The sequence below is a fragment of the Psychroserpens sp. genome, from assembly GCF_047633235.1.
Lineage (GTDB): Bacteria > Bacteroidota > Bacteroidia > Flavobacteriales > Flavobacteriaceae > Psychroserpens.
In genome coordinates this window covers 1-57,671 of sequence record NZ_JBLIET010000003.1, presented here as the reverse complement: position 1 = coordinate 57,671, position 57,671 = coordinate 1, and the positions used below count along the sequence as shown (strand labels likewise).

At 34.0% G+C, this 57,671-nt stretch carries 51 protein-coding genes and 3 pseudogenes (1 of these 54 running past the window's edge); 28 read left to right on the top strand and 26 right to left on the bottom strand.

Going from position 1 to position 57,671, the window contains the following annotated elements; genetic code table 11:
* The 6 genes from ACJAZK_RS01530 to ACJAZK_RS01505 form a co-directional block, all read right to left on the bottom strand.
* Positions 1-708 carry the 5' portion of a T9SS type A sorting domain-containing protein gene (locus ACJAZK_RS01530; RefSeq protein WP_415222267.1) on the bottom strand. The gene continues 102 nt to the left of window position 1, outside the view, so 708 of the gene's 810 nt are visible here — the first part of the coding sequence; it begins with the start codon at positions 706-708; its stop codon lies off the left edge, out of view.
* 511 nt (positions 709-1,219) lie between these two features.
* Positions 1,220-6,007 carry a LamG-like jellyroll fold domain-containing protein gene (locus tag ACJAZK_RS01525; RefSeq protein WP_415222266.1) on the bottom strand — a complete coding sequence of 1,596 codons (4,788 nt, stop codon included), beginning with the start codon at positions 6,005-6,007 and terminating at the stop codon, positions 1,220-1,222.
* Between the two features lie 818 nt (positions 6,008-6,825).
* Positions 6,826-8,292: a sigma 54-interacting transcriptional regulator gene (locus tag ACJAZK_RS01520; protein ID WP_415222265.1), complete on the bottom strand. Its 1,467-nt coding sequence runs from the start codon at positions 8,290-8,292 to the stop codon at positions 6,826-6,828.
* A 116-nt stretch (positions 8,293-8,408) separates the two neighbouring features.
* Positions 8,409-9,539, bottom strand: coding sequence for a vWA domain-containing protein (locus ACJAZK_RS01515; protein ID WP_415222264.1), 1,131 nt, complete (start codon positions 9,537-9,539; stop codon positions 8,409-8,411).
* A 54-nt stretch (positions 9,540-9,593) separates the two neighbouring features.
* On the bottom strand, positions 9,594-10,082 hold the full coding sequence (locus ACJAZK_RS01510) for a Crp/Fnr family transcriptional regulator (RefSeq protein WP_415222263.1): 489 nt from the start codon (positions 10,080-10,082) through the stop codon (positions 9,594-9,596).
* Positions 10,083-10,091: 9 nt separating this feature from the next.
* A complete protein-coding gene (locus ACJAZK_RS01505) occupies positions 10,092-10,406 on the bottom strand; it encodes a hypothetical protein (protein WP_415222262.1) in 315 nt (104 codons plus the stop codon).
* On the opposite strand from ACJAZK_RS01505, the gene ACJAZK_RS01500 reads away from it, so the two are divergent.
* From ACJAZK_RS01500 to ACJAZK_RS01435, 14 genes and pseudogenes are all read left to right on the top strand, one after another.
* The gene (locus ACJAZK_RS01500; protein WP_415222261.1) at positions 10,383-12,758 is read left to right on the top strand and encodes a heavy metal translocating P-type ATPase; all 2,376 of its coding nucleotides are present in this window, start codon (positions 10,383-10,385) and stop codon (positions 12,756-12,758) included. The two genes, ACJAZK_RS01505 and ACJAZK_RS01500, sit on opposite strands and share 24 nt — an antisense overlap.
* A 171-nt stretch (positions 12,759-12,929) precedes the next feature.
* On the top strand, positions 12,930-13,115 hold the full coding sequence (ccoS, locus tag ACJAZK_RS01495; RefSeq protein WP_415222260.1) for a cbb3-type cytochrome oxidase assembly protein CcoS: 186 nt from the start codon (positions 12,930-12,932) through the stop codon (positions 13,113-13,115).
* A 10-nt stretch (positions 13,116-13,125) separates the two neighbouring features.
* Entirely contained in the window at positions 13,126-15,309 is a 2,184-nt protein-coding gene (ccoN, locus tag ACJAZK_RS01490; RefSeq protein WP_415222259.1) for a cytochrome-c oxidase, cbb3-type subunit I, read from the top strand.
* A 6-nt stretch (positions 15,310-15,315) separates the two neighbouring features.
* Complete coding sequence (locus tag ACJAZK_RS01485) at positions 15,316-15,501, top strand: hypothetical protein (protein WP_028873341.1); 186 nt, start codon at positions 15,316-15,318, stop codon at positions 15,499-15,501.
* A complete protein-coding gene (locus ACJAZK_RS01480; RefSeq protein WP_415222258.1) occupies positions 15,498-16,448 on the top strand; it encodes a cbb3-type cytochrome c oxidase N-terminal domain-containing protein in 951 nt (316 codons plus the stop codon). The genes ACJAZK_RS01485 and ACJAZK_RS01480 overlap by 4 nt, the downstream gene beginning before the upstream one ends.
* A gap of 3 nt (positions 16,449-16,451) precedes the next feature.
* Positions 16,452-17,876, top strand: coding sequence for a cytochrome c oxidase accessory protein CcoG (gene ccoG, locus ACJAZK_RS01475; protein ID WP_415222257.1), 1,425 nt, complete (start codon positions 16,452-16,454; stop codon positions 17,874-17,876).
* Between the two features lie 12 nt (positions 17,877-17,888).
* The gene (locus ACJAZK_RS01470) at positions 17,889-18,335 is read left to right on the top strand and encodes a FixH family protein (protein ID WP_415222256.1); all 447 of its coding nucleotides are present in this window, start codon (positions 17,889-17,891) and stop codon (positions 18,333-18,335) included.
* A gap of 10 nt (positions 18,336-18,345) precedes the next feature.
* On the top strand, positions 18,346-19,047 hold the full coding sequence (locus ACJAZK_RS01465) for a sulfite exporter TauE/SafE family protein (RefSeq protein ID WP_415222255.1): 702 nt from the start codon (positions 18,346-18,348) through the stop codon (positions 19,045-19,047).
* A 45-nt stretch (positions 19,048-19,092) separates the two neighbouring features.
* A complete protein-coding gene (locus tag ACJAZK_RS01460) occupies positions 19,093-20,532 on the top strand; it encodes a pyridoxal phosphate-dependent decarboxylase family protein (RefSeq protein WP_415222254.1) in 1,440 nt (479 codons plus the stop codon).
* Between the two features lie 93 nt (positions 20,533-20,625).
* Positions 20,626-21,045: a CBS domain-containing protein gene (locus tag ACJAZK_RS01455; protein ID WP_415222253.1), complete on the top strand. Its 420-nt coding sequence runs from the start codon at positions 20,626-20,628 to the stop codon at positions 21,043-21,045.
* A 91-nt stretch (positions 21,046-21,136) separates the two neighbouring features.
* Entirely contained in the window at positions 21,137-21,571 is a 435-nt protein-coding gene (locus ACJAZK_RS01450; RefSeq protein ID WP_415222252.1) for an RrF2 family transcriptional regulator, read from the top strand.
* A gap of 25 nt (positions 21,572-21,596) precedes the next feature.
* Positions 21,597-21,683, top strand: a pseudogene (locus tag ACJAZK_RS01445) (purine-nucleoside phosphorylase); the annotation flags it as partial.
* Between the two features lie 471 nt (positions 21,684-22,154).
* Positions 22,155-25,439, top strand: coding sequence for a WD40/YVTN/BNR-like repeat-containing protein (locus ACJAZK_RS01440; protein ID WP_415222251.1), 3,285 nt, complete (start codon positions 22,155-22,157; stop codon positions 25,437-25,439).
* A gap of 21 nt (positions 25,440-25,460) precedes the next feature.
* The gene (locus ACJAZK_RS01435; protein ID WP_415222250.1) at positions 25,461-27,413 is read left to right on the top strand and encodes a S9 family peptidase; all 1,953 of its coding nucleotides are present in this window, start codon (positions 25,461-25,463) and stop codon (positions 27,411-27,413) included.
* Positions 27,414-27,495: 82 nt separating this feature from the next.
* Here ACJAZK_RS01435 and ACJAZK_RS01430 read toward each other — a convergent pair whose 3' ends face one another.
* A complete protein-coding gene (locus tag ACJAZK_RS01430; protein ID WP_415222249.1) occupies positions 27,496-28,317 on the bottom strand; it encodes a universal stress protein in 822 nt (273 codons plus the stop codon).
* An 84-nt stretch (positions 28,318-28,401) separates the two neighbouring features.
* On the bottom strand, positions 28,402-29,766 hold the full coding sequence (hemN, locus tag ACJAZK_RS01425) for an oxygen-independent coproporphyrinogen III oxidase (RefSeq protein ID WP_415222248.1): 1,365 nt from the start codon (positions 29,764-29,766) through the stop codon (positions 28,402-28,404).
* A 143-nt stretch (positions 29,767-29,909) separates the two neighbouring features.
* Between hemN and ACJAZK_RS01420 the strand changes: the two genes are divergently transcribed.
* The 3 genes from ACJAZK_RS01420 to ACJAZK_RS01410 all read left to right on the top strand — a co-directional run bounded on the left by ACJAZK_RS01420 (position 29,910) and on the right by ACJAZK_RS01410 (position 31,949).
* Entirely contained in the window at positions 29,910-30,533 is a 624-nt protein-coding gene (locus tag ACJAZK_RS01420; RefSeq protein ID WP_415222247.1) for a superoxide dismutase family protein, read from the top strand.
* A gap of 80 nt (positions 30,534-30,613) precedes the next feature.
* Positions 30,614-31,144: an RNA polymerase sigma factor gene (locus tag ACJAZK_RS01415; RefSeq protein ID WP_028873319.1), complete on the top strand. Its 531-nt coding sequence runs from the start codon at positions 30,614-30,616 to the stop codon at positions 31,142-31,144.
* A gap of 1 nt (position 31,145) precedes the next feature.
* On the top strand, positions 31,146-31,949 hold the full coding sequence (locus ACJAZK_RS01410; protein WP_415222246.1) for an anti-sigma factor domain-containing protein: 804 nt from the start codon (positions 31,146-31,148) through the stop codon (positions 31,947-31,949).
* 463 nt (positions 31,950-32,412) lie between these two features.
* Here ACJAZK_RS01410 and ACJAZK_RS01405 read toward each other — a convergent pair whose 3' ends face one another.
* The 4 genes from ACJAZK_RS01405 to ACJAZK_RS01390 form a co-directional block, all read right to left on the bottom strand.
* Positions 32,413-32,901, bottom strand: coding sequence for a hypothetical protein (locus ACJAZK_RS01405; RefSeq protein WP_415222245.1), 489 nt, complete (start codon positions 32,899-32,901; stop codon positions 32,413-32,415).
* Between the two features lie 3 nt (positions 32,902-32,904).
* Positions 32,905-34,203: a tetratricopeptide repeat protein gene (locus ACJAZK_RS01400; RefSeq protein ID WP_415222244.1), complete on the bottom strand. Its 1,299-nt coding sequence runs from the start codon at positions 34,201-34,203 to the stop codon at positions 32,905-32,907.
* 87 nt (positions 34,204-34,290) lie between these two features.
* Positions 34,291-34,863, bottom strand: a complete 573-nt coding sequence (locus ACJAZK_RS01395) for a DUF4331 family protein (protein WP_415222243.1) — start codon at positions 34,861-34,863, stop codon at positions 34,291-34,293.
* A gap of 58 nt (positions 34,864-34,921) precedes the next feature.
* On the bottom strand, positions 34,922-35,575 hold the full coding sequence (locus tag ACJAZK_RS01390; RefSeq protein WP_415222242.1) for a DUF4331 family protein: 654 nt from the start codon (positions 35,573-35,575) through the stop codon (positions 34,922-34,924).
* A 153-nt stretch (positions 35,576-35,728) separates the two neighbouring features.
* Here ACJAZK_RS01390 and ACJAZK_RS01385 point away from each other — a divergent pair, with 153 nt between their 5' ends.
* The 3 genes and pseudogenes from ACJAZK_RS01385 to ACJAZK_RS01375 form a co-directional block, all read left to right on the top strand.
* Positions 35,729-36,916, top strand: a complete 1,188-nt coding sequence (locus tag ACJAZK_RS01385; RefSeq protein ID WP_415222241.1) for an LETM1-related biofilm-associated protein — start codon at positions 35,729-35,731, stop codon at positions 36,914-36,916.
* Positions 36,917-37,177: 261 nt separating this feature from the next.
* Positions 37,178-38,197, top strand: coding sequence for a hypothetical protein (locus tag ACJAZK_RS01380; protein WP_415222240.1), 1,020 nt, complete (start codon positions 37,178-37,180; stop codon positions 38,195-38,197).
* Between the two features lie 37 nt (positions 38,198-38,234).
* Positions 38,235-38,480: pseudogene (locus ACJAZK_RS01375) on the top strand (DnaJ domain-containing protein); the annotation flags it as partial.
* Between the two features lie 163 nt (positions 38,481-38,643).
* On the opposite strand, the gene ACJAZK_RS01370 reads toward ACJAZK_RS01375, so the two are convergent.
* From ACJAZK_RS01370 to ACJAZK_RS01340, 7 genes are all read right to left on the bottom strand, one after another.
* Positions 38,644-39,399: a LytR/AlgR family response regulator transcription factor gene (locus ACJAZK_RS01370; protein ID WP_415222239.1), complete on the bottom strand. Its 756-nt coding sequence runs from the start codon at positions 39,397-39,399 to the stop codon at positions 38,644-38,646.
* Between the two features lie 64 nt (positions 39,400-39,463).
* Positions 39,464-39,787 carry a 2TM domain-containing protein gene (locus ACJAZK_RS01365; protein ID WP_028873309.1) on the bottom strand — a complete coding sequence of 108 codons (324 nt, stop codon included), beginning with the start codon at positions 39,785-39,787 and terminating at the stop codon, positions 39,464-39,466.
* Entirely contained in the window at positions 39,787-40,125 is a 339-nt protein-coding gene (locus ACJAZK_RS01360; protein ID WP_415222238.1) for a 2TM domain-containing protein, read from the bottom strand. The genes ACJAZK_RS01365 and ACJAZK_RS01360 overlap by 1 nt, the downstream gene beginning before the upstream one ends.
* 6 nt (positions 40,126-40,131) lie before the next feature.
* Positions 40,132-40,464, bottom strand: a complete 333-nt coding sequence (locus tag ACJAZK_RS01355) for a 2TM domain-containing protein (RefSeq protein ID WP_415222237.1) — start codon at positions 40,462-40,464, stop codon at positions 40,132-40,134.
* A gap of 15 nt (positions 40,465-40,479) precedes the next feature.
* Positions 40,480-41,826, bottom strand: a complete 1,347-nt coding sequence (locus tag ACJAZK_RS01350) for a histidine kinase (protein WP_415222236.1) — start codon at positions 41,824-41,826, stop codon at positions 40,480-40,482.
* A 7-nt stretch (positions 41,827-41,833) separates the two neighbouring features.
* Positions 41,834-42,457 carry a hypothetical protein gene (locus ACJAZK_RS01345; protein ID WP_415222235.1) on the bottom strand — a complete coding sequence of 208 codons (624 nt, stop codon included), beginning with the start codon at positions 42,455-42,457 and terminating at the stop codon, positions 41,834-41,836.
* A 4-nt stretch (positions 42,458-42,461) separates the two neighbouring features.
* Positions 42,462-42,878, bottom strand: a complete 417-nt coding sequence (locus tag ACJAZK_RS01340; RefSeq protein ID WP_415222234.1) for a DUF2141 domain-containing protein — start codon at positions 42,876-42,878, stop codon at positions 42,462-42,464.
* 203 nt (positions 42,879-43,081) lie between these two features.
* On the opposite strand from ACJAZK_RS01340, the gene ACJAZK_RS01335 reads away from it, so the two are divergent.
* Together ACJAZK_RS01335 and ACJAZK_RS01330 are read left to right on the top strand one after the other, a co-directional pair.
* On the top strand, positions 43,082-44,875 hold the full coding sequence (locus tag ACJAZK_RS01335) for a serine hydrolase (RefSeq protein ID WP_415222233.1): 1,794 nt from the start codon (positions 43,082-43,084) through the stop codon (positions 44,873-44,875).
* Positions 44,876-45,068: 193 nt separating this feature from the next.
* Complete coding sequence (locus ACJAZK_RS01330; protein WP_415222232.1) at positions 45,069-45,386, top strand: hypothetical protein; 318 nt, start codon at positions 45,069-45,071, stop codon at positions 45,384-45,386.
* 249 nt (positions 45,387-45,635) lie between these two features.
* Here the strand turns inward: ACJAZK_RS01330 and ACJAZK_RS01325 are convergent, their stop codons facing one another.
* Positions 45,636-46,568 (bottom strand): peptidylprolyl isomerase, encoded by a 933-nt coding sequence (locus tag ACJAZK_RS01325; protein ID WP_415222231.1) that lies wholly within the window; start codon positions 46,566-46,568, stop codon positions 45,636-45,638.
* A gap of 101 nt (positions 46,569-46,669) precedes the next feature.
* Between ACJAZK_RS01325 and ACJAZK_RS01320 the strand changes: the two genes are divergently transcribed.
* Positions 46,670-47,122, top strand: coding sequence for a hypothetical protein (locus ACJAZK_RS01320; protein WP_415222230.1), 453 nt, complete (start codon positions 46,670-46,672; stop codon positions 47,120-47,122).
* A 120-nt stretch (positions 47,123-47,242) separates the two neighbouring features.
* Here the strand turns inward: ACJAZK_RS01320 and ACJAZK_RS01315 are convergent, their stop codons facing one another.
* Positions 47,243-49,444, bottom strand: a complete 2,202-nt coding sequence (locus ACJAZK_RS01315) for a RecQ family ATP-dependent DNA helicase (RefSeq protein WP_415222229.1) — start codon at positions 49,442-49,444, stop codon at positions 47,243-47,245.
* A gap of 85 nt (positions 49,445-49,529) precedes the next feature.
* Between ACJAZK_RS01315 and ACJAZK_RS01310 the strand changes: the two genes are divergently transcribed.
* The 4 genes from ACJAZK_RS01310 (at position 49,530) to lptB (ending at position 52,593) form a co-directional block, all read left to right on the top strand.
* Positions 49,530-50,495, top strand: coding sequence for a KpsF/GutQ family sugar-phosphate isomerase (locus ACJAZK_RS01310; RefSeq protein ID WP_415222228.1), 966 nt, complete (start codon positions 49,530-49,532; stop codon positions 50,493-50,495).
* A complete protein-coding gene (tatC, locus tag ACJAZK_RS01305) occupies positions 50,495-51,325 on the top strand; it encodes a twin-arginine translocase subunit TatC (protein ID WP_415222227.1) in 831 nt (276 codons plus the stop codon). Before ACJAZK_RS01310 ends, tatC begins: the two co-directional genes overlap by 1 nt.
* Complete coding sequence (locus ACJAZK_RS01300; protein WP_415222226.1) at positions 51,318-51,677, top strand: carboxymuconolactone decarboxylase family protein; 360 nt, start codon at positions 51,318-51,320, stop codon at positions 51,675-51,677. The genes tatC and ACJAZK_RS01300 overlap by 8 nt, the downstream gene beginning before the upstream one ends.
* A 133-nt stretch (positions 51,678-51,810) precedes the next feature.
* Positions 51,811-52,593: an LPS export ABC transporter ATP-binding protein gene (gene lptB / locus ACJAZK_RS01295; protein WP_051229782.1), complete on the top strand. Its 783-nt coding sequence runs from the start codon at positions 51,811-51,813 to the stop codon at positions 52,591-52,593.
* 189 nt (positions 52,594-52,782) lie between these two features.
* On the opposite strand, the gene ACJAZK_RS01290 is transcribed toward lptB, so the two are convergent.
* From ACJAZK_RS01290 to ACJAZK_RS01270, 5 genes are all read right to left on the bottom strand, one after another.
* A complete protein-coding gene (locus tag ACJAZK_RS01290; protein WP_415222225.1) occupies positions 52,783-52,920 on the bottom strand; it encodes a hypothetical protein in 138 nt (45 codons plus the stop codon).
* A 129-nt stretch (positions 52,921-53,049) separates the two neighbouring features.
* Complete coding sequence (locus tag ACJAZK_RS01285) at positions 53,050-53,574, bottom strand: transposase (protein WP_415222224.1); 525 nt, start codon at positions 53,572-53,574, stop codon at positions 53,050-53,052.
* 1,172 nt (positions 53,575-54,746) lie between these two features.
* Positions 54,747-55,343: a hypothetical protein gene (locus ACJAZK_RS01280; RefSeq protein ID WP_415222223.1), complete on the bottom strand. Its 597-nt coding sequence runs from the start codon at positions 55,341-55,343 to the stop codon at positions 54,747-54,749.
* A 57-nt stretch (positions 55,344-55,400) separates the two neighbouring features.
* On the bottom strand, positions 55,401-56,291 hold the full coding sequence (locus tag ACJAZK_RS01275; RefSeq protein ID WP_415222222.1) for a DUF808 domain-containing protein: 891 nt from the start codon (positions 56,289-56,291) through the stop codon (positions 55,401-55,403).
* Positions 56,292-56,313: 22 nt separating this feature from the next.
* The gene (locus ACJAZK_RS01270) at positions 56,314-57,075 is read right to left on the bottom strand and encodes a CDP-alcohol phosphatidyltransferase family protein (protein WP_415222221.1); all 762 of its coding nucleotides are present in this window, start codon (positions 57,073-57,075) and stop codon (positions 56,314-56,316) included.
* 268 nt (positions 57,076-57,343) lie between these two features.
* Here ACJAZK_RS01270 and ACJAZK_RS01265 point away from each other — a divergent pair.
* A pseudogene (locus tag ACJAZK_RS01265) lies at positions 57,344-57,671 on the top strand (hypothetical protein); the annotation flags it as partial.

Here is a 57,671-nt window from a genome sequence, read left to right as displayed (position 1 = left end):
ATTTGAATTTGATATATTCGACGTGTATACAGATTGTCCTAAAAGAGAATATACATTTACACTTTCGATATTAATATTAGCATTGTTGACTATTTCAATCTTATTTGTTGCATAATAAAAACGTATATCTAATTGATTCTCTCTAGTTTCAATTTGAGAGACACCCAATGTTTCTGGTTGAGCAAATACAATTTCAAATCTATTTAAATACACTCCAGCATCTAAATACACTTCATAAGCTCCGTCTTTAATACTATGATATTCACCTAAAGTTTTATCATGCATAAATATTTTCATTGTACTAGGAATATTTTCAAGTTTATGAATTGAAATCGTATTGATACCATTAGCATAGGTATGCATTCCTATTTTAATAATAGTTTCTTCATTAATTTCATTGATACCTTGCTCAATAAATTTTCCTGAATTAATTAACCAGTACATATCCTCATCTTGCACTGCATCAATTGCTGTATCAAAACCTGAATCGTATCCAGACGTTGCACTTTCGTCTGCCATTACAAATAATTCTCTTTCGTATGTACCAGCAGAATTTAGCATTAGACTAATCTTCATTCTTTGATCTGAATCATCAGAAACGTTTGAAGGATTAGTGGCGAATAAACTCGTGGCACTTAATACTAGAATAAAAGCTCCTACGAAAGATTTTTTAAAATTTTTAAGTAAAATTGTTACCATAATTTTCATAATTACATGTTAATAATAATGATGCAAAACATCACCGCTTAGTTAAATTCTCTTTTATTAATAATTGTATGTTTTAAAGATTTATAAATAAACCTTTAACTTTGAGGGAGAATACTTCGCTTATGAAAAGTATTAGGATTAATCTTGCATTGAAAGAATATTTTGGAACTAAAATGGATGTTTAATTTCCTAGGCTTGGGGCCAAATATTTAATTGTAAATGCTACAATTCCAATACAAGATCAAAGGTAAAATCAAAGTACGGTACATCGATTACAAACCCGATAATTTGCATTACATTCTCGTTCAAATGAGTAAAAAGGTTAATATAATCGATTATGTGATAGTCCTTTTAAACACATAATGCTAACCACATAGATTACTACATATCAATAAATTACAAAATAAAGCTGATTATACTTTTAGTTTTCTTCAAAAGATAAGATCATCTTAAAAACAAAAAGGCCACCTCTAGGAGGCAGCCTTTTTATTGACTTAATTTAAAAAACTAACTAATTCACCATAACCTTCTTTGATACATGTTCTTTTTCGGTTTTTACTTTTACAACATAAACCCCAATACTTAATGATTTTGTATCTAGCTTTATTTCATTCGCTGTCGTTAAAGCATTTGAGACTAATACACTTTGACCTAGTATTGTAATGATCTCGTAGCCTTCAATACTCAAATTTTGAGGATTTAAAATTGTGATATCTTTATTATCTTTATCATATAAGATGTCTAATATGTTTGATTCTATTTCTGCCGTTTCTAAACTTAAGGTATCTTCATTGTTAAATACAATTTCAAAACGCTCTAAATGAATACCTGCTTGAGAGGTAAAACTATAATCTCCTTCCTGGAGATTAAAATATAATCCTAATTCTATATCATGAAGAAAGATATCCATAGCGTCTGGTATATTCTCTAATTTATCAATAGAGATACTATTTGAACCGTCTTCTGATGTATGGATGCCTATTGGAAGAACTGTTTCGGTTGTAAGATTATTAATACCTTGAATTACAAATTTACCGTCATCTATCAACCAATACATATCTTCTGCTTGGTTCTCGTATAACGCTGCGTCATAACCCCAATCATAGCCCATTGTTGCATTTTCATCTGCTGTAACTAATATTTTTCGAGTATATGTATTAATAGAATTAAATTTTAGTCCTATTTTCATTCGTAGGTCTCCATTACCTTCTGAGCCTTGATTAATTGAAGATGCCGAATCGGTTCTCATAAACGTAGATGCATTAGTCGCTTCAGTTTTAAATATACGCTGACTATTATTAAATCTAATAGTTCCTGTGTTTTCTCCTACGACAAAGAAGCCTTGTCCAACTGGAATATATCTACCTGGAAGTTTAGTTCCTATCAATGAGTTTTGGTCTACATCAGGATCTGCTGTACCATAAGCAACAGCTGGAACTGCGCCTGCTAAATTATAAGTTGCGTAACCTCCTTGATATTCTGCTAAATTATGAGAACCACCACCCCAATGTTCCCAAAAATATAATGTTCCTGTTGTATTACCACTACCTTCAATAGTAGGCGCATTTTCCATGATAAAAGCGTGCGCATCTATTGCAGAAGCATAAGGGTTTCCTACTAAATAATCATTCCCTGCTGTTAAAGGTAAAGTGATATCCCCATTATTAGGTTTTCCCTTTAGCACATAATTTTGTTCTAAGGATACGTTCCCAGAAGTATTGGTTACACCCTTCATGGTAAACCCTTCACCAGGACTTAAATTACCAGTACTTCTTAAATGTTGCCAAGCTGAATACATATCATCTGGCTGATTGGCGAACTTCCAAATCCAATAATCTGCTATACTAATTGGCGAACCAGCATTACCATCATATCCACTGGTTATAAAATTTATATTTATTGGTGAAACCGTATTTGTACCATCTTTAAAGATGGAGTTCACTGTATAATTTGTATTATTAGATAACGCACTTGTGCTTCCAACAGGAGAGGACCAATAATTATAAGTAAATAAATCTCTAGTTCCTTGCTGATCCTTTTCTAAACTCCCAGAGCTTGAAATATCTAAATCACTTTTTATAGTTTGTATTAATTGCGATTCACCTTGTAAGTCGATATCACCATTTAATTTCAAATAGTGCGTTACAGTCAAACCAAACCCCGTTTTTGTAGCGTTGTTTCCCGAAATAGTTATTTTATTTGAATTCACAAATAACCCTAGTAGCGATCTGTTTCCAGAAGTAATAGAAGTATTATCTAAAGTCAAATTGTGTGAGGTTTGAACAATATTCCAATCTATATACGTTGATGAATTCACAATCGACTTCGCTCCTGGAATCGTCTGAAGTGCACCATTAGCCCATGTAGAACTAGTTTCCCAATTGCCATTAGTATTCGATGCATATGGTAACGGAGCTGTTTGCCTATCTACGGTATTTAAGTTCCTAAGAGCACCTTGATGCCCATTTCCAGAAGCATCTTCCGTATTTGTATAGGTATACACCGACATTGGATAATATCCTGCTAGCTTAGACCAAGGAATAGATCCTACATCATTTTTAGAAATTGTTATTGGCATTATTTTACCTGCAACAAAATTAGAGTTGTCTTCTATTTCTTGATTCATAATAAATCTCAATTGAGCAGGAGTAAGCTCTATATCCCAAATACGAACTTCATCAATATTCCCTCCAAAATGTTGTATCGGACTATTTTTACCAGCAGCTGCAATGTAGAAAGATTCGTTTGTATCAATTGGATTAGTTTTGTTGGCAGAAATATCTAAAACACCATCTATATATATAGAAGCTTGAGTACCGTCATAAATCACAGCAACATGATGCCATTCATTCTTCGGAATAGCAGTATTAGATACTAAAATCTGGTCAGATCCATTTTTCCAAAACATTTGAATTTTATTCGTATTTAAAATCCTTAAATCGTAACCTTTAGTAAAAGGGTTATCTCTTTTAGAAATAATTGATTTTACATAAAAATCTGATGGATCTCTTTTTATCCATGCCGAAATAGTGAACTCAGAGTTATTTAGGTTTAAAGCATCTTCCATATCCACATAGTCAACATTTCCATCAAACAATACTGAACGTGCCACTTCAACCCTTGGAGCATATCCAAAAGTGATGTATTTTGTCCCATCAAAATCATAATCTGTTTCAAGATTACCATTACCATCTGATATCATTATTCTATAATCTGCAGTTGGGTCAAAAACACCAGTGCTAGATATAAACATATAAAAGCTGCCTGGAGGTATGATATTTCTAATCGCATCTTGTGGTATTCTAACTTTTACTGAAGGAATATCTCCACCAGTTTCCATTACTTTCCAAACACGTTTCATTGCTGTAAAAGACACATTTGTAGTTAAAGATGGAGAGATACCTGAACTCATATTTACAGATATTGTGGATGCCGCTAAATTTAAATCTTCACCATTATTTCCCCATACCAAGTATTCACTATTATCGAACTTTACGGAATTAGATGTTATATTCGCCGTATTTGTATCGTATATATCGTCTAAACCCATAGTGATAATTCCTTCTGTTCTTCCACCTCCATCTTCAGCATCATTGACACTTCTAGATTGTTTTTGGTATAATTCTGAAACATCATCCCTACCAATACCTGCAATATCATAATTATAACCAACGTTAACAGATTGATCCCAAATGAGATTTCCATTGCTATTCACATAGTCTTGCGAAGTACCATTTACTCCTAAGGTAATACCGTATTTAATGGCAAGGTAAGACTGAATCCTATTGCGCTCTTGTGTTAAATCACCATCAGACTTTCTAGAATTATAAGTAATAACCTCAGCAATACGACCATCAAAACTTCCATTCCAATACTGACTTCTTCCCAACCAATATCTACCATTATTAATGATTTTATATTTAGCGATATCATTAGTTGCTGTTCCAACTTGATTAGCATTGAAGAACAATTCCATATCTAGGAGTGCTGCATTTTGTCTAACATTTACTATTTGTATTTGGTTGTAATCAGTTCCCGTCCCAGTATCGGCTCTACCATAACCATTTTCATAATTAGGATCACTAGAGGACGTTTCATTAGTCGTCGCTATACAATAAGCAAGTCTTTCATTATTAAATCTAGCTGTATATCCTCCATACCCAAACCCAGTAATATCCTCAGTATAAGTCTTGCCGTCAGGATCAGTACTTGTAAACGTATCTAATGGAATCATTGACGCTGTTATTATAGGGTCTGGCATTAATACAACAAACATATCATTTGTATTAAAGCCACCTGTTCCTTTCAATTCATCTCTACTTCCATTACCAATAATATAGGTCATGTCACGATTTGCAGTAGTATTATTATTCTCAAAATCAATAACAGGATTAAAATTAAAGTTACGTGCAATACTGTTTCTGTAAACTGGCTCTTGACCAGGAACTACAACCTCTGCATTATTCCCTTTACCCATATCGACCCATTGACTAACAGGAGAACCATCTGATGCATGAGTGATCCCATTTAACTTATCGGCCTTTAGCCATAAATCTAAATTTGATGTTATTCCTCCTGGTGCTTTTGTAGGTGTACAAAATGAAACTCCAGATATCTTAACGTCGTCAAGGTATATCATGTCATTATCGTCGCTTGCGTCACAACGCACTCTAAATCTCGCATTATTTCCGGCTGGAAACGAATGATCTGTTTTAAATATAGTTACTGTTTTACTATATCCTATAGCTGCAGTAGTCGCCTCAAAATCTGCTGTTTTATTTGCAACGGAACCACTAACAAAAGTTCCAACAATAGTCCAATTGGAACCTGCATCACTACTATATTCAATAAAAAAATCTTCTCCATTCTCCATTCCATTAGGTTTGAAAAAGAATTTAAAATCTACTTTGTCAAGTGTCGAAATATTAAATAATGGAGATAAAATTGATGAGGCATTACCACTAGCATCATCATCCCTTAATCTTATACTATAATTTCCATTATACGACCATGAAGCATTATTTATTCTTTGTGCGTCGTCACCGCCAATCGTCCATCCATTTAATCCACTTTCAAAAGTTGAGAAGTTTATAACGGTAGTTTCACAAGTAGTCAAAGACGACTCTGAAGTCAGATGTTGTATATCTAACGAATTTGAGACTGTATTACTGGGAGAGTTCGTTAAGCTATTAGCTTCAGTTTGCTGAGCAAACGCTAAAAATGTATTAAAAACGAATAAGAAAATTAAAATAAATAACTTTGTGATAATAGACTTTTCAAAGTAGTTAATAGCTTTCATAATAATAGTTTTTAATGATGTATGGCACCATTGTTTAAGTAAATCCCTAATTATTTAATAATAATTTTTTAGTGGATGTATCGATGCTAATACAATGTATAGCAGTGGACACAACGAGGGACATACTTTCGTTATTACGAAATGTATTTTGGATTAATTAGATATTGAAAAAAATAATATGAAGCGTATTACCAGTTTAATAACTACGTGCATGACATAAGATAGTCCAAAGTTGTCTATAAAACAGTCTTCAGAAAAATAAGACACGACGCAACAGCTGGTGCTGTATTAAATAGGTATTAAAGTTTCATAGGCTTGGGGCCAAATATTTCATTGTAAAAAATTATTTACAATACCAACATCCTGCTCAAAGTTATAATTTCAAAGGCCAAATATAATAATTATACAGATAAAGTGTAATATAAACTCGATAAAGTGCGTAAAAAATTAATATAATCGATGAAATACGCTATATAACTGAATAAAAAGCCAGCATAAAAATAATCTATTCAACGTATTAAGTCTCAAATTTGAGTCAAAACAGCTTAAAACAAGACCAAGCTAGAAACCTTATTTTATCAATAATTACCATTATAAAATAGTGTTTATTTGACCTTCTATAACGTCAAAAATGCAAACACTATGTCTACAAAAGAAAACATAGAAGTGTTTGGTGTACATGAAATAAAATTACTCTTTTTATATAAACATCTATTTACCTCGCTAAATCACGAAACAACACAAAAAACAAGACAAAAAAAATCGCAGAGATTTTTAAACTCTGCGATCCTAATGTTAACAATAGAGATACGTAGTTATTATATCCCACTAATATAACTTCCATAAGGGTCCTTAAATTGAATCCCTTTAGTAAAACGGTATTTACTCAACTGCTTAAATTCTACTAAAGCCCAAAGCACAAATTCCTTTACAAAATAACTCTCCTCTTTTTTAAGGTTAGGTTGATGTTCTGCCAATAAATCTCCTAATGGAGAAACAGCATCTAATAAAGCCATATATTCTTTATCTCTTAAATCATCTAAGATTTCAAACCCATCTTGTTCGTTGAAAAACCAAGAAACAATAGCGTCATAAGGCGTATCTTCATCTTCTTTCCTTAACTTTTCTATCTTCGGAAAGAACTCTGGAAACAAACTCTTTACTGCCTCACCTATTAAATTATAAGCGACCATTGCAGCACCTTCTTGCTCGCCTTCATAAACCAACTCTACTTTACCTGTGATTGATGGTATAATCCCAACAAAGTCACTCAATCGCAACATCGTTTTAGCATCTCCTACACGCAAAGCACGACGTTCTGCTGTACTCAACAAATTCTCTAAAGCGGTTATACTTAAACGCGCACTCACACCACTTTTTGAATCTATGAATTCACTTTCTCTTGCTTCAAATACAATTTGCTCTAAAAGATCACGTGCCAAATCGGGAACAATAACTGAATCTTTTTGAGCTTCTACAACTTTAGCTTCTTGCTCGGTAATTAAACGAGCAGTTTCAATATCTGTTGGGTAATGTGTTAAAATCTGACTCCCAATTCTATCTTTTAAAGGTGTTACGATACTTCCTCTATTAGTATAATCTTCAGGGTTTGCAGTAAAAATAAATTGGACATCTAATGGCAGTCTTAATTTAAATCCACGAATTTGAATATCACCTTCCTGTAAAATATTAAATAATGCGACTTGTATTCTCGCTTGTAAATCTGGTAACTCATTGATCACAAAAATGCAACGGTTGGCTCTCGGTATCATTCCGTAATGAATCACGCGATCATCTGCATAACTTAATTTTAAGTTCGCAGCTTTAATTGGGTCTACGTCACCAATTAAATCTGCCACAGTGACATCAGGCGTTGCTAATTTCTCGGCAAAACGCTCGCTTCTATGCATCCATGTAATTGGTGTCTCATCACCTTTTTCAATAATTAATTCCTTAGCAAAACGCGATATTGGGTGCAGTGGATCATCATTAATCTCAGAGCCTTCCACCACAGGAATATACGCATCCAATAGATTCAACATTAGACGTGCTAATCTTGTTTTTGCTTGCCCGCGAAGGCCTAATAAATTAATATTATGCCTTGATAATATGGCGCGCTCTAATTCTGGAATCACAGTGTTTTCGTAACCGTGTACACCTTCAAAAGTCGTTTCTTTATTTTTAATTTTTTCAATCAGGTTATTACGCAATTCATCTTTTATAGATTTTGATTGATAACCTGCTTTTTTTAATTCTCCTAGTGTTTTTGTAGTTTCAATTTTCATATTCCTATCCCTAACCCTTTCCAAAGGAAAGAGAACTGTTTTGGGCTTTTTAAATTTTAATAATTATAAATTTTTTGTTATTTGCTCCTTCCCTCCGGGAAGATTGGGATGAGATTTCACCCCTTTATACGTTTCTTCCTATTCGTCTCATAATCTTCAAAAATCATTTCACCTAAACCTTTCAAGCCTGTATAAAATGCTTTGCCTTGATTTGCTTTTGTGAATTCTTGAACAAATTGCATCAAGTATTGATCTTGAGCAATCATAAAGGTGGTTATAGGTATGTGCAGTTTTCTAGCTTGACCTGCCATAGCATAACATTTATTTGTAATGTATGGATTAAGCCCATTACTATCCTTATAATATTGACCATCAGGGAGCTTCAGGCAACTTGGTTTACCATCAGTTATCATAAAAATTTGCTTATTCGTATTGCGTTTACGTCTTAACAAATCCATTGCTAATTGTAAACCAGCGACTGTATTTGTATGGTAAGGACCAACTTTGAGATATGGTAAGTCTTTAATTTCAATTTGCCAGGAGTCATTCCCAAAGACAATAATATCTAACGTATCTTTAGGATAACGTGTCGTAATTAATTCCGCAAGCGCCATCGCTACTTTTTTTGCAGGTGTAATTCGATCTTCACCGTACAAAATCATACTGTGACTAATGTCAATCATTAATACGGTACTCATTTGAGATTTATGCATCGTTTCTTCAACCACCAAATCATCTTCAGATAGCCTAAAATCATTAATACCATGATTTATTTGCGCGTTACGAAGACTTTCGGTCATGGACACTTTATCTAGAGCATCCCCAAATTGGTAGTTTCTAAAATCACCAGTATGCTCGTCACCAAGCCCTACACCTTTACTTTTATGATTACCTTGACCACTTCGCTTTATGTTTCCGAAGATATGCTCTAAAGCTTGTTGGCGAATAGCGCGTTCCGTTTTTGCGGTTATCGCCATTCCTTCACCGTTTCCATCTGGATCGATTTCTTCTTTAATGTACCCTTTATCCTTTAAATCTTCAATAAAATCCTCAATAGTGTATTCTGCAGTCGTTAATTCATATTCCTTATCTAATTCTCGAAGCCAAGAAATAGCTTCATCAAAATCTCCAGACGTATGCGTAATTAACTCTTTAAAGATCTCAAAGAGCTTATCAAAAGGCGATTGGTGTGGAGATTCATAAGGTTTAAAAACGAAACCTTTTTTTAATTTATTTTGTTCTTTCATAGCTGTATAAAAATACAACTATTTCAATTCAATTATCGTAAAGTTTTTATAAAACTATTCGATACGTTTCAGATTTTCGAGATTCTCAATTTTTATCCGTTTTCCTTGCGTAGAAATCAAATTATCTTTCTTAAACTGTGAGATAATTCTAATTGCAGACTCAGTAGCAGTCCCAACAATATTGGCGTAGTCCTCTCTTGATAAAATCAAATTTAAATAACCGCTATCGTCCACATCAAAGGTTTTTTCAACATACATAATTGCTTGTGCAAGGCGCTGTTTTACCGTTTTTTGTGCCATGTCAATTAAACTGCTTTCAGTATCTCGTAAATCTTTAGCCAAATGCTGTAATACATCAAAAGAAAATACTTGATTGTTTTGCAAAGGGTCAACTATTTGGTCTTTTGGTACATAACACAATTCAATATCATTAAGCGCAACAGCACTCAAATTGGTACGCTCATCACTTATTATAGACCGCTGACCAAGAAGTTCACCCTTACCTAATAATTTTACAGTTTGATCTTTACCATTTGGACTCAACTTGGTCAATTAAGCGACACCGTCACGAACGCAAAATACGCCGTTTAAAGACGCTCCTTCATCAAAGATAACTTCTCCTTTTTTATAGTATTTGGTGGTCTTACAATCTGACACACGTTTTAACTCCTCCTTAGTTAATGTTCGCATTGAGTTTAATTGTCTTGCTATGCAATGTTCACATCTACTCATACCTCGTATTTCTAAAGTTTCCATTTCAAAAACAATGAAAACATGATAAAAATCATATTTTAAATCCACATCATTTTCAACCTTTGTAATAGGTATAAATGAGCAAATATTATGGACAACATTTCTTGTTTCCACTGTGGTGACGATTGCAATAAAGCGATCATAGCCTTTGATGATAAAAACTTCTGTTGTAATGGATGTAAGACGGTTTATGAGATTTTCTCAGAGAATGACTTGACTTGCTACTATGATTTACAAGCAGCTCCTGGTGCTGTCCCAAAAGAAATTCAAGGTAAATATGATTTCCTTTCTCAAGAAAATATCATTGAAAAACTCACCGAATTTAACGACGGAAACACACAAATTACGACCTTATACATTCCATATATTCACTGTAATTCTTGTATTTGGATTTTAGAAAACCTCAATAAATTAAATCCAAATATATCGTCTTCTCAAGTAAACTTTGGAAAGAAAACTGTTCGCGTCACCTATAATTCTGAAATCACATCGCTTAAAGAGGTTGTTTTATTATTAGCTACAATTGGCTATGAACCTTACATTTCACTTGACGATTTTAAAACCGGTCAACAAAACGTCAATAGAAGTCTCATTTATAAGTTAGGTGTTGCTGGCTTTGCCTTTGGTAATGTAATGTTCTTATCATTTCCAGAATATTTTCAAGTAGATGGTTTTTGGATAGAACAATACAAACCCGTATTTCGATGGTTAATGTTCGCCTTTTCTTTACCCGTTGTTTTTTATGCCGGACATGATTATTTTGTCTCAGCATATAAAGGATTACGATCTAAATTATTAAACATTGATGTCCCAATTGCATTAGGTATTGCGGTTCTATTTATAAGAAGCACCGTAGACATCATCTTTGATTTCGGCTCGGGCTTTTTTGATAGTCTAACAGGACTCGTATTCTTTTTGTTACTCGGTAAATTCTTTCAGCAAAAAACATATACATTTTTATCTTTTGAACGCGATTACAAATCGTATTTCCCAATTGCGGTAACTAAAATATCTTCGAAAATGGGCGAACACCCAATCCAAGTCTATGACATTAAAAAAGGTGATCGTTTACTTATTAGAAATGAAGAACTAATTCCTGTTGACGGCATCTTAATCAACGGAAAAGCAAGAATTGACTACAGTTTCGTTACTGGAGAATCTGAAACAGTAAGTAAAATATCGGGTGATAAATTGTTTGCTGGAGGTAAACAAACCTCTGGAGTTATCGAGATGGAAGCGCTAAAATCTGTAGAACAAAGTTACCTCACACAGCTGTGGAGTAACGATGTATTTAGCAAAAACAAGGAAGACGGCTTCACAACCTTAACTAATAAAATTAGCAAAAAATTCACGATAGCAGTACTCAGTATTGCTTTTGTTTCAACAACGTTTTGGCTTTTTGCGGATGCTTCAAAAGCAGTGAATGTTCTCACTGCAGTTCTCATTATTGCCTGCCCTTGTGCCATTGCACTCTCTGCTCCTTTTACCTTTGGAAATTTACTGCGCATCTTCGGAAAGTTAAAATTCTACGTCAAAAACGCTTCTGTTATTGAACAGCTGGCTGAGATTAACACCATCATTTTTGATAAAACTGGCACCATCACGTCCAACAAAAAAAGCAGAGCGCAATATGATGGAATGGATTTAAACCCTTCAGAAGAAACATTATTAAAAAACACACTTCGTGGTTCTAATCATCCATTAAGCAGAACGCTTTATGATATTTTGGATGAACATCATATTATTTCACTCAATCATTTTGAAGAACATTTAGGAAAAGGGATTGTAGGAACTTACAACGAAAATCATATAAAAATTGGATCAGCAAGTTTTGTCGGCACTCAAGAATCTACAATTCTAAACACGCAAGTACACATTAGTGCAAACAATAAATATAAAGGAAAATACACCTTTTATAATAGCTATAGAAAAGGACTATCAAAATTATTCAACAAACTGAAGAAGAACTACGATTTAGTCATTCTGTCTGGAGATAATGAAGGTGAATTTGACAATCTCAAAAAGTTGTTGCCTTCAAAAACGAAACTAATTTTCAATCAAAAACCAAATGATAAGCTAGACTACATTAAATATCATCAAACTGAAGGTGCAAAAATCTTGATGATTGGTGACGGTCTAAATGATGCTGGAGCATTAGCTCAAAGTAACGTTGGCATTGCACTATCCGAAAACGTGAATGTGTTTTCCCCTGCTTGTGATGCCATTTTAGATGCTTCAAAACTCAATCAGCTTAACAAATTTATTAGTGCTTCAAAAAGTGCTATCAAGATTATAAAATGGAGTTTTCTGTTGTCATTTATTTACAACATTATAGGCCTCTACTTTGCAGTCACAGGACAATTAGCTCCGGTTATCGCAGCTATTCTCATGCCTTTAAGCTCTATTAGCATCGTCGTATTTACCACTATTGCCACTAACCTTTTGGGTAGAAAAATCCCATCCTAAATCCTTCCCAAAGGAAAGGGCTTTTACGGATAAGAGAAACTGAGTAAGCACATAGTAGTTCCCTTTCCTTGAAGAGGGTTGGGGTAAGGAAAATTTATAATCCAAACATGATAAAAATCATATTTTAAGAACGCGTTCGAACGTAATTTTGAACCATAACTTCTAATAGGTATGAGTGTTATATATATTTTACTAAGTATCAGCATTATTATTGCTGTTGTGTTTTTTATTGCATTTATAACTGCAGTGAGAAAAGGACAGTTTGATGATAGTTATACACCTTCTGTTAGAATGCTTTTTGATGACGAACTCGTTAAAAAGGAACCAAAACCATCTATTAAAATCAAAAAAGACTAATTAAATTACTATGGAAGTTCAACAGTTTCATTACGATAACAAAATCGTCAAAAATTTCCTATACGCCACCATGATTTGGGGAGTTGTAGGGATGTCAGTAGGTTTACTACTCGCATTCATGTTTCTATTTCCAAATATGACCAGCGGAATTTCCTGGTTAAGTTTTGGTCGTTTAAGACCATTACACACCAATGCGGTGATTTTTGCGTTTGTTGGAAATGCGATTTTTGCTGGTGTCTATTACTCGACACAACGGTTATTAAAAGCAAGAATGTTCAATGATACCTTAAGCAAAATCAACTTTTGGGGTTGGCAAGCTATAATAGTTGGCGCAGCGATTACACTACCTCTAGGGTATACAACGTCTAAAGAATACGCTGAATTAGAATGGCCTTTTGATATAGCGATTGCTGTTATTTGGGTTGTTTTTGGTTGGAACTTAATAGGTACCATATTAAAAAGAAGGCAGCGTCATTTATATGTAGCCATCTGGTTTTATCTCGCAACATTTGTAACCGTCGCTGTGCTTCATATCTTTAATAGTTTAGCTTTACCAGTGAGTGGTTTAAAAAGTTACTCAGTATATGCAGGGGTTCAAGATGCCTTAGTGCAATGGTGGTATGGACATAATGCCGTTGCCTTTTTCTTAACGACACCTTTTTTAGGATTGATGTATTATTTTGTACCAAAAGCAGCGAATAGACCGATTTACTCTTACAGACTTTCAATCGTTCACTTTTGGTCATTGATATTTATTTACATTTGGGCTGGTCCTCACCATTTATTATACACGGCGTTACCAGAATGGGCTCAAAACCTTGGGGTGGCATTTTCAGTTATGTTATTAATGCCTTCTTGGGGAGGAATGATCAATGGTCTACTGACGCTTCGTGGTGCCTGGGATAAAGTACGTACAGATCCTGTTTTAAAATTTATGGTCGTCGCCATTACCGGTTATGGTATGGCAACTTTTGAAGGCCCTATGCTATCGCTTAAAAGCGTAAATGCTATGGCGCATTTCACAGATTGGATTATCGCTCACGTTCACGTTGGAGCACTTGCTTGGAATGGGTTTTTAACCTTTGGAATGATCTACTACCTAGTACCAAAATTATTTAAAACAAAATTATATTCTATAGGTCTTGCAAACCTTCACTTTTGGATTGGCACATTAGGAATTATCTTTTACACCTTACCAATGTACGTAGCTGGGTTTCAACAATGGGCAATGTGGAAACAGTTTAATCCAGATGGAACTTTAGTGTATGGTAATTTCTTAGAAACAGTAACTGCAATCATGCCACTATACTGGATGCGTGCCATTGGTGGAACACTATTTATTACGGGTACCTTAATAATGGTTGTCAATGTGATTATCACTATTGTACAAGGTAGTAACGTCACCGATGAACTTGCAGAAGCTCCTGCGCTTCAGCGTGTCTCTAAAAGACGTGTTGCTGGAGAAGGATGGCACACTTGGTTAGAACGTAAGCCTGTTAAATTAACAATTTTGGCTACCGTCGCTATACTTATTGGTGGTATCGTACAAATTGTACCAACATTATTAGTAAAATCAAATATCCCAACTATTGCTAGTGTAAAACCTTATACACCTTTAGAACTAGAAGGGCGAGATATTTATATAAGAGAGGGCTGTGTTGGCTGTCATTCACAAATGGTACGTCCATTTAGAAATGAGGTTGAACGCTATGGTGAATATTCAAAAGCTGGAGAATTTGTTTATGATCATCCATTCCTTTGGGGAAGTAAACGTACAGGTCCAGATTTACATCGCATTGGAGGAAAGTACTCCGACAATTGGCACTTAAACCATATGTATGATCCACAAAGCACCTCTTCTGGTTCTATTATGCCTTCTTATCAATGGCTTGTAAGAGATGCGCTTGACAAATCACAAACCGAGGCTAAAATGAAAGTTATGGTTACGCTTGGAGTGCCTTATGCAGACGAAGAAATTGCTAATGCACAACAATTGATGGATGCACAAGGTACTCAAATTGAAAAAAACCTATACACAGATCCAGATTTTGCATCAACATATGAAGCAGATAAACAAGCTGGTGGAGATGCTTTCATTGAAATGCGAAATAGAGAAATTGTAGCAGTCATTGCTTATTTGCAACGACTTGGTACAGATATTAAAGTTAAGGACGTTTCAACAACTCAAAACTAATTAATCATGTTAAAATTTGTAAAAAACCATATGGAAAGCATCGCAGGAATAGAAATATATCCTTTGATTTCCCTAATTATATTTTTCAGTTTTTTTGTCATCTTATTTTGGTGGGTAATTACTGCAAAAAAAGACTACATCACTACCGTGAGTAATATCCCTTTAGATAACCAAAACCCATCAGAACTATGAGAAAAATTCCATTATGGTTAAGAGTACCTGTAATATTCTTTATCATTTTCGCAATTACAGAGCTTGTTATAGATTCTGGAGGTGAGCCAACATTTATAGCGCAACCTTTAGTGTCGTTATTCTTGTTACTTGTACTTCTTATTTTAATTGCCATAGAGGCAATTACTAGTGCATTAGATAATGTATTGTATCAAAGTCTTGATGCAGAAGAAAAGGCTAGATACGATGCAAAACGAAATGCACCTGCAAAACTAATACAGTGGCTTCAAAAATTATATTCTAAATCTCTAGGTCAAAAACCTATGGAACAAGAACATGTCATCATTTTAGATCATAACTATGACGGAATTAAAGAATTAGATAATGATTTACCGCCTTGGTGGACATATGGATTCTACGCTTCTATTGTTTTTGCAGCAGTTTATATGGTAAAATACCATGTATTCAATGGTGATACTCAAATTGATGAACTTCAAGCAGAAATTGCTCAGGCCAAAATTGATATTGAAGAGTATAAAAAAACGGCAAAAGATTTAGTTGACTTTAATACAGTAACACTATTAGCCGATGCCACAGACCTTAGCAATGGTAAGACAATCTTTGAAACTAACTGCGTGGCTTGTCACAAAGCAGATGGTGGTGGAGGAATTGGCCCTAACCTGACCGATAAAAACTGGATTTTAGGTGGAGGAATTAAAAATGTATTTAAAACAATTTCTGAAGGTGGTCGAGACGGAAAAGGTATGATCTCATGGAAACAGAGTTTAAAACCTTCAGAAATGGCACAAGTTGCTAGCTACCTTCTTATATTTCAAGGAACCACACCTGCTGAACCTAAAGCTCCTGAAGGTGATATTTGGGTTGATGACAGTGAAACAGTTGAACAAATAGTTACTGATTTCAAGGAACCAAAAACAGATTCCACATTAAATGTAGAAGAAAAATAAAATATGGAAACACCCAAAAACGAATCGTTCAGAGACACCATTGGCACCCTTACTGATGATGGAAAACGTGCTTGGGTATATCCAAAAAAACCAAGTGGTCGCTATTACGAAAAGCGAAAAATAGTAAGCTACGGTCTCATCGTCTTTCTTTTTATTGCACCATTTATCAAAGTGGGTGGCCATCAATTTTTAATGTTCAATGTATTAGAACGTCGTTTTAATATTTTTGGCTTTCCGTTTTGGCCACAAGACTTCTATTTGTTTGTGATTTCAATGTTGATTGGCGTCGTTTTTGTTGCTCTTTTTACAGTAGCATTTGGTCGTATTTTTTGTGGATGGATTTGTCCGCAAACCATATTCATGGAAATGGTTTTTAGACGAATAGAATATTGGATTGATGGAGACAGAAATAAACAACGTAAGCTTGATCGACAAAAATGGGATTTAGAAAAAATCAGAAAACGCCTATTAAAATGGTTTGTATTTCTGGTGATTTCATTTCTAATCGCTAACGTATTTTTAGCCTATTTAATTGGAAGTGACACCCTTATTAAATATATAACCGAAGGGCCTTTTGCTCATACTAGCACACTTATTCCGCTAGTCATATTTACAGCTGTTTTTTATTTTGTGTTTGCCTGGTTTAGAGAGCAAGTATGCATTATCGCTTGTCCTTATGGTAGATTACAAGGCGTTTTATTAGATAATAAGTCAATTATCGTGGCTTACGATCATAAACGAGGAGAAGCTGAAAATGGACGTAAGAGTTTTAGAAAAAATGAAGACCGTCAAGCTCTTGGCCATGGTGATTGTATAGATTGTATGCAATGTGTAAATGTTTGCCCAACAGGAATTGATATTAGGAATGGCACCCAATTAGAATGTGTCAACTGTACAGCCTGTATAGATGAATGTGATCATATTATGGATAGTATCAATCTGCCACAAGGATTGATTCGTTATGCCAGTGAAGATGAAATAGAAAAGAAAAATAAATTTGAATTGACGCCACGTTTAAAAGGCTATACCGCAGTATTGATTATTTTGACTGGTCTGCTCACAGGATTGCTTTTATTAAGAACAGATCTTGAAGCTAGAATTTTGAGGCTTCCTGGGCAATTATATGAGCATAAACAGGGTCATATCATTAGTAATGTATTTACTTATAAATTGATTAACAAAACAACAGATACTATAAGCGATGTGAGCTTTAAATTGCGAAAGTATAAAGGCGAAATTAAATTGGTATCAACGTCAGATAATTTTCAAGTACCAGCCCAAGGCGCTGCAGAAGGTACCGTATTTATAGAAATTGATAAGAGTGAACTCTCGGGTGATAAAGACAAACTAATGATTGAAGTGTATAGTGGAGACGAATTGATAGAAACCACCACTGTTAATTTCTTAGGTCCAAGAAGTTATAATTAAAAATAAAGAATTATGAAATTTAATTGGGGAACAGTAATCGTATTAGCTTTTATAGCTTTTATAAGCTTTATAATGTACTTCGTCATTCATATGAATATGAATGATAAATATGATACATCATTAGTGACAGAAAATTATTACAAGGCAGAATTAGAATTCCAAGACGAAATAAACAAAGAAAATAATGCTAAAGCTTTAACAACAAATATTTCCTGGATCCGAACTGACAAAGGTTTAGAAATTTCATTTCCCAAATCTTTAGATACAAATAAAATTACTGGAAAAGTGTTCCTATATCGACCGTCTAATAAACAAGTGGACTTTGAAACTACAATTTCATTGTCAAATCACAATTTGCTCATACCTGACAATCGTTTGTTAGATGGTCGTTGGAACATTAAGGTTGATTGGCAATATAAAGGTAAATCATATCTCTACAAAAAAGAGATTATCTATTAAAGTAAAAAAAATGCTCTGGTCTGCACTCATATTTGGTCTTTTAGGAAGTTTTCACTGCGTTGGCATGTGTGGACCTATCGCCTTCATGTTGCCTGTAGATAGAAGTAATTCTACTAGAAAAGTATTTCAGATTTTCACGTATCACTTCGGAAGGTTGCTAGCCTACTCCATTATAGGTCTCGTTTTTGGAGTAGTAGGCAAGAGTTTATATCTCTTCGGGATTCAACAACAACTATCAATTATTATCGGAGTTTTAATGATCGTAGTCGTGCTCATCCCAGTTCGAATTTTCAATAAATACAACTTCTCAAAACCTTTATACAGGCTCATTTCCGCAGTAAAAACAAAACTAGGGAAAGCACTTAAAAAGAAAACAGCCGATACGTTTTTAACCATAGGTTTTCTTAACGGTTTTCTCCCTTGCGGATTAGTATATATGGCAGTTTTTGCGTCTCTAACGATGCAAAATGCAGTATATGGCAGTTTATATATGATACTTTTTGGTTTGGGCACAATCCCTTTAATGACGACTGCAATTTATCTAGGAAAATTTTTAAATTCTTCTGTAAAGCAGCGCATTCAAAAAGCGATTCCTGTATGTATCGTGATTATTGGATTGTTATTTATAGTTCGTGGTATGGGATTGGGAATTCCTTACCTCTCTCCTGCTCCAATTGTTGATGTAGCTTCTAGTACAATAGACTGCCATTAACGTATGACAACCCATCACACACTAACTATTTTTTTAACTCAACGTATGTCATTAACTAAAACTAATATAAGTAAATTACAATTATCAAAAGAAGACATGAAAAGCTATGGCTACCAAGTGATTGACGCCATTGTTGAGCATTTTGACACAGCACATTTAAAAAAACCAGTGGCTTATGCTTCTAGAGACGAAATGGATTTACTTTTTAATGCTGAAATCCCTGAAAAAGAAAGCGATTTTCAAGAAGTTTTTGATTTTGTGATTAAAAAAGTATTACCAAATAGTAATATTGTTTCGCATCCAAAATCGTTTTCTTTTGTTCCAGGCCCAAGTAATTATGTAAGTGTTATGGCAGACACGCTAGCAACTGGATTTAATATTTTTTCTGGTGGATGGGCTGTATCTCCCGCAGCTGCAGAAGTTGAAATAGTGACTATGAACTGGTTATTAAAACTATTTAAATTTCCCGCAAAAACAGGAGGAGGCATCTTTACCAGTGGTGGCTCAATGGCTAATCTAACGGCTCTTACTACTGCAAGACAACAACGTTGCGGTGATGATTTTTCTAAAGCCATTATTTATATGTCAGACCAAACTCACTCTTCAAATATAAAAGCCATAAGAATACTTGGTTTTAAAAAAGAACAGGTTCGAATTATCCCTACAGACCTAGAATTCAAAATGGCGATGAATAAGCTAAAAAATGCAATTGCAAAAGATCGCTTAGAAGGGCTTCAACCTTTTTGTATTATTGCCACAGCAGGAACGACCAATACAGGAAGCGTAGATCCTCTTAATGAGATTGCAAAAATATGTAAGGTCGAAAACCTCTGGTTTCATGTTGATGGTGCTTATGGAGGAGCTGCTATTTTATCTAAAAAAGGGAAGCAGTTATTAAAAGGTATAGAAAAGGCTGACTCCTTAACTATAGATCCTCATAAATGGTTATTTCAACCTTATGAAATGGGATGTTTATTGGTACGTAATCATAAATGGCTAAGTAAGACATTTAGTGAAAAATCTGAATATCTCAGGGATATTAAAGGTAATACCTCTGAAATTAACTTTTATGATCATGGTGTTCAATTAACTCGTCGCTTTAGGGCTTTAAAATTTTATATGTCTATGAAGACATTTGGATTAGATGCCTTTAAAAGCGCGATTACCTACTCTATTGATCTAGCAGATAACGTAGAAGATTACTTGCGAAAAAGCACGAACTGGGAAGTTATTTCATCAGCAACATTAGCGGTAATAAACTTTAGATATAATCCAATTGGGAAGACATTTTCAGAAAAAGAATTAGATGCTCTAAATCAAAAAATTTCTCAAAACGTCGTAGACTCTAGGGAAGCGCTATTAGTAACTACGGTTCTACAAAACCAAGTGGTACTTAGAATGTGTTTGATAAACCCAAGAACAACTCTTAATGATGTCAAAGAGACCTTAGAATTATGTGAATCTTTTACTGAAACACGCCTCTAAAATTAGATTTAAATTTAAGAGTTTACTGACATTTATCATAGTTTTTCAGGCTATCTAATTGTAATTTTAGTATAGAATTTAAAACCTAAAAACATGAAAAAAAGAACACCTATTTCAGCAATAATGACAACAGACGTTATCACTTTAAATCTTACTGATAACCTAGAAACCGCCGAATCCCTTTTTAAGAAAAACAAAATTAGGCATATTCCAGTTGTAAGTGGAGACCACATTATAGGCATATTGAGTTATACAGATTTACTTAGAATTAGCTTTGCAGATAGTGTAAATGAAGAGGAACAAGATGTTGACACTGTAGTTTACAATATGTCTACCATTGAGCAGGTCATGGCTAAAAATCTAGTTAGTGTGACTTCTAATTCGACAATAAAAGAAGTTGCAGAGATCCTTTCTAAAAAAGAATTTCACGCATTACCAATAGTAGATGATAATAAATTGGTTGGTATTGTAACGACTACAGATTTAATTAATTTTTTAATTGAACAGTTTTAATGTGTCATCATTAACATGATAAATCCTAAAAGATGATTTGTGATTTTTTAGGATTTATTTAGATTTATTTTTTCATTTAAACTTAAGAAAAATGTTTTCGAAAGCTTGCGAATACGGTATAAGAGCATCCATTTTTATTGCCAAAAACTCCTTTGAAGGCAAACGTGTTAATCCTCGGGAAATTTCCGAAGAAATAAATTCTCCCTATGCGTTCACAGCAAAAATATTACAAACTTTAGTGAAACACAATATCATTAAATCTGTAAGAGGAGCACACGGTGGTTTTGAGATAATTAAAGAAGATATTCCAAATATTAAGCTTTCTCAAATTGTGGAGGCTATAGATGGAGATATTATTTATGAAGGCTGTGGATTAGGCTTAGACAAATGTGAAGAACAGCAGCCTTGTTCTGTGCATGATAAATTTAAAATTATACGTAAAAGTCTTAAAAAGATGCTCAAGAACACGAGTATTGAAGAACTTGCCATTGATTTGCAGAGAGGTACTTCTTTTCTAAAAATTTAAAAAATATATTATAAATTAATATCAGATGAGTATACACATAGAAGCAAAAAAGGGAGATATAGCAGCAATAGTTTTATTACCTGGTGATCCAATGAGAGCAAAATGGATTGCAGTACACATTTTTTTATATACATCAGCTCCGTGAGTTGCCATTTTTTGATCTATAACTGCATCTAATGTTATAGCCGTAATTGGTCCAATGCCTTTGTTAGTTAAATCTACTCTTTTTGATGCAGGTACTTGGGTTTCCTTGGGTACCTCAACCTTTACTGGAGCTTCTTTTTTCCCAAAATAAATGGCCTCTTTTTTCTTTTCTTTTTTACCTCCACAACTTAAAAGTAGGGTTACAAATAATACAGTCATTAATGTTAGTATTCTTTTCATTATATATTGATTTATGGAGTAAATTTAGTGAGTTGACATCGCAATAAATATGACATTTATCGTATTCCGGATATATCTATCTTTATTAAACCTTCAACTATATGAGATTGTTGATCCTGTTAAATTTCACCTTTAAACTAAAGTCATGATTTATGGATTCAAACTTTTGCTTATCTTTAAAGCAATCAAACCAAAGTAAATGAAAAAATCACTTTCCTTGTTGCTATTATTAGCATCAATCACTCTTCTTGCACAAGACATTTCACTAGACGTATTAAAAAACATGAAACCTCGTAACATTGGTCCTGGCGGAATGTCTGGACGTGTCACAGCCATTGATGTTGTTCACACTAACACCAATATTATGTATGTAGGAACTGCTTCTGGTGGTCTTTGGAAAAGTGACTCTGGAGGCATTACTTGGTCTCCAATTTTTGATAATGAAGTTACCGCATCTATTGGAGCAGTTGCTATACAACAATCAAACCCTAGTGTGATTTGGGTAGGAACAGGTGAAGGTAATCCTAGAAATAGTCTAAACGGTGGTTATGGTGTTTTTAAATCCTTAGATGGCGGAAAAACTTGGACTGCCATGGGCTTAAAAAATACACGACATATTCATCGCGTAATTATTGATCCTACAAATCCAGATGTGGTTTATGTTGGAGCTATAGGCTCGCCATGGGGAGCACACCCAGAACGCGGTGTTTTTAAAACTACAGATGGCGGAGAATCATGGAACAAAATCTTATTTGCAAACAACAAAACAGGGGTTGCCGATTTAGTCATGGACCCTACAAATCCAAACAAATTGATTGCAGCACTGTGGGAACATAAACGTGACCCATGGTTTTTTAATTCTGGAGGTGAAGGCTCTGGTTTACACATTACTCATGATGGCGGAAAAACGTGGAAAAAAATCACGGAAAAAGAAGGCTTTCCAAAAGGTGACTTAGGCCGCATTGGTATCGCTATAGCGCCAAACAAACCCAACATAATTTATGCACTGGTTGAAGCAGAGAAAAACGCATTATACAAAAGTGAAGATGGTGGTTTTTCATGGACAATGACGAACAAAAAAAGTGATATTGGAAACAGACCCTTTTACTATTCTGAAATATACGTAGACCCACAAAATGAAAATCGTGTCTACTCTGTTTTCACCTATATTAACGTTTCTGAAGATGGCGGAAAAAACTTCAAACAATTGATGCCTGCTTATGGCGCAGATAACGGTGTACATCCAGATCATCATGCTTGGTGGATTCATCCTACAGATGGTAATTTTATGATTGATGGTAATGATGGTGGAATGAATATTACCAGAGATGGAGGAAAGTCATGGCGCTTTATTGGCAACTTACCTGTTGCTCAATTTTATCACATCAATGTAGATAATGAAACCCCATACAATGTATATGGTGGCATGCAAGATAACGGCTCATGGAGAGGTCCTGCATACGTTTGGAGAACACAAGGAATTCGTAATAGTTACTGGCAAGAAATTAGCTTTGGTGATGGTTTTGATGTCGTACCAGATAGAGATGATTCGCGTTACGGTTGGTCAATGAGCCAACAAGGTTATGTGAGTAGATATGACTGGCAAACAGGGAATAATTATTCGGTAAAACCAACACATCCAGATCCAAAAATGGAATTACGTTTCAATTGGAACTCTGCTATAAACATTGATCCGTTTGATAATAGCACACTGTATTTCGGAAGTCAGTTCGTGCATAAATCCACAAATAAAGGAGAAACATGGACTGTTATTTCTCCAGACCTCACCACCAACGATCCTGAAAAACAGAAACAATCTGAAAGTGGCGGTCTTACAATGGATGCTACAGGAGCAGAAAATCACACAACGATCTTGGTCATAGAACCTTCTCCATTAGAAGAAAACATGCTTTGGATAGGCACAGATGACGGAAAAGTACATTATACGATGAATGGTGGTACATCATGGAATGATATCACAAAAAACATCAAAGACTTGCCTGCGGGAAGCTGGGTGACGCAAATAAAAGCCTCTAATAAAAATAAAGGTGAAGCATTATTAGTTGCGAACGACTACAGACGTTTTAATTATATACCGTACGCTTACCGAACTACGAATTATGGGAAAACATGGACTCGCATTGTAGATGCTGAAGATGTAGAAAGCTATGCTTTATCTATAATAGAAGACCCAATAGAAAAAAATCTCTTATTCTTAGGAACAGATGACGGATTATATATTTCTTTCGATGCTGGAAACAAATGGACTAAATGGACGAATGGATTTCCAACAGTATCCGTAAAAGATTTGATTATACATCCCAGAGAACACGATTTAATTATTGGTACGTTTGGTCGTGCTGCTTGGGTATTAGATGATATTCGTCCGTTACGTGCTATGGCAAAAACCAAAGAGCTTATCAATCAAAAACTAGAACTTTTTGAACCACCAACTGCATATCAAGCTGCCTACCAACAACCAACAGGTAGTCGTTTTGGAGCAGACGCTATGTATCATGGTGAAAATAGAGGTTATGGAGCAAGACTCTCTTATTTTGTAAAAATAGATGAGAAGATAAAAGTTTCAGAAAAGGAAAAAGATAAAAAAGAGGATAATGAGGAAGAAGATTCCGAAGAAAAAGATAATGATGACGCTACTTCGACTGCGCTAATTGAACAAGAAATAGATGACACTTCAACAGCTGAAAAAGAAGAAACTAAAGTAAAGTGGGATTCTATTCACCTCAAGATTTATGATGGTGATCGTTTAATAAGAACACTTAAACAAAAGGCTCCTGACTCCACTGGTTTATATAAATGGACTTGGTATTTGGAAGAGGCTGGTGCGGATTACCCTTCAAAACGCATTAGAAAACGCACAAACGAACCAGGAGGTGTGGCTGTAAAACCAGGAAACTATAAATTGGTGATGCATTTTGGTGATCAAACTTCTGAAGAGATGGTCACTGTGAAATCAGACCCAAGAGTTAATACTTCAATGGTAAATATTAATCAAGTTTATGATGCCTCTAAACGGTTAGAAGGCATGCAACAAACTGCTGCAGACGCCGTAAAACAACTCATTGAGAGCAAGACTATTGCTAAAGACTACCAATCACGTCTTAGTAAATTGGATAAGAAAAAGCACAAAGATGATATAAAAGCATCAAAAGCTATTATTAAAAATATTGATAGTATCGTTGACCAATTTTTAGGAAAAGAAGATAAGCGCCAAGGTATTACAAGAAATCCAGAAGTTACTGTTATGCAACGTTTAGGTCAAGCAAGACAATATGTTGGCTCAAGACAAAATGGGATTACGACAACAGAAACGACGTTGATAAAAAACGCTAAAGATGCTTTAGAAAGTGTATTAACTGAGATGAATACATTTTTTAATGACAACTGGAAACCCTATCAATCTAAAATGGAACAAGTACAACCTAATCCATTTAAAGAGATAAAGACTTTTAAATTAGATTAACAACACACTAAAACAATCATTATGCAAACAAAAATTTTAGGATTATGCCTAGCAATTCTTTTGTTTTCCTGTAAAGAGGAAAATAAAGAAGAGGCAATGGCTGCACGTGAAATTCAACAGTACACTATTGAACAATTCATGGACAATGAAGCTGTTGGAGGCGGAAGTTTTTCTGCTGATAATAGTAATTTACTCGTGTCAAGCAATCGCTCTGGCATTTACAATGTGTACAACATACCTACTATAGGCGGTGAAATGACTGCGATTACAACATCAGATAGCACTTCGGTTTTTGCAGAGTCTTACTTTCCTAATGACAATAGAATGTTGTTAAGTGCCGATGGAAACGGTGATGAAATTGACCACCTTTTTGTACGAGATCTAGAAGGTACAATTAAAGACATCACACCAGCGAATGGTGCTAAGGCACTTTTTTACGGCTGGTCTGAAGATGGCCAATATTTATATTACGGCTCTAATAAACGAGATCCTAGATATTTTGATACTTATAAAATGTCAATTAGTGATTTTTCTTCAGAAATGATTTATAAAGATGAAACTGGACTTACTTTTTCTGGGATGTCTAAGGATGAAAATTATTTTGCGCTTAGTAAGTCTTTAAACACGAATGATAGTGATTTATCATTGTATAATGTGAAGACCAAACAAATGATTAAAATTAATGAGAATCAAAGTGCCAATTCACCTCAGGATTTTTCTGAGGATGATACTACCTTATATTACACCACAGATGATGGTGCGGAATTCGCCTATTTAATGTCTTATAACCTAGAGACTCAAGAAAAGAAAAAAGTACTAGAGAAATCATGGGATATTTCGGGCGCTGGTTTTACTTCTGAAGGAAAATACATGGTGATTTACGTCAATGACGATGGCAAAAATGCCATAGAAGTTTTAGATTCTAAAACCATGATAGCTATTGATTTACCAGATTTTGGAGATAAGAGTATTACTAGTGTTAGTTTTAGCGATGACGAAAATTGGATGCGGATGTATGTTGGTGGTTCTAATTCACCATCAGATTTATACACTTATAATTTTGAAACCAGAGAACAATACAAACTTACCAATGTCTTAAATGAGGAGATCAATGCAGACGACTTAGTAACGGCAAAAGTAATTCGTTACGAGTCGTTTGACGGCACTGTGATTCCAGCAATATACTATCTGCCTAAACAAGCTTCTGCAGAAAACAAAGTACCAGCAATGGTTTGGGTTCATGGTGGTCCTGGAGGTCAAACACGTCAAGGGTTTAGCTCACTCGTTCAGTATATGGTCAATCATGGTTATGCCGTTTTAGCAGTAAATAATCGTGGTAGTAGTGGCTACGGAAAGACCTTTTACCAAATGGATGATCTCAACCACGGAGAGAAAGATTTACAAGATTGTGTAGAAGGTAAAAACTGGTTAGCGTCGCAAACTGAAATTGATGGTGATAAAATTGGAATTATAGGTGGCTCATATGGTGGTTATATGACAATGGCTGCTCTCACTTACACTCCAGAAGAATTTGATGTTGGTGTCAATTTATTTGGTGTTACTAATTGGATGCGAACACTAAAAAGTATTCCGCCATATTGGGAATCAATGAGAAAGTCGCTCTACTTAGAGTTAGGTGATCCATTTTCGGCAGATTCTGTCAGATTGAAACGTATTTCTCCATTGTTTCACACTGATAAGGTGACAAAACCTTTAATTGTTTTACAAGGTGCTCAAGACCCTAGAGTTTTACAAGTAGAAAGTGACGAGATTGTTGCTGGCGTGAGAAAAAATGGTGTCCCTGTAGAATATGTTTTATTCGAAGATGAAGGTCATGGGTTCGTGAAAAAAGAAAACCAAATAGAATCGTATAGCAGAATTCTAAAGTTTTTAGATAAACATCTTAAACAGGAAAATACGTCTATAGATGGAGACACTGAAAGCACAGAAATTGAAGCTGAAGAGGTAAATTAATACTTCAATATTTTTTAGTTAGTGTACAAAAAAAAGCTTGAGCAATATGCTCAAGCTTTTTCATTTTAGGAAACATCTAAAACTAAATTTTAAATGTAATGACTGGTAAAGTTGCGTGATTTGCAACATCTTCAGACACGCTTCCTGAAAAGAAATGTGCTAAACCTTTTCTTCCATGTGTTGGTACAGCAATTAAATCTGCTCCCAAAAGATTGGAAGCATTTAGTATTCCTTTTTCTACAGTATAGTCTGAGGTATAATGCACATCGTTTAATTTATCTAGATTCCCATCTGCTGTTTGAAGGAAGCTAGCTACTGTTTTTTCTATTTCTAAAGAACTTTTAAAACCTTCTCCAGGAACATTAACATGTATTAACTTTAAATTGCTAAACAGATGACGAGCCTTAATATAGGGTTCTATCATTTCTTTAGAAAAATCAGAAGCAAATGCAACAATATCAAAATCTAATTTATCAGGTTTTTGTTTAACGACTAAAACAGGAATCTCTGAGTACCTAACTACTTTTTCTGTGTTAGATCCTACAAAAATCTCTGATAAACCACTCGCTCCATGTGACCCCATAACAATCATATCGGCATTATGCTCTTTAGCGACCTCTGCAACTTCACTAAATACTTTGAAGTGTTTAACGATTGGTGTTATACTAATACCTTTAAGAAAGTCCTTATTTAAGTACTCTTCAAATTTTTGTTCGGCCAGTTTCAAATAGAATACCATTTGTTGGTCTTGGTCCTCACCAGAACTAATCAAACTTCCTTGATCTAGCTCTAACATATGTAAAACTAAAAGGTCAGCATTGTTTCGTTTTGCCAAAATAGCAGCTGTTTCCAGTGCATATTCAGAATATTGAGAAAAATCTATTGGTACTATTATCTTATCCATACTATTATGTTTTTTGGTTGTACATGAGTTAATATAAAGGTTTTAATAACGTATCAAAACATTTAAAACTTATTTAACATTGATTTAAACAGTCATAGAAAACAATCTTGTTTTAGGTTGTCTTCTTTGGAGTAAAACATCAAAAGCCATACAAACATTCCTGACATACGGTTGTCCTTTTTGTGTGATTTTAATACTTTCTTTTTCAAATATAACTAAACCATCAGCTTCCATTTCTTTTAGTTTAAAAACAATCTCATTTAATTCGTCGATAATAAACGATTGATTTGTCCAACTCGTTTCAAAATGACACATCAAATTTAAAATATGCTGTCTTACTATAAGATCTTCTTTAGTTAGCATATGCCCTCTATAAACTGGAATAATATTTTGTTCGATTAAATGATAATAGTCTTCAATTCCTTTTACGTTTTGGGAAAACCCATACCAACTATCACTAATGGATGAGACACCTAAGCCAATCATTACTTGTGTTTTTGAAGCTGTATAACCCATAAAATTACGATGTAATTTATGAGTTATCATCGCCTTATATAAGCTATCTGATTCTAAAGCAAAATGATCCATTCCAACTTCATGATAACCCGCTTGATTTAACAAGGCTTTACCAACTTCATATTGTGATCGTTTTGAAGCTCCAGAAGGCAAATTGGTTTCACTATAACCTCGTTGACCATTTCCTTTAATCCATGGGACGTGAGCATAACTATAAAAAGCAATTCTATCTGGCATCAATTCTTTAGTAAGCTCTATCGTTTTAGAGACATGAGCTACCGTTTGGAATGGCAGTCCAAAAATAATATCGTGACCAATTGAAGTATAACCAATTTCTCTAGCAGCCAATGTGGCTTGCTTTACATTTTCAAAAGGTTGGATGCGATGGATTGCTTTTTGAACCGTCTCATTATAATCTTGAACACCAAAACTTACTCTGGTGAATCCTAGATTATAAAGTGTTCGCAAGTGTTCTTTTGTGGTATTATTTGGATGACCTTCAAAACTAAATTCGTAATCATCTGCTAGATTAACGGTCCTTAAAATGCCTTTTATAAGTAATACTAAATTTTCCGAAGAAAAAAAGGTAGGCGTTCCTCCTCCAATATGAAGTTCTTTAATTTTTGGACGTCCTGTTAATAATTCAAGATATAAACTCCACTCTTTTAAAACCGATTTAATATACGGCTCTTCAACGTTATGCCGTTTAGTAATGCGCTTATTACAACCGCAAAATGTGCACATACTTTCACAAAATGGTAAATGAATGTAAAGACTAATGCCTTCAGAAATATTACTTTCGCTAAAGGAGATTGAGAGTGATTCTTTCCATTTTTTGAGTAAAAACGATGCATCGTCCCAATACGGAACAGTTGGATAACTTGTATATCGTGGTCCAGCCACATTATACTTTTGAACTAATGACTTGCACATACGTAAACAATTTAGGCCAAAGTTACAGCCATAAGTGTTGAAAAAACATGACATATATCATCTATATAAAATAAGTTGAAAAATTTTTAATCGCTTTAAATATTGAGTATCTTTCAACATAAATTTTACTAAAAACCACACCGATGAAAAAATCAATTTTATACATTTCAATTTTAACTTTAGGTTTAAGTGTATCCTGTAAATCTGACAAAAAAGAGGTCCCAACAGAGGAGACTACAGAAGTAGAAATAAAAACTGAGGAAAACGTTCAAAAAAGAGCCATAGCTAAAGAAGAACCTGCCTATTACGCAGATGATAAAAAAGTAGTATTAACTCTTGAATCTAAGAGTGAGAGTACTGCTATTGGAAACATTATATTTACACAAGAGCAAGGAATTGTGACTATGATTGCCGTACTTGACGGATTGACAGAAGGTGAACACGCTATCCATATTCACGAAAAAGCTGATTGCTCGTCTAGTGATGGAAAGTCGTCAGGAGGGCATTGGAACCCAACTGGAGAAGCACATGGTAAATGGGGAGATGCTGTCGGTTATCACAAAGGTGATATTGGTAACTTTAAAGCCAATGCAAAAGGACATGGAACTATTACCAAAATTACAGACGAGTGGTGTATTGGTTGTGGCGATGAAACAAAAGACATTCTAGGTAAAGCTATAATCGTACATCAAGGCACAGATGATTTCACATCTCAACCTTCTGGAGCTGCCGGAACTCGTGTAAGCTGTGGTGGTATTATTCAATAAGATTACTATTTTAAATAATTGGGTTATTTACAAGTTTTAAAATATCTTATTTTTAAACCTCTTAGAGCAAAGCATATTTTATGGATTTAGATCAATTGGTACGAGATTTTCAAAAGCAGGACGAAAGAGCTTTTGAAAAATTATACCATATGTATAGCAATAGCATGCATGGTGTTATTTATAATATTGTGAGAGATCACGAGATTGCCGAAGAGGTTATGCAAGACGTCTTCATAAAAGCATGGCATAAAGCAGATTCTTATAACTCAAGTAAAGGACGTTTTTTTACTTGGATTTTAAATATCGCAAGAAATGCTGCCATAGACAAAACAAGATCAAAAGCTTATAAGAATTCTGGAAAAAACCTTAATGCTGAATTTTTCGTAGATATTTTAGAAACTGCAGATAGCTTAAACGACAAAGTTGACGCTATAGGCATTGAAAAATACGTGAAGGCACTGGGTGAAAAATGCAAAAAAATTATTGAATACTTATACTTTAAGGGGTATACTCAGAAAGAGACCTCAGAAGAGTTAGACATTCCAATAGGAACAATAAAAACTAGAAATAGAAATTGCATCAAAGATTTGAGAACAATAGTATTAAAGTAAGATGGATATAAAAGCATACATAGAATCAGGAATACTCGAGCTTTTTGTTGCTGGCCAATTAAGTAGTCAAGACAATAAAGATGTCCAAGACCTTATGCTTAAACATCCTGAAATATTACAAGAGGTTCTAGACATTGAATCTGCCATAATAAAACTATCCTCTGCCATGTCTCCTGGTGACAACAAACATTTGTTACAGCTCATAAAGGACAAGTTACAAATAGGTGGAAAAGAGGTAAAAGTAATTTCAATTGAAAGAGCGAAATATAACTGGCTAACCTATTCAGGATGGGCTGCAGCGCTTGTCATTGGTGCAGGATTATTATGGACGGTTAATCAAAACCAGCAATTGGAAATGCAGGTCTCTGATGCAGACATTGAAAAAGCATATTTAAACGTTCAGATTGAAGCGGCAAAAACTGATTTAGCAGTCAAAGAAAACTTACTAAATGTGCTTCGAGATAGAGATATTATCTCTGTACCATTAGGAGGTCAAGGTGACTTTGCTAATACATATGCAAAAGTATATTGGAACAAATCAAATAATAGCATTTACCTAGATGCCCAAGGTTTACCAAACGCGCCAGAGGGTAAGGTATGGCAAGTATGGTCATTAACCTTAAATCCTTTGACTCCAACAAGTCTTGGTATTATTGACAACTTCAATGATGACGACAACAAAATCTTTAACATAGCGAACACTAATGAAAGTCAAGCATTTGCTATCACCCTAGAGCCTGCTGGAGGTAGTGAATCTCCAACTATGGAGCAACTTCATACTTTAGGAGTGGTATCGCAACCTTAAAAATACAGTTTATTATATTGAAAAGCGCCAGACTCAAGTCTGGCGCTTTTTTTATAGAAATAAATCCTAAACTTAATATTCATAACCGCTTAAAAAGCCTATTATTTGGACTTCTTTTAAGCTCTAATCGTTATATATTTAACGTTCTTTGTTCAAAGATATTGAACTCATTTTAATCCCATGAATCTTTAAAGCTCGACTAGGAAAACATCTAAAAAACTAAAACATAAATAAGGAACTCATTTTGATAAGTCAATTTTAAGGTATACTAGTCGTAAATACAAAAGAAAACACCTGCTAACAATCTAGAAGCAGGTGTTTTCAACTAACAAAAAACTCCAAAACACCACATCTCCACATGGCAAGTCTTAATAATTAATCCATCTTATGTTAGTACTAACCAAGTAATTCCCTCAAACTATTGGTGAATTTTTATATCTTCAAAACGCCTATAGATTCTCGTTTAAAAATTATAGGTTAATGTCATTGAAAATAAAGTATCAGCTTCATGGGAAAAATAATAGCCATTAACAAATCCATTAGACTGCTCTATAATTGGATCGATACTAAAGTTTTTAGAATCGAGATTTAAAAAATTCTCTATAGACAATCCAATACTAAAATCATCAACCCTATAGTTAATTCCGAAATCTAAATAATAAAAACCTGTATAATCATAACTAGTATCCTCATATGGCAATTCCTCTTCTAATCTTGAATTTATTCCTAGTGAAACAAAACTTATTTCGTAATTAATGAGTCGTAAATTATACAAATCACTTCCTAATTGAAGAAACGAGATGCTTTTTAAATCGTTAGAATTCTCAACATCAAAATCTATAAGAGATTTATAAGTTTCGTCTACATCTCTCGGCATCATTCTTAATTCTTGAGAAAAGACTTGCCCAAGGCAAAATGTAAATATTAAATATGTGATTACTTCAATTTTCACTTATTATAGGTTTTTAATTTTATCCTCCATACTTGGCCCTAACTCATATAAACTAGCCAATAACTCCTTTTTTAAAGGCTTAAGGTCTTTAGTCTTTCCTGTCGCTTTATAAATTTCTGCCACATGATACAATGTTGCTGGTTCATACGTTTTATTTATAATATGTTTCTCTACAATTTGTAATGCGTCTTCTAGATTTCCATTTTTAAAATATGACCATGCTAATAAATCATAAGACTGTGGTGTTGGTCTATTTTCTATTTCGGTTTTTGCAATTGCTATAGCGTCTTCAAGTTTACTATTTTCATCTATGTATAAAAGCACGTTATACTTGTTATACATGTCTCCATAGTCTTTATTTTGCATAGCAGTATGATAGCGCTCTAATTGAGATGTACTCATTTCTATATCGCCTTTATAATGTGCAATTTCAGCCTTAAGTAAATAATAATCTGGTGCTTTATAGCTTTCGGTTACTGTATTCAAAATACGAAGTGCTTCGTCAGGATTTTTCTCATGTGAATACACAATCCAAGCAATTCCTTTTTTTGCATAAGCGTCATTAGGATCAATCTCTAATGCCTTTAGAAAATGATTATATGATTTTTCAATGTCACCAGAATGACCATAAAAATCTGCTATATTAGTGTATGACCATTGCTTTAAGCTTTTCAAATTTGAAGACTCAGCGATTGCCATGGCTTTTTCCATATATTTTATAGCTGCATTAAGATTTCCTTTATGATCACTCCATTTAGATAAACGAATGAGGTAATCAAAATCACTGAAATTCTCAATAGTTTCAAGATAGGATTGTGCAGCAGAGTAGTTTCCTAACTCTAAGTGCACATCAAATAACATTTTACGCGTTTCTTGCAAATTTCCTTGTAAAGCCTCTGCTTTTTCTAATAATTCTAAAGCTGCTTTGAATTTATGTTGTGAGATATAATTGTAGGCTAAACTTTTTAAATATGAAGGGTTATTATATTGTGTAATGTCGTTAACCATTAATAATTCTTTTTCAGATTTTTTAAGATATTCAACCTCTCCAGTTGCCGAAAAATACTGAGTATATGTGGATGCCAATTGGCTGTGATAGCCATATTGGTTTGGTGTTTTTTCTAATTTATTAGACCAAAATATTTCGTTTTCTTTTGCCCTCTCTAGCGTTTCATTTGTAGAAATATCGAGATAAGCATTATAGTCTTTTGTAGCTGTAAGTTGTTTCTTTGAAGTTGAGTTGCAGTTAGTAAATAGAACGACTGCCAGTACTGCAATTAAATAAGTGTATTTCGAGCTCATATTAGTGTGATTTTTGAGTCATTATTTAGAGTTATAAAAAATTCTGAAATGAGCTTGTTAGAAGCTCATTTCAGAAAAAGAAACTTATTAATGAGGTGTCGCTAAGTAAGGAAACGAAGCTAAAAATGATTTATCATTACCATCTACATTATCATCTGTCAATCCTGGATTATCAGTACCCATTGGCCCACCAAATATCAACAACAACTCTGTTGAAATAACGTCATCTGCTAGCGTACGACCTGTTAGTACATTTGTACCATCAAAAAATGTTGTGGTCCCTACTAATGATACGGTCAACACATCTGTTGCTAATGCACCTGTAAACTGTTCGGCATTAAAACCTAAGGCATTTGTATACATAGGATCTGCGTGCGCAGGATTTAAAGCTTCTAATTTAGTTTGAAACTTAGTTTGAAATGCAGCACCTTGGTTAGAAGGTAACGTTACGTTGAACGTGTCTTTATCTCCCATACTTACAAATACGGTATTAATAGCTGGTCGTCCCATTTGGTCTTCCTGAGCATACACACCTGTAAAGTTCGGTTCGGTTGTTCCGTTTGTTCCTGTAGGTCCATTATCGTCGTCATTACTGCAGTTTACTGCTGAAAATGATACTAGCAATGCAATTGCTCCTAATTTTATATTATTTAATTTCATGTTCTTTGTTTTTTAATATTTAATAGTTTGTTGTTCTTCGGAAATAAGAAGAATGACCTTACTGTTTTCTTTTAGATTCTACCCAGATATTAACTGAATCTCCAGATCCAACAATAGCTTTTGGCAATTCTACGACTATAGACATTACATTTGTACCAGCGAAACTATCTGTTCCTGGACTGCTAAACATTGTTTCGTTACCAGCGATGATATCTCCAAAACGGAAAAAGTCAAAGTAGAAAGGATCATCTCTTGGTCCTGCAAAAAAGCTCATACCATTATTCGTTTCAATAATTGCACTCGCACCATAAGCCGTAATATCAACTTCATTTTGAACAGCTGTATCTGCTAAAATAACACTGTTTAAGCCAGGTTGAGAAGGGGCAATAGGTCCAAAGAAATACATTTTACCATCTCTAGGCGTTGCTTGGATAACGAGATCTGCAATTGCATCTCCATTGTTATCAATGTTGAACTCTACCAATACATTTTCATCAAATGCGGCATTATCAGTATCTGTAGGACTAATTAGTCCTTGTACATTAGCAACAAACACAATGTTGTCGTTGTTTTGACCTTGAAAGCCAAAAATGTCTGTGATATCACTTGTACCACCAGCAACTGCAGGAGCATCAATATGATCTGCTGCGATTGCGAAAAAGCCGGCCATTGTTATGACTGCAGCTCCAATTAAAATTTTAGATTTTTTCATAATACTTTTGAGATTTTTGTTAATTTATTATTTGTCTCTATTCTACCTACGCAAAAAACATAAATGTGGTTTTATTTTTATTTCAATAATTATCAAAAACTTATAATTGTGAAAAGAATAAAGTAACTTTACACGGTCATTAAAAATCAAGAAATGAACCCATCTACTAGTGGTTGGATAGAGAAATTTTGTTCTCAATTATTAAAAAACGGAATTCCTTTTGAGCATTATAACTCACTGTATATCAACCTTAAAACATATGGTTTTATTTACGGAGTTAATGTTGACGTTACAGATAAAATTGAACAGATTCATAGATATTCTGAAGATGAATTAGCTAAAGTAAACCTCATCACTGGCTTATTTCATGTGTATTATTTTAAAATTAAAAAGGTTACTACACCAGCATTTTTAAACGAACTATTGGCATTTTATAAAGGCTTAGAAGTCTCAGATTTATCCCTTTGGGATAAATTGGTTATTGGTAAAAGCGAAACTTCTATGTTAGAGCGATTAATTCATGACCGCATCCAAATAGATGATAATTTACTGACTAGAAACTTCAATAAATCAATAACCAACTCGTTACTTTTTGTTGATGTTTTAGCTTTTGAAGCCTATTTAACAAGGGGTTTAGATCCCAAAACTTATGCTGCTCATTTAGAAAGTATTATTGTTGGTACCTTATACAAATCTTTAAATTCTAAAAGCAAGATTACAGATTATGATAAAGAAATTGTTAATATCATAGAATCATCGGCATCTAACATGGATGCTGATGATATAGACACAGAAGATCTTATCTATGATATAGATTACGATATGGATTTGAATGAGAAAAAATATCTTTTAGATTTAATATGCTTATCTGTTTGGGACGATGAAATACTAGAACGTTCTGAATATCAGTTTTTAAAACAGTTGACAAAACGCTTGGATATGGAAACTTCTGAAATACAGGATTCAATTTTATCTGTATCACAATTTCATAGAGAACATAAAAAAGAAGTTTTATTATTTCAACAAAGTAATCCCCTTGCAAACTTCTATGAGAATTCGTCTCAGCTTGTCAATAAATTAATTAGACGAAACAGTAAACGATTAGTCAAAGAAGTACGTCAAAGTAAAGACTTGATGTTGCTAATCACAAAATCAACGCATTCTGAGCTCAGTAAAGAGGAACAAAAGCAAATGCAAGCTCAATTGCTTGACACCTTAAAAACAATACCAAGCCTAGCCATATTCATGCTGCCTGGTGGAGCTATTTTATTACCAATATTCGTCAAATTAATCCCAAACCTATTGCCATCTGCTTTTGACGATAATAGAATTGAAGACTAATTTATTACTTAACAAATCTTATGTTAGCATTTTAAAGATAGATTAACCAAACTTAACAAAAACCGCCCTATTCGCAGCACACTATATAAAGATTACATTTAAGTTTAGCTGCTATTCTTTAGTTTTTAAAAACTAAAACGTACGATAGGTTTCAGCACCTATTTAAGTCAATCAGTCGTTTTTACAGTTTTAAGTGTAAAAAAACGTAACATTTTAACTAAAAATTCGTCCAATAGACGTGTATATAAGAATGAAATAGGTATGATTAAAACTTCTACATTTCAAAAAAATGCAATCGCTTTTATAATCCCGTTAGCGCTTTTAATACTATTAGTATTTCTGACCAATACCCGTTTATTTTCTGTTCATCAAAGTTCGCTATCCACCTTTGTGACTATTGATTTTATGATTACAATTCCAATCCTATATTTTTTACTCATTAGAAAACGAAGTATCTCAAATGTTACAGTAGCGCCTTTTCTAATTCTATGTATTGTGATTGCATCCTACACAATTCCTTCAGAAAACCAAGGCCTACTCCGTCTCGCTAAAACTTGGTTAGTCCCTGTCATAGAATTAAGTGTACTATTTGTTATTATAATTAAGGTTAGGAAAGCGATAACCCTTTATAAAACATCAGTAAATGATCATCCGGATTTTTATAGTGCTTTAGTAACGTATTGCGCATCGTTATTCCCCAAGAACGTAGCCAAATTAGTAGCCAATGAAATAGCACTCATCTATTATGGTTTTTTTAATTTCAAAAAAACCATATTAAAAGACAATGAGTTTTCTAATTATAAAGGATCTGGTATTTTATCAACCCTTAGCGCATTGATTCTCGTTGTTGGTATTGAAATGATTACCGTTCATATTCTTTCAGCAAAATGGAGTCCCACTCTAGCTTGGGTTCTTACTGGTTTAAGCATATATTCTGCACTTCAATTAATTGGCATTATTAGATCGGTACCTAAAAGACCTATTGCAATTAACGAACACCATCTGCAATTACGGTTTGGCATCTTAAGTGAAACTACTATTCCTTATGACGCTATTGATCGCATTGAAATAATAAATTCATCAGATTTTGACAAGGACAAAGGCACCAAAACGTTATCTCTATTAGGAGACTTAGAACAGAGCAATATTGTGATTTATTTAAAATCACCTCAGCAATTAGACTTTATCTACGGAAAGCCAAAGACATTCACTAAATTATTACTTTTTGTAGATGATAGTCAAAACTTCAAATCTAAAGTAGAAGCTTGTTTTTCAGAATAATAAAATTATGGAATTAACAAATTAGTATGATGTATTAAAGATTGAAAAAACAGCAGATTTAAATACAATTAAGAAAGCGTTTAGAACCGAAATAGCTTTATATCATTCAAATAATAATACATCTGAAGGAGCTAGAGCACATTTTGACTTACTAGTTGAAGGTTTTGATATGTTATCAAAAGTAAAGAAGCGTGACGCTTATGATAAAATGCTTTTTTCTACTGAAAACAATAAATCCATAATTATTCATGAGCCTAGACTGGAAGAGCAGTACCGAGATTAAAAAAAAGAATCTGAAACAAAATCTGAATGCTATTGGGATAGCGTTCTCAGTGAATTACTAGTACTTGATCTGTTCTTAGACATTGGGTTTAGTGGCCTATTTGCTGAGACAGAAGACTTACTTGACGATTTAGGAGACCCTTTGGTGACATCCTTGACGTTTTTTAAGACAACCACTCTTTAAAATCTTTTACGCGTTCTCTAGCAACAATCACGTCGTGCTCTTTATAAGTCTTCAATTTAATTTGAAGTCTGGAGTTCGTATAACTCACCATATCTTTAATAGCATTTACATTGATGTAAAACTTTCTACTAATTCTGAAAAATTTGTGAGGCTCTAACTCTTCTTCAAGTTGCTCTAATGTCGTGTCTAGCAAGTAGTTTCTACCTTCCGAAGTAAACGCATAAGTGCCTTTGTTTTCACTGTAAAAACATTCTATATCATCGATATTAATCAACTTTAAATGCTGACCAACTTTTACCGAAAACCGTTTTTTATACTCGCGCTCAATAGGATTAACCAATAACTTTTTGATATCGTCAAAATCTAAAGTGACCAACTGTTCTTTTGATAAACGCTCATTATATTTTGAAACTGCTACAGCCAAATCATCTTCATCTATTGGTTTTAATAGGTAGTCAATACTATTCAATTTAAAAGCTTGAAGCGCATATTCATCATAGGCTGTTGTGAAAATGACTGCAGATTTAATGTCAATAGTTTCAAAAATCTCAAATGATAAACCATCACTAAGTTGAATATCTAAAAATATCAAATCTGGATGTTCATTATTTTGAAACCACGCGATAGATTCTTCTACAGAATGCAGCATGGTCTCTGCTTCCATATCTAATAAGGTCAACATTCGTTGCAATCGTCTTGCTGATGGTTTTTCGTCTTCTATGATGATGATACTCATTTAAATAGATTTATTTTGATGGGTTATTAATTTAATTTTGATGCGACGTGATGCTCTATTATAATTATTCGTAACGGTCAATCTCATTAGAATCTTTATCCATAAACTCTTTGATTTTCTTGCTTTCCCAATTTTTACCAAAAATCAAACTTGGTAAAAACACAGAACCAGCGTGTGACAATAAACCTATTCCCCAAAAAGAGAATGTGATAAAATTTCGCCATTGAAAATAGCTTTCACCATCCTCTAAATTTTCAATATTGATATAAACAAAAACGAGATTCACTACTATATAAATCAATGCATGTGTGTAAAAACCTTTAATTCGTTTTACGCGTTTAGCTGCAATTTGGTAGCGTTCTTTGTGATAAATTCTATTGTTTTCCATTATTCCCAATTGTTTGCATCCTTGTCCATCAACTCTTTAATCTTACGCTCTTCCCAGTGCTTTCCAAAGAAAAAACTTGGACCAAAAACGCCCATAAAGTGAAATGCTAGTCCGATTCCCCAAAAAAATGCTGTGGAGAATGTTCCGAAGCTAAAAAGCCGTCCACCACTAGTAGTTATCAAAATGATTAGGAATAAATTCACAATCACATAAGATGCTAGGTGCCAATAAAAACCCATGATAGCTTTTACTTTTTTCTCAGCTCTTAAATAGGCTTCTTCCTTTTCCCAAGCTCTTTGAGCATTACTATTTCTAAAGGGTTCTATATTGTTTTTCATAATATTTTATTCTTTCTGATTTAAAATACGTTCTTCCTCTTCCATACATTCTTGAAGCTTTCTTCTTTCCCAGTTTTTGCCTAAGAAGTAATCAAATCCAAAAACTGAAAATGCGTGAAATGCTATTCCTATTCCCCAGATTAGCCAAATAGCTACTGTTCCGAAGTCAAATAAAGCTTCCTGTAATGTTTTTCCTTCATCTAAATCATCAATGATCTTGATCGTCGTTATGGTTGTATTAAAAACAATATAACCAGTGAAATGTATATAAAACGCTCTAAGATGATCTACTTTATCTTTTACTTTTTTATATAGGTGTACTTTTGTAAATTCTTCCATAATATTCAGTGCTTTTTAATTCCAACGTTGTTCATCTTCTTCCCGCATAAATTTTTCAATTTTACGCTTTTCCCAACCGTTACCTAACACTCCGTCATTGACGTACACTTTGTAGGCATGAAAGGCTAATCCCATCCCCCAACCAAACATTGGGAACCAAAACCATTGAATCGTATTTGGTGTGTAACGAAGCCAAATAAAGAATAAAAATGGGATGACGATACAATAAGAAATTAAACTATAATAAAATTCTTTCATCTCTTCAACACGCTTACGTGCTCTTACATATCTGTCGTCGTATTGTGTTTTTGGTTCTATTGATCTCATGATGGTTACTTGTTTGGTAAGCATAGGTATGGCGACTGCAAAACGGCTTGCTTGTTGATTGATTGATACGGTTTTATTTGATAATAATTGATAACGCTGCTTGATATTTTCTAATCCAACCCCACTACTCTTTTTTACAATTTGTTTTGGCTGAAGGTTATTCTCCACAATGAGCATCCCTTCTTTTTCATAAATTTTAATGTGCAAGGGCTTACTGCTTGTTACCATATTATGCTTTACCGCGTTCTCTAGTAATAACTGAAGCGATAATGGTACTACTTTACTCTCTGGATTAGTAGCATGATCTGGAATTTCAAAAATAATACTATCCTCAAAACGCATTTTTAAAAGCGACATATACGTCCTAGCAAAGTTCAATTCCTCATCTACAGGTATTAAGTCTTTATTCTTTTGTTCTAAAACGTATCGATATACTTTTGATAAAGACGTTGTGAACTTTTGAGCATTTTTTGGATTCTCTTCTATTAAACTGGTTAGTACATTTAGACTATTAAATAAAAAATGTGGATCTAACTGATTTTTTAAAGCATCAAACGTCGCATTTGCAGCACCTGCAATAACTTTTTGTTCTTTAATTTTATTCTTTTGATAACGATTATAAAAGTATATGATGTGGAATACTGAAATTATCGTTAGTGTAATCCATAAACCGAAGGAATAACCTTGCCAAGAATCGTACGCTAAAAACTCTTCAAAAGTATATCCTCTATACAACATTGCTTGCCCAACTCTGACAAGAAATAATCCAAGTAGCGTGATAGTGACAGCGCCAATGACTCCGACCATGATACGTTTAATGGTATCCCCTTTTTTCCAGCTGCGACCCTCCATATAATCAAAGAATGTCATATTAGAATAACCTAAAACAAAAGAATACAGTTGATAAAATCCAAAATCAATTAAAAAATCATTGATTGTTTTAAAGTTAAACCCTCCTGACAGAGCATTTCCAACAACAAATACGATGCATCCAATAATGAGGGTAATAATGACTTTTCTTAGTGTTTTTGTCATAATGAATTTATTCTTTACATGATTTAGCACCTTGCTCAGCACGATCTTTTCCCCAAGTTGGGTATAAGCTGCTTTCTGGTTTAAAGTTAGTAAAAAGTTTAATAGATTTTTCTATCGCATCACAATAGGGTGTTGTGTCTTGTCCAAAATATTTAGCGCTATTCATTGCCCATTCTGCTTTACAATACATAACTCTTGGATTATTTGGTGATAGCTTTTCTGCTTTGCTGTATAGTTCGGTTATTTTTCCGGAGTACTTCATGCCGTAGGTCATCCCATCAAAGGCAACCCAATTAGTTAAAACTTGTGCTTGCATAACCAAAATTTCAGGATTCTCTGCACTTAATATGATAGCGCTATTTAAATGTTCTTGAGCTTTTCCTAACTGTGCTTTCAATATAGTATCATCTTTAATATTCCAGCTTTTTATACTATTTATTTGTGCTATATAATAATGAGGAAGCCACTCTTTAGATTCCGCATTAGAAATGCGCTCAAACATATTCTCTGCGTCATCCATTTTTTGATCTTGCCAAAGTGCAAAAGCCTTTTCCATTCCTTTTTCGTAATTGGTTTGTGCAGATGTAAAACCTGATACCAAAATAATTGTGATGATTAGTAATTTTTGCATGATATTACAGTGTTATAGTTTGTATTATTGATTTATCACTTACTTCAAATTTTGTGTCTTCCCATTTTGGCGGACCCATAAATCCTTTTGCATTATTTGAACAACCATAGTCTTCAATAGGAATACCAAGAAAATTATTATCCATTTTATTGTTGTCATTCTCATCATGAAACATCGAGATCGCATAAATACCTTTTGGGATATTTTTAAATATAACTTCACAGCTCTTCTCTGTTATTTTAACCACAGTTGATTTTAATCCTCTATTTAAAAAGGCATCTTGAGAGTCGTAGACAGCGACATACACTTTTCCTTGGTTACTCTCAAGATTATTAATTTTTACTGTAATATCGTATCCAGATGCTGTTTGCGCATTTAATAATTGACTAAATAAAAACAGAATACAAAACTTAACTAACATTCCCATGGTTTTTTGTTTTATGCTGAAATTGTTACAGCTTTATTGATGAGGCAAATATCTAATAGACATTGTCTTTTTAAAAAAAGGAATGACCCAACTGTGATTTTTTTAAGATGAGTTGTAAAATAAATGAAGAATTGAGTAACTTATCAATCTCCAAAGCTACCAATGCAGTATCTATTCTAACACAAAAAATCAATACAATGAAAAAATTAGTTTTACTCGCATTGGGTTTCTTCATCATTTTCTCAATTAATGCACAAGATAAACGACTTAAAAATATAGAAAAAGAATTGAATAAAATTCTTGAAGCTACCAATACAGCAGGTTTTGCTGTTGCAGTTGTTGAAGGCGATAAAATCATTTATGCCCAAGGTTTTGGTTATAGAGACTTTGAAAACAAAGTCCCTGTAGATGCCAATACCTTATTTGCTATTGGCTCCTGTACAAAAGCATTCACAGCTGCTGTACTAGGTAAATTGAGAGCTGATGATAAATTATCCTTTGATGACAGCCCAAGAATGTATATTCCAGAATTAGAGTTTTACAATAATGATATGAACAATAATATTATTATTAAGGATCTTATGAGACATAGCACAGGACTTCCGAGACATGATGGTTCCTGGTATGTGTTTCCGTCACACGACAAAGATAGTTTAATTAATCGCATCAAATATCAAGAGCCCTTTACAGGAATTAGACAGCAGTGGTATTATAATAATTTTATGTTCTTGGTACAAGGCGTAATTGCAGAACGCATATCTGGTAAAAGTTGGGAAGATAATATTCGAGAGCATTTCTTAAAACCATTAGATATGTCAAGAACCAACGTGAGTATTGGAGAAATGAAGTCAGCAAGCAATGCCTCTCTAGGCTATAAAGTAAAAAATGATAGCATTGTAAACACAGGTTATTATGATATCGCAGCAATGTCGCCTGCAGGAAGTATTAACAGTAGTGTTAATGATATGAGTAAATGGCTCATTACTTGGATTAATAATGGTAAATATAATGATAAAGAAATAATACCAGAACGTTATTTAAGCGAAGCTTTAAGCTCTCAAATGGTTATTGATGCTGCGCTACCAGACGAGGATTTACCAGACATGCATTTTGCTAATTATGGTTATGGTTGGATGTTGTCCTCATATCGAGGAAACTACAGAGTAGAGCACGGTGGCGCCATTAATGGTTTTAGAGCGAGTACTGCATTTTACCCAAGTAAAAAAATAGGTATTGTCGTTCTTGTCAATACAGATGGATCTGCAGCTACAGGACTTGTTAGGAATACAATTGCAGATCGTTTAATTGGAGGAGAAACTACCAATTGGTTAAAGCGTTATACAGATGCCCAAGAAAAGGCAAAGGAGGCTGAAAAATCTGCAGAAGACACAAAAGAAACATCAACTGTAAAAAACACTAAACCCTCTCACATCTCTTTAGATTATTCGGGTAGTTATTCAAATAAAGGATATGGATCATTTAAAATTGAATTAATAAATGACTCTCTATTCACCGAACTCAATAAAGAAAAAGCGTACTTAAATCATATACACTATGACACCTTTGAATTAATATCTGTAATCGAGAATAAAGTAGATACTACAGAATACGGAGAAGGTCTTAAGGTACATTTTGTGACTAATGTCGCCGGTGATGTTTCAGGTGTCGATATTCAACTTGAACCAATGTTAAGCGCTATTAAATTTGACCGCACTCCAAATACTATTGACATAGAGACAAAAACACTAGAGAGATATACTGGAGAATATGATATTGCTGGGACAGAAATCAAAGTTTATATTAAAAAAGAGGTGCTCTATCTCTTTGTCAAAGGCCAACCAGAATATGAACAAATCCCTACCGCTAAACATAAATTCTCATTTAAAACTTTAGAAGGTTATAAAATCGAATTTTTAGAATCTGAAGATGGCACCATAGGTGAAGTCAAAATGATTCAACCCAATGGTACGTTTGTAGCAAAACGAAAATAGCATTACATACTCAAAAAAGCACTCTAACAAATGAGTGCTTTTTTTTTAGTCTTTAACTTCAAATACTAGTTTAGTACTGCATAAAAATTCATATTATAAAGTTAGGAGGATCAAGTGTTTTTAAACAAAAACAACAGGACGAAAAAAATTATGATAGGTATAAGCGTTATTGTTGTGTGTATCGCAGCACTTTATGATAGTTTACATCTCTTTGGATATATCATACAACACCCAATTTTGCCGAGTATTTAATACCGATAATATCGAGTTGAGAACTGACGTAAATAGTCCAGAAGTTGTGTCCATAGATTGTCCATGTAAAGACAACAAAAAAATATCAAAATTTATAATTGACAGCCAGCTAGTGGACCTAAATGATTATATCTCTAGAAACGAATTTACGCTTATCGATGATTTATATATTAAAGAAAATAACAATAGAAACTCAAGATACAAGGTTGTTTTCGATACAAAAACTACTGAGTTAACTGTGAATCTGACCTATAAGTAGGATTAAATTTAATATTAAAGCATAAAAAAAGCACCAATTATATTGGTGCTTTTTTTATTTATAATCAGAATTTTAACGATGTTCAAACGCTATAATATGATTTCTTTTTAAAGATGCTTCGATCGGTTCGGTATAAGCAATTCACACAAGTTTTGCGATTAGCGCCACTTGGCTCTTTAAGATTCCGAAACAAATTCGAGACTAGAGATTCACTCAAATTCTTCGAAAAAGAAGCATTTGGTTCACTGCTTACTTTACGTCCATCAATTCCACATCAAATACTAAAGTTGCATCTGGTGGAATTACACCTCCTGCTCCTGCAGAACCGTAACCTAAATCACTAGGAATCACCAAACGAGCTTTATCACCAACGTTTAATAAACAAATGCCTTCATCCCAACCTGCGATGACTTGACCTACTCCTACTTGAAAGTCTAATGGTGCATTTCTTTTGTATGATGAATCAAACACAGTACCATCTGCTAATTGACCTTTATAATGTACGGATACTGTTTTACCTTTTTCGGCAGCTTTACCAGTTCCCTTTTGGATGATTTGGTAACGTAATCCACTTTTAGTCTCTTCAAAACCAGCTGACAATTTATCCAATTCTGCACTAGCAGCATCGCGCTCTGCTGAAACTCTTTTTTCTCTTGAACCTTCAAAAGTTCTAAAAGCCTCTACAGCATTAAATTTCACTGCATCAGATCCTTCTCTAATGATTTCTAAAGAATCAATAGCATCTCCCTGAGCTATAGCGTCTACAACGTCTTGTCCAGTGATCACTTTTCCGAAGACTGTATGGTTATTATCTAACCAAGGTGTTTCGATGTGAGTGATAAAAAACTGACTTCCATTTGTTCCTGGTCCAGCATTTGCCATAGACAATATCCCTGGTGCGTCATGTTTTAAATCAGGATGAAATTCATCATCAAACTTATAACCTGGATTTCCCGTACCTGTGCTTTGTGGGCAACCACCTTGTACCATAAAATCTGGAATTACTCTGTGAAATTTGAGTCCGTCATAATAAGGAGTCCCTTGAGGCTTCACTTCATTTTCTAAATTCCCTTCAGCTAAAGCTACGAAATTACCGACTGTTCCTGGTGTTTTCTGAAATTCTAAAGCGACTAAAACCTCGCCTTTTGTTGTATTAAATTTTGCGTATAAACCGTCTTGCATTGTATTAAATTTTGTTTAAGTTGCAAAGATATGAAACTAAGTGAGAAGCACAATTTGGAATTGCTTACAATTACTTTAGCTTTGTAAAAAATATGTACTACATGAGTTTTATTACAAAATTAAAATCAGCCTTTGGAAGTTCTAATACTAACAAAACAATAGCGACCCAAGATACTACCGATGCTATTATGAAAGATGTTGATAATAAACCTTTTGCTGTTTCTAACCAGAACGTATTATATGCTGGCTTAAACGAACTTGGAGGCTATTTCTGTTTCCAAACCGTTATTGTTGGTACACTTGAAGTGAAAACTAAAAAAGGTGCCCAGCTTACCATTGTTGGAAAAGGTTTGAATCTCGTATTAAAATCAGAATCTGTTGAATTTGAAACGGAAGCGACAGCCTTAAAAGGTAGAATGGTTACAAAAATAGATTTTCAAATTGATGAAAAGAATGCCGGTAAAATTGACCCACTTAAAATTGATGAATTAACGTTGAATTGCAAGAAACATGAAATTATATTTACAGCTATAGCGCATGATAAAAAGAAATAAGGTTTTATGCATTCTTAACGAATTATTGCACTGAGTTTCGCTTAGAAACAGAGCGATTCGAAAAGCATTTTATCTTAAAAAAAAGATGTACAGCTGCATCAAATACGGAATCCTCTTTCATTAATTCGCCACCTCACTAATAAACTTTATACGATACAAGCGTAATTCTTCATCATCATAATCACCATCAAACTCTTCAATTGCATCGTCTATTTTATCGGTTTCAGATTCCATGAAATAGTCATGAATCTCTTCTTGCTGATCTTCATCTAAAATATCATCTATCCAGTAGTTGATATTAAGTTTGGTTCCTGAAAACACAATCGCTTCCATTTCTTTTATAAAATCTGACATCGTCATACCTTTACTAGATGAAATATCTGTAAGCGGTAATTTTCTATCTACATTTTGAATGATGTATAATTTTATTGCAGAATTTGATCCTGTACTTTTAACTATAAAGTCGTCTGGTCTTTCAATCTGATTATCTTCAACATATTGAGAAATTAATAGGACAAAATCTTTACCATATTTTTTAGCTTTCCCGTCTCCTACACCATGAACATGACTTAACTCCTCTAAGGTTACAGGGTATTTTAGAGCCATATCTTCTAATGATGGGTCTTGAAAAATCACAAATGGTGGTACACCTAATGATTTTGCATTGCGCTTACGTAAATCTTTAAGCATTTTCATTAAATTTTCATCAGCAATGCCACCGATCCCTTTGGCAGCTGCCACAATACCGTCGTCTAAGCCTTCGTCAAAGATATGATCTTCAGTCATCATAAAGGATTGAGGTGATTTTATATAATCATGACCTTCAGTAGAAATTCTTAAAACACCATACGTTTCTATATCCTTTTTTAGAAAACCTGCAACAAGTACTTGACGAATTAGTGCCATCCAGTAACGTTTATTCTCGTGTTTTCCTATTCCGAAGAAAGGTTGAGCATCTGTTTTATGAGACGAAATAAGTGCATTTGTTTCACCAATTAAAACCTGTACTAAATCTTTAGATTTATACTTTTCATTAGTTGTTTTAACGGTTTCTAATACGATAACAGCGTCACTTTTAGCTTCATTTTGTTTTTTAGGATAACGTATATTATCATCCATATCTCCTCCGTCTCCAGTTTCATTATCAAATTCTTCACCAAAGTAGTGAAGAATAAACTTACGTCTAGACACAGATGTTTCTGCAAATGCAACAACTTCTTGAAGCAAAGCATGACCAATTTCTTGTTCTGCTACGGGTTTTCCGGACATGAATTTTTCTAATTTCTCAATATCTTTATAAGCGTAATAGGCTAAACAATGACCTTCTCCTCCATCACGACCTGCACGTCCAGTTTCTTGATAATAACTTTCTATACTTTTTGGAATATCGTGATGAATTACAAAACGAACATCTGGCTTATCAATCCCCATTCCAAATGCAATGGTGGCGACAACCACATCACAATCTTCCATCAAAAACATATCTTGGTGTTTAACCCTAGTTTTGGGGTCTAATCCAGCATGATATGGAACTGCTTTTACGCCATTAACCTGTAAAACTTGTGCTAATTCTTCAACACGCTTTCTACTTAAACAATAAACAATACCAGATTTCCCATCATTCTTTTTAACAAAACGAATAATATCTGCATCTACAGTTTTAGTTTTTGGTCGGATTTCATAATATAAATTGGGCCTGTTAAAAGAAGCCTTAAAAGTAGTGGCATCTTGTATATCGAGACTCTTTAAAATATCTTCTTGAACTTTTGGTGTTGCAGTAGCTGTTAATCCTATAATTGGAATATTATCACCAATTCGTTTGATAATATGACGAAGATTTCTGTATTCTGGTCTAAAGTCGTGTCCCCATTCACTTATACAATGAGCTTCATCTACAGCCATAAATGAAATCTTGACAGTACGCAAAAACTCAACATGTTCCTGCTTTGTCAACGACTCTGGCGCCACATATAATAATTTAGTGACTCCGTTTACAATATCTTCTTTGACCTGCTTAACCTCCGTTTTATTGAGCGAAGAATTAAGAACATGGGCCACCCCATCATAATCTGAGATGCCTCGAATAGCATCCACCTGATTTTTCATTAATGCAATAAGTGGTGACACTATAATTGCTGTACCTTCCGTTATTAGTGCTGGAAGCTGGTAACACAACGATTTTCCGCCTCCTGTTGGCATAATAACAAATACATCCTCACGTGCAACAACACTTCTAATCACGCTTTCTTGAAGCCCTTTAAACTTAGAAAAACCAAAGTGTTGCTTGAGTGCAGAATGTATATCAATTTCTTTTGTACTCATTAATCCCTATTAGTATTTTTGATACATTTGCATAACCTAAAGATAACAATTTCTTTATACCCATCGAACTCAAAAAAAAATAATTTTGAACACTATACAATCTATCCTTAAAACCGCAAGAAAGACTATAGATTTAGAGCGTGATGCTATAGCAAATTTAAGTCATTTATTAACAAATGACTTCGCTAATGCTGTGTCTTTAATTTATAACTCTAAAGGGCGTGTTATTATTACCGGAATTGGGAAAAGTGCTATTATAGCTAATAAAATTGTAGCAACTTTAAATTCTACAGGGACCCCTTCTGTCTTTATGCACGCTGCAGACGCCATTCATGGTGACTTAGGATTAATATTAGATGATGATGTTGTGATTTGTATTTCTAAAAGCGGAAATACGCCAGAAATTAAAGTGTTGGTTCCTTTTATTAAAAATGCTAAAAATAAGTTGATTGCTATAACGGGCAACGAAAAGTCGTTCTTAGCACAACAAGCAGATTTCATTTTGAATGCCTATGTCGCGCAAGAAGCTTGCCCTAATAATTTAGCGCCAACCACAAGTACAACTGCTCAATTAGTGCTTGGTGATGCTTTGGCAGTTTGTTTGTTAGAACTGCGAGGATTTTCTAGTAAAGATTTTGCAAAATACCATCCAGGAGGTGCTTTAGGCAAACGTTTGTATTTACGTGTTAGTGATTTATCATCTGTAAATGAAAAACCACGAGTAGAACTCAATACATCTGCAAAAAATGTGATTATAGAAATTTCAGAAAAAATGCTAGGCGTTACGGCTGTTGTAGATAACAATAAAATTGCTGGAATTGTTACTGATGGAGATTTAAGACGAATGCTTACCAAAAGTGATGCGTTTATTCATCTAACTGCTAAAGATATTATGAGTAATAACCCAAAGCGAATTGATGAAAATGCTATGGCAGTTGATGCTAAGGAACTCATGGAAAAATACGGTATTTCGCAGTTACTCGTTGAAAAAGACGGTGAATATGCAGGAGTTATTCATATTCATGATTTAATAAAAGAAGGTCTTATATAATGGCACATACAAACACCAAAGAGATGTCATTTTTAGATCATCTCGAAGACTTAAGATGGCATTTAATTAGGATTACCTTTTCTGTACTTATTTGCGCAACAGTCGCTTTTATTTTTAGTGGCTTCATATTTGAGCATATCATATTTGCTCCAAAACGGATGGATTTCCCAACCTACAAATGGCTATGTCAAGCCTCACAATTTATAGGCATTAATGACACAACGTTTTGCGCTACAGAGTTTCCTTTTAAAATTCAAAGCCGACAAATGGCTGGGCAATTTTCTGCAGATATATGGACCTCCATTTTTGCTGGTTTCATATTAGCTTTCCCTTATGTGATTTTCCAGTTTTGGAGTTTTATAAGTCCAGCAATGCACAATAAAGAGCGTAAACATTCACGAGGGTTTATTTTAATAACCTCGTTTCTGTTTTTCCTTGGTGTTTTATTTGGCTATTATATTGTCACACCACTCTCTATAAATTTCTTAGCTAATTATAGTATTAGTCCAGAAGTGTCTAATGAATTTGATATTAGCTCCTATATTTCAACGGTTCGCTCATCGTGTCTTGCAGCTGGCTTTGTATTTGAATTGCCAATAATTATATATTTCCTTACCAAAATAGGGTTGGTAACACCTCAAATAATGAGAAAGTATCGAAAATTCGCATTAGTAATTGTACTAATTATCTCTGCAATAATTACACCTCCAGATTTAGCAAGTCAAGTTATTGTAGCCATTCCAATATTAATTTTATACCAAGTAAGTATCTACATATCAAAAGTTGTTATTAAAAACCAAAATAAAAAAGAAAGAAAAACTCATGTCTAATATCGTTACTGATTTTAATGCCTACCGTTCTAAAATGAACGATGCCATTCTAGAAGATAATAACAAAATTATCAAGCGTATATTCAATCTAGACACCAATGCCTTTGCTGAAGGTGCTTTAGATAAAAAAACAAAAGAACTCCTTGGATTAGTTGCTTCGACGGTTTTGCGTTGTGATGACTGTGTGAAATATCATCTAGAGTCTAGCCATAAGGCAGGCTTAAAGAAGGAAGAAGTTGTTGAAGCGTTGAGTATCGCCACTTTGGTTGGAGGTACTATTGTGATTCCGCATTTGCGTAAGGCTTATGAATATTGGGATGCACTTGAAATAAATTCCAAAATAAAATCCTAAAGCTCAAATTCTAAAACTTAAAAAAGAATTCATATACATAAGATGATGCCTTGACATAATGAGCGTTAAACTTATAACAAAGTAAATAACTCTCGATTTTGAATTTGCTATTTTAGCAATTATTACCGCATTTATGAAAACACTAAGAGCCGAGAATTTAATGAAGTCCTATAACGGACGAAAAGTAGTGAAAGATGTTTCTCTTGAAGTTAAACAGGGAGAAATCGTCGGATTACTGGGGCCTAATGGCGCTGGTAAAACGACGTCTTTTTATATGATTGTTGGGCTCATAAAACCAAATGGTGGCAACATCTTTTTAGAAGGTAATAATATCACCAATTTCCCAATGTATAAGCGTGCTCAAAACGGCATTGGGTATTTAGCACAAGAAGCTTCTGTATTTAGAAAATTGAGTATTGAAGACAATATTTTGAGTGTCCTTCAAATGACTAAACTTAGTAAGAAGGAACAACAAGCTAAAATGGAATCGTTGATTGATGAGTTTAGTTTAGAACATATTCGTAAAAGTAGAGGTGATTTATTATCTGGAGGCGAACGTCGTCGTACTGAAATTGCTCGTGCACTCGCTACAGATCCAGATTTTATTTTATTAGACGAGCCTTTTGCTGGTGTTGATCCTGTTGCTGTAGAAGATATCCAGCGTATTATCGCACAACTTACCAAAAAAAATATTGGTATTCTTATCACAGATCACAACGTACAAGAGACTTTAGCAATTACAGATAGAACCTATTTAATGTTTGAAGGTAGCATTCTGAAAGCTGGGAAGCCAGAAGACTTAGCCAGTGATGAAATGGTACGTAAAGTCTATTTAGGACAGAATTTTGAATTGCGTAAAAAGAAGTTGAATTTTGAAACGGCTCAAGAGGGTCAAAAACCAGAAGATGCAATCTAAAGGTTTAATAAAATAGCTATTATTGTTGCTTACTTCCATGAATGGTGTTTTCACTTCGACATTGTTGGTGTTTTATAATATAGCTATGCCATTGTTGGTGTTTTCCACCAACAATCCACCTCAATCTATAATACTGCACTCAAAATCACTTGCCATTGTTGGTGTTTTCCACCAACAATCCACCTAAAACTAAAAATCTTCGCCATTGTTGGTGTTTTCCACCAACAATCTACCTAAAACAATAAAACCTATGCCATTGTTGGTGTTTTCCACCAACAACTCACCTAAAACCAAAAACCGACCTATGCCATTGTTGGTGTTCTCCACCAACAATCTACCTAAAACCAAAAACCAAAAACCTCTCTATTATTAAATCATAGTTAAACCATAACTCAAAATTATTACATAGCGTTGGTGAAAAACACCAACACTGGCGAAAGTGAAAACACCAACAACTCATCTAAAATCAGTCAAGAACTTAAACTCATCTCCTAAGCCCTTATAAAAAGGAGCAGAAGAAAAACGATAGTCCTCTTCATTAACAGATAGCTCTGCCTTAACAGGGTTCCTATGAATATAATTCAACTTTTCTTCAATAATTTCTTCGGAATATAAATCAGTACAAAGAGAGTTTCGTTGCCAAAATTGATAAACTCGATCTTTTAAAGCTACCCTATAGTGTTTTAAAACTTGTGGATGATTGTTTTCCAAATCTCTCTTTATACGTTGTGATGTGAATTTAAGAAGGCTTAACTGAGTATGTTTTAAAGAATATAATTGTGTTGGTTCCCAAACGATATGAATATGATTATCCATAATTACATAACCATAAATTATAACTCTTTTTTCATTGACTAAATATTGTAACGACTCAATGATAATGAATTTATACTTTTCGGGTTTTAATAGTTTGTTCCAATTCAAAATTGTTGCTGTGAAAAATTGCGGACAATCATCTATTTGAATTGGTTTCGTAGTCATTTTGTTTAATCTTATTTACTAAGATTTGTTGGTGAAAAACACCAACAAAGGCCGACTAACAGATCATTTGAAGTGCAGCCATAATGCCATTATTCTTATTTTCAATCAACAATTCATCTAATATATAAATAAACACTCGCCATTTGAGCCATTAAGATTTGTTGGTGGAAAACACCAACAAAGGCAGACTAACAAATAATTCGAAGCGTAACTATTATGCCATTGTGGGTGTTTTGCGCCATTGTGGGTGTTTTGCGCCATTGTTGGTGTTTTGCGCCAACAATTCATCTACAACCATAATACTGCACTCAAAATCACTTGCCATTGTTGGTGTTTTCCAACAACAATTCACCTAAAACAATAAAACCTATGCCATTGTTGGTGTTTTCCACCAACAATCCACCTAAAACCAAAAACCCTCTATTATTAAATCTACTATTTCAAATCATAGTTAAAGCATAATTCATCTAATATATAAATAAACCTTCGCCATTTGAGCCATTAAGATTTGTTGGTGGAAAACACCAACAAAGGCAGACTAACAAATAATTCGAAGCGCAGCTATTACGCCCTTGTGGGTGTTTTGCGCCATTGTTGGTGTTTTCCACCAACAATCCACCTAAAACCAAAAACCCTCTATTATTAAATCTACTATTTCAAATCATAGTTCAAAATGGTTGCCATTTTATTATATAGCGTTGGTGAAAATCACCAACACTGGCGAAAGTGAAAACACCAACACTGGAGAACTATTTGTTGGTGAAAAACACCAACAAAGGCCGGCTAACAGGTTATTCGAAGTACAGCCATTATGCCCTTGTTCTTATTTTGAATCAACAATTCATCTAATATATAAATAAACCTTCGCCATTTGCGCCATTGAGATTTGTTGGTGGAAAACACCAACAAAGGCAGACTAACAAATAATTCGAAGCTTAGCTATTATGCCATTGTTGGTGTTTTCCACCAACAATTTATCTAAAACAATAAAACCTATGCCATTGTTGGTGTTTTCCACCAACAATCCACCTAAAACCAAAAACCTCTCTATTATTAAATCTACTAATTCAAATCATAGTTAAAGCATAATTCAAAATTATTACATAGCGTTGGTGAAAAACACCAACACTGGCGAAAGTGAAAACACCAACAATCTACCTAAAACAATAAAATTATCCTCTCCTACGCTCCAATAATACCATCATCATAAATCCTAAAATGATACGCTCGTCATCCTCATGATCTATAGGCTTCAGTTTTGAAAGTTTAAATTTTCTTCCGAAGAAAGACGCTTCTTTTTTTAACTGACAAATAGCTTGACCATTTAAATCGGTTACGGTATAACTAGGATTAAATAAATATCCTGTTAATCCACCAATTATAGGAAGTTGCCCTAACACAGAATCCAATACCTTTACCCAAGCATTATCTTCTCTAATATGATATTGTAATTTTTGATGTTGATCAATAAGTTCATAATGTGCTTTCCACACAGAAGCCCAACCTTTTCTTGCTATTTTCCCAATCTCTTTACCTTGCGCATCTTTAAAACTATAAGCAGCAGAAAAATCTATCCATTTATCGGCACGAATATTATGAGTAAGACGAGTCTTATTCTCATTATCGTAGATATTAATATCCTCTTTAAGCTTAAACATTTTTTGCCTAACATAGGCTACGGTCTTACCATGAGCATCTTTAGCTGAAAAATCGTTGGATAATGTAGTCACATGAAATGTAAAACTTATCGGAAAATTTAGGTCCTTCATAGGTTTAATTTATATATTTTTAATTCTTAACAGCATTAAATTTGGTTATGATCTGCGTTAAGTAGTCTTCTTTTTATTGAATAGCAAAGCATAAAATTTCTTTAACATAGCCACCACTAAAAGCGCTGTGGCTCCAGCAGCGAGTCCCAAAACAAAATCTCTAATAAAAGAGGGTATCTCCTCTAAAAAATGATGTAAGAACTCCAAATTATGCGCAAAAATACCACCTGCGACCAAGAGTAGAGCAATGGTTCCAATGACCGATAAACTCTTGATGATTTTAGGCAAGGCTTGTACCAAAAAATTTCCAATATAGTAAGTGACATTCTTTTGACCTTTACTCAATGTCACCAAACGGAAGCCAAGATCATCCATTCTCACAATGATAGCGACAATACCATAAACACCTATGGTAGCAATAACGGCAACGATAGACACAACCAAAATTTGAAATAGTAAATCTTCCCCTACAACCGTTCCCAAAGCAATAATTACAATTTCTACGGAAAGTATAAAATCGGTTACTATGGCAGATTTGATTTTCGTCTGTTCTAGTTGTAGAAGCGCTTCTTTTGAAAGCTCCCCTTTATTTTCAACCGTAACCTGTTGCTTATGTGGGACAATATATTCATAAATTTTTTCAGCACCTTCATAAGCTAAATAAATACCACCAAGAACCAAAATAACAATGACTGCCCAGGGTAAAAAGGCGCTCAATAAAAACGCAATTGGCAATATGATAAGCTTGTTCAGCATTGAACCTTTCGTAATGGCCCAAAGTACAGGGATTTCTCTAGAAGCGACAAAACCAGAAGCTTTTTCGGCATTAACAGCTAAGTCATCACCTAAAATTCCTGCGGTTTTTTTAGTCGTAATTTTACTCATTGCAGCAACATCATCCATGAGCGCTCCAATATCATCTAACAGTGCAAAAAATCCTGATGCCATTATTAAGTTTATAAAATGTTTTTTAAATAGTTTTAGCTGTCCTATTCTCAAATACAGAAAGTAGGATATACAATGCTATAATAAGAGGAATTGCCATAAAGTGAAAAACCACTAGTAGTACTGCTGTTAAAATGACAAGGGTGTATCTCATTGTATTATTAGCTAAACTATAATCCTTAAATTTTAAAGCAAATAATTTAATCTTAGCATTTAGTAAATAACAGCTCACTAAAGTAAACGCAATTAGAAACCATTGGTTTAAGATTAAATCAGTTGCAAAACTGCTATTTTGAAATTCTATTATTAGAGGTAAGGATAACACTAACAAAGCATTAGCTGGTGTAGGAAGACCTTTGAAATAGGTTTGCTGATCGTCGTCAATATTAAATTTTGCCAAACGATAAGCCGATGCTAATGTGATAAATAAACCAATAAGTGCTAATGGAGCTATATTTAATTCGTTAAAACTAAAATTTGTATTCCATTCATTTTGCGTAACAATTTCCGGAGCATTAATACTTGTAGCAATTAATTTAAACATCACGATTCCTGGCACTAAGCCACTAGTTACCATATCGGCTAAAGAATCTAGCTGAACGCCTAACGGACTTTGGACATTAAGTTTTCTGGCTAATAATCCGTCAAAAAAATCAAAGAAAATACCTAGAAACACAAATATTGCAGTGGCAACGAAATTATTGTGGACTGCAAAGATGACTGCGATACTTCCGCAGAACAAATTAAGGAGTGTTATAAAGTTCGGAATGTAGTTTTTTATAGACATACATAAGATTTGTGTAAAAATAGCAAACTATTTACGACTAAACCATATATTGATTGAATTTACAGAAGCAAAAAATGACGCTTTTTCATTTATGTAAATTAGGAAAATTAAGCATAGCGGGAGTTCTATCTGTTTTTATAAAAAAAATCCTGTTCTGACTATAGATTTAATTAATAACAAGTTTCATAGAAAAGTAGCACAATATCTGGCGTAATTTACAGTTTAATAGGTGGAAAATATTGTGCATCTTTGTAAAAAAATTTTGCTGTTGAAAAAGTACCTATTCATTGTTACGACATTGATATCGTTTTTATGCGCTTCTCAAACCAAATATTCTAACGAATTTTTGAATATTGGTGTTGATGCCGCTGCTCTCGGGATGAGTAATAGTGTGGTTTCTCACACTGCCGATGTCAACTCTGGGTATTGGAATCCTGCTGGACTTGTAAATTTAGAAGACAGTCAGTTAGCGCTTTTACATTCCAGTTATTTTGCTAACATTGCCAACTACAATTATATCGCTTTTGCCAAACCTTTAGATGATAAAAGTGCTATGGCGTTATCCCTTATTAGATTTGGTGTTGACGATATTTTAG

Excerpts from the sequence above, each read along its gene's own strand:
- ACJAZK_RS01395 (WP_415222243.1), bottom strand. The coding sequence starts at position 34,863 with ATGAAATTAAATAATATAAAATTAGGAGCAATTGCATTGCTAGTATCA.
- ACJAZK_RS01370 (WP_415222239.1), bottom strand. The coding sequence starts at position 39,399 with ATGAGTATCATCATCATAGAAGACGAAAAACCATCAGCAAGACGATTG.
- hemN (WP_415222248.1), bottom strand. The coding sequence starts at position 29,766 with ATGTGCAAGTCATTAGTTCAAAAGTATAATGTGGCTGGACCACGATAT.
- ACJAZK_RS01450 (WP_415222252.1), top strand. The coding sequence starts at position 21,137 with ATGTTTTCGAAAGCTTGCGAATACGGTATAAGAGCATCCATTTTTATT.
- ACJAZK_RS01520 (WP_415222265.1), bottom strand. The coding sequence starts at position 8,292 with ATGAAAATTGAAACTACAAAAACACTAGGAGAATTAAAAAAAGCAGGT.
- ACJAZK_RS01460 (WP_415222254.1), top strand. The coding sequence starts at position 19,093 with ATGTCATTAACTAAAACTAATATAAGTAAATTACAATTATCAAAAGAA.
- lptB (WP_051229782.1), top strand. The coding sequence starts at position 51,811 with ATGAAAACACTAAGAGCCGAGAATTTAATGAAGTCCTATAACGGACGA.
- ACJAZK_RS01420 (WP_415222247.1), top strand. The coding sequence starts at position 29,910 with ATGAAAAAATCAATTTTATACATTTCAATTTTAACTTTAGGTTTAAGT.
- ACJAZK_RS01465 (WP_415222255.1), top strand. The coding sequence starts at position 18,346 with ATGCTCTGGTCTGCACTCATATTTGGTCTTTTAGGAAGTTTTCACTGC.
- ACJAZK_RS01525 (WP_415222266.1), bottom strand. The coding sequence starts at position 6,007 with ATGAAAGCTATTAACTACTTTGAAAAGTCTATTATCACAAAGTTATTT.
- ACJAZK_RS01385 (WP_415222241.1), top strand. The coding sequence starts at position 35,729 with ATGAACCCATCTACTAGTGGTTGGATAGAGAAATTTTGTTCTCAATTA.
- ACJAZK_RS01280 (WP_415222223.1), bottom strand. The coding sequence starts at position 55,343 with ATGAAGGACCTAAATTTTCCGATAAGTTTTACATTTCATGTGACTACA.
- ACJAZK_RS01400 (WP_415222244.1), bottom strand. The coding sequence starts at position 34,203 with ATGAGCTCGAAATACACTTATTTAATTGCAGTACTGGCAGTCGTTCTA.
- ACJAZK_RS01335 (WP_415222233.1), top strand. The coding sequence starts at position 43,082 with ATGAAAAAATTAGTTTTACTCGCATTGGGTTTCTTCATCATTTTCTCA.
- ACJAZK_RS01480 (WP_415222258.1), top strand. The coding sequence starts at position 15,498 with ATGAGAAAAATTCCATTATGGTTAAGAGTACCTGTAATATTCTTTATC.
- ACJAZK_RS01390 (WP_415222242.1), bottom strand. The coding sequence starts at position 35,575 with ATGAAAAAATCTAAAATTTTAATTGGAGCTGCAGTCATAACAATGGCC.
- ACJAZK_RS01485 (WP_028873341.1), top strand. The coding sequence starts at position 15,316 with ATGTTAAAATTTGTAAAAAACCATATGGAAAGCATCGCAGGAATAGAA.
- ACJAZK_RS01340 (WP_415222234.1), bottom strand. The coding sequence starts at position 42,878 with ATGTTAGTTAAGTTTTGTATTCTGTTTTTATTTAGTCAATTATTAAAT.
- ACJAZK_RS01455 (WP_415222253.1), top strand. The coding sequence starts at position 20,626 with ATGAAAAAAAGAACACCTATTTCAGCAATAATGACAACAGACGTTATC.
- ACJAZK_RS01470 (WP_415222256.1), top strand. The coding sequence starts at position 17,889 with ATGAAATTTAATTGGGGAACAGTAATCGTATTAGCTTTTATAGCTTTT.
- ACJAZK_RS01350 (WP_415222236.1), bottom strand. The coding sequence starts at position 41,826 with ATGACAAAAACACTAAGAAAAGTCATTATTACCCTCATTATTGGATGC.
- ACJAZK_RS01320 (WP_415222230.1), top strand. The coding sequence starts at position 46,670 with ATGAGTTTTATTACAAAATTAAAATCAGCCTTTGGAAGTTCTAATACT.
- ACJAZK_RS01435 (WP_415222250.1), top strand. The coding sequence starts at position 25,461 with ATGCAAACAAAAATTTTAGGATTATGCCTAGCAATTCTTTTGTTTTCC.
- ACJAZK_RS01500 (WP_415222261.1), top strand. The coding sequence starts at position 10,383 with ATGGACAACATTTCTTGTTTCCACTGTGGTGACGATTGCAATAAAGCG.
- ACJAZK_RS01380 (WP_415222240.1), top strand. The coding sequence starts at position 37,178 with ATGATTAAAACTTCTACATTTCAAAAAAATGCAATCGCTTTTATAATC.
- ACJAZK_RS01315 (WP_415222229.1), bottom strand. The coding sequence starts at position 49,444 with ATGAGTACAAAAGAAATTGATATACATTCTGCACTCAAGCAACACTTT.
- ccoN (WP_415222259.1), top strand. The coding sequence starts at position 13,126 with ATGGAAGTTCAACAGTTTCATTACGATAACAAAATCGTCAAAAATTTC.
- ACJAZK_RS01410 (WP_415222246.1), top strand. The coding sequence starts at position 31,146 with ATGGATATAAAAGCATACATAGAATCAGGAATACTCGAGCTTTTTGTT.
- ACJAZK_RS01300 (WP_415222226.1), top strand. The coding sequence starts at position 51,318 with ATGTCTAATATCGTTACTGATTTTAATGCCTACCGTTCTAAAATGAAC.
- ACJAZK_RS01415 (WP_028873319.1), top strand. The coding sequence starts at position 30,614 with ATGGATTTAGATCAATTGGTACGAGATTTTCAAAAGCAGGACGAAAGA.
- ACJAZK_RS01275 (WP_415222222.1), bottom strand. The coding sequence starts at position 56,291 with ATGGCATCAGGATTTTTTGCACTGTTAGATGATATTGGAGCGCTCATG.
- ACJAZK_RS01430 (WP_415222249.1), bottom strand. The coding sequence starts at position 28,317 with ATGGATAAGATAATAGTACCAATAGATTTTTCTCAATATTCTGAATAT.
- ACJAZK_RS01355 (WP_415222237.1), bottom strand. The coding sequence starts at position 40,464 with ATGGAAGAATTTACAAAAGTACACCTATATAAAAAAGTAAAAGATAAA.
- ACJAZK_RS01515 (WP_415222264.1), bottom strand. The coding sequence starts at position 9,539 with ATGAAAGAACAAAATAAATTAAAAAAAGGTTTCGTTTTTAAACCTTAT.
- tatC (WP_415222227.1), top strand. The coding sequence starts at position 50,495 with ATGGCACATACAAACACCAAAGAGATGTCATTTTTAGATCATCTCGAA.
- ccoS (WP_415222260.1), top strand. The coding sequence starts at position 12,930 with ATGAGTGTTATATATATTTTACTAAGTATCAGCATTATTATTGCTGTT.
- ACJAZK_RS01285 (WP_415222224.1), bottom strand. The coding sequence starts at position 53,574 with ATGACTACGAAACCAATTCAAATAGATGATTGTCCGCAATTTTTCACA.
- ACJAZK_RS01325 (WP_415222231.1), bottom strand. The coding sequence starts at position 46,568 with ATGCAAGACGGTTTATACGCAAAATTTAATACAACAAAAGGCGAGGTT.
- ACJAZK_RS01440 (WP_415222251.1), top strand. The coding sequence starts at position 22,155 with ATGAAAAAATCACTTTCCTTGTTGCTATTATTAGCATCAATCACTCTT.
- ACJAZK_RS01345 (WP_415222235.1), bottom strand. The coding sequence starts at position 42,457 with ATGCAAAAATTACTAATCATCACAATTATTTTGGTATCAGGTTTTACA.
- ACJAZK_RS01270 (WP_415222221.1), bottom strand. The coding sequence starts at position 57,075 with ATGTCTATAAAAAACTACATTCCGAACTTTATAACACTCCTTAATTTG.
- ACJAZK_RS01360 (WP_415222238.1), bottom strand. The coding sequence starts at position 40,125 with ATGAAAAACAATATAGAACCCTTTAGAAATAGTAATGCTCAAAGAGCT.
- ACJAZK_RS01365 (WP_028873309.1), bottom strand. The coding sequence starts at position 39,787 with ATGGAAAACAATAGAATTTATCACAAAGAACGCTACCAAATTGCAGCT.
- ccoG (WP_415222257.1), top strand. The coding sequence starts at position 16,452 with ATGGAAACACCCAAAAACGAATCGTTCAGAGACACCATTGGCACCCTT.
- ACJAZK_RS01330 (WP_415222232.1), top strand. The coding sequence starts at position 45,069 with ATGATAGTTTACATCTCTTTGGATATATCATACAACACCCAATTTTGC.